Origin of the sequence: Brevibacillus sp. SIMBA_040 (assembly GCF_046535075.1) — a bacterium.
GTDB lineage: Bacteria > Bacillota > Bacilli > Brevibacillales > Brevibacillaceae > Brevibacillus.
In genome coordinates this window covers 173,015-230,685 of record NZ_JAWRXI010000006.1, presented here as the reverse complement: position 1 = coordinate 230,685, position 57,671 = coordinate 173,015, and the positions used below count along the sequence as shown (strand labels likewise).

Genomic DNA, 57,671 nt, shown 5'->3' with positions numbered 1-57,671 from the left:
AGAACCTTTTTCGGATTCGGGTGAGTGTTGAGGGCAATGTGAGAAATCATCTCGTGGTAAACAAACTCGTCGACATCAGTGGTCATAACCATGCCATCGAGTACTAACATGCGACCAAACTGCTTGGTAGTAATGACATCGATTTGTTGAAACTCGGATTTTTCACTGTATAGGGTATCCGTAATTTTCGTTGTAATGCCGTGATTTTCCGTTTGTTTTTCGGTGTACCACAATTCCATATTCATGGTTATGTAACCTCCTTCAAGTAACCGCATGAAAATACCATATAACAAGAAAATTATAGATGCTGTCTAACAAAAAGCAAGGGTTTTTTTATTCAATCATCTTCTTTGCAACGAGGCAAGTTTATCCAGCCAGCAAGTGACCCATACTAAAGTTAACCTGTGTCTTAGTATGTCCCGATTTGGAGATTCAATCGGTAGAAAGGAGGGGTAGGCACATATGGAAGTAATTCGGGAGGCTCCGTTGCTCCGCTATCTACGCTGGGCCAAGAAATTTGTAAAATTTTTCATACTCAGCCTATTATGCTTATCATTTGCTATTTTGCTGTTAATTTTGTACCTACGTTCACAGCCGCTACCAGAAACATTTGTCAAACAAACGACAACCATATACGCCTCCAATGGCGATGTTCTGGACACCATGCACCGAGGTGAAAATCGTATATTGGTCCCGATTCAAGAAATCTCACCTGCTCTCATTGACGCGACGATTGCCATTGAGGATCGTTCTTTCCGAGAGCATTATGGCTTTGACTTGAAGCGTTTAGCTATGGCTGCCTACGTCGATGTCATCAATATGGACATGCGCCAAGGCGCGAGTACCATTACGCAGCAGCTTGCCCGCAACCTCTATTTGAGCCTAGATAAAACGTGGGAACGAAAAATCAAGGAAGCGCTTCTGTCCATTCAGCTTGAGCTCAATTACAGCAAGGATGAAATTCTTGAGATGTATATGAACCAGATTTATTATGGGCATTCCGCTTATGGAGCCCAGGCAGCGGCACAAACGTATTTTGGCAAAAACGCCAAGGACTTGTCGATTGCCGAAAGCGCGATGTTGGCAGGCATCCCTAAGGGACCGACCTACTATTCACCTTTTAATGACTTTGAACGGGCAAAATCACGTCAAAAGCTTATTCTTGATGCTATGGAGAGAGACGGGATGATCTCGTCAAAGCAGGCTGATCAGGCTTTTGCTGAGCCCATCAAGCTCAAGGCGAGAACGAATGAAAATATGGGAGAGCAAGCGCCTTATTTCCGTGATTACATAGCTAGCCTTGTGAAAAATAAATACGGCATCGACGAGGAGCTGTTTATTCACGGCGGGCTCAAAATCCATACGACACTAGACCCTGTCATGCAAAAGAAAGCAGAAGAAATCGTTGCCTCCATTTTGCCTAAGGATTCGCCCAATCTGCAAGCTGCCTTAATTGCGATGGACCCTACTACGGGCTATATCAAAGCCATGGTTGGCGGACGAGATTACAAAATGAGTCAGTATAACCGCGTACTGGGAAAAAGACAGCCAGGCTCGTCATTTAAGCCCATCATGTATTTAGCTGCCTTGCAAAACGGCTATACACCATTGACCTTGATGAAAAGTGAACCAACTGTGTTTACCTACGATACTAACAAGCAGTACATTCCGAGCAATTTTGGCGGCAGATATGCTCACGATATGATCAACATGCGTGAAGCCATCAAAACATCAGACAATATTTACGCTGTCAAAACGATCGATTTTTTGGGGCCGCAAAAGGTCGTGGATGAAGCAAAAAATCTGGGGATTACAAGCAATTTGCAAGCCGTCCCCTCGCTTGCTCTGGGAACGTCTCCCGTCTCTCCTTTGGAGCTGAATGCAGCTTATGCCGCTATCGTCAACAAGGGTGAAGCCGTCAAGCCCATTGCCATTACCTCCATCGAGGACAATCAAGGCAATATTTTGATTGAGGAAAAGCCGAAAAAAACCCAAGTAGCTGATCCTGTCGCCTCAGCCCTTTTGGTAAACATGATGCAAAGCGTATTTGAACGAGGAGGCACCGGTTTTCGTGTTGCCAATGAAATTAATCGTCCGGTCGCAGGAAAAACAGGGTCCACAGATTATGACGCCTGGCTTAGTGGCTTCACTCCACAGCTCGTTTCCACAGTATGGGTTGGCTATGACAAAAACCAAAAAGTGGACGACGTTAAAGAAGGCTATTTATCCAAGAAAATCTGGGCGCAGTTCATGGAAGGCGCTTTAAAGGGACAGCCCCCCGCACTCTTTGACATGCCTGCTGGAGTCGTTTCTGTGTACATCGATGCTCATTCCGGCAAGCTGGCAACAGAGCATTGTCCGACACCACAATTGTTCTATTTCGCCAGCGGTACTGAACCGCAGGAATACTGCACGGATCACTTGCCAGCAAATGAAGCTCCCACGCCTTTAAAGCCACCGGATCCTTCTACCTTCTGGCAAAGAATGGGCAGCTGGTGGAAACCATCGGATTAAGAAAAGAAAGGGACGTGCGAGCAGGCACGTCCCTTTTCCATACTTAAAGAAAGGCAATACGATTTTATTGTAACGACTGCGTCTCTCCACCACCAATGACACCATCGCCATCAGCAAAAACATGATCGTTGACGACACTGATCAACCCTGCTTTGTCCAATTGCTCCAGCACTTCAAACAAGCTTTCCCTTTTTCCGGCAGGAAGCTTGCGAATAAAGTTGTTAATTTCGACAGGTGTTACGTGCGAGCGGAAATGGACGCCGCCGTACTTGGCAAAATGATTGTTATCGGCTTCCTGTGCACGGGGATCTTCGTTCAATGGGTACCGCCCCTTCCGTCAAACAGTTTGGTTATAGCCCCATTAGTTTATACGGTGAGCCCAGAAAGCATGACCTGAAAATAAAGCCTAGTAACCGTTTACATTTATTAGGGCCAAATGAACGCAAACAGGGAAAGAGTGACGGCTCTTTCCCTGTTTGTTGACCCAGTGTACATGTACACAGATATGAAAACAAGTTTACCTGACTTCAATACTGGTAACAATTGATTTCACCATTTGTTCACATACCGTTCACGATTTCCAAGTTTAGGACAAAATTTGCTTTAATTCCTCGGTTGAATTCTCAAACATGGTAGCGTTATTTTCAATTAAAAGCTTTTTCAAAGCAGCCTTTTCTTTTTCGCCAAGATCAGACAGCATGATGCGGCGTTTCATGGAGTAATCCATACGATTCACATGATCAGCCAAAATTTTGTAGCCTCGACGTGCTTCGCGATCAATCTCCATATAGCATGCGGTTGCACCAGCATAATAAGGACCCGCTTCGTTACGATCGACAGTTACCCAAACGAGCCAGTATGGCTTTCCATTTGGCACTTCTTCCTTGTTGGCCGTCCATTTGATACCTTTTTCAACGGTACTTTTTGCATGCAGAGCACCCATATCAATATAAGCTTCATCACCGTCGATAATGACCGAGGAAACTGCATTCAGGTCCAAAACGCCTTGACCAAAGCCTCCATGTACATCAGTCTTGCCGCTCATGATCGTAAAGCCGCCTTTTTTATTATCAAATATATCCACGTTATACACCCTTCCAGACAAAAGTTCTCCTTTCTATATTCTACTCGCAAACCAACAGCGACGCAATTTTCCTATGTGCCCAGTTATTCTTCTGTGGGCTGCTGGTCGCTCTTTTTCCGATAACGATTCCAGATTTTATCGAAAATCCATAAAAGAAACGTCAATAGCAAGGCCGAATGGATTGCCATCAGCGCTTTCACTAATAATAAAGCTCCAAACATCGTATTGGACGGAACGACAATCATGTAATAGAGGAAGCTGATTGCAAAAGTGACTCCTAACGTAATCCAAAACCGAAATCCTAAGACAGCTCGTAAGTAACCGCCAACTAATAAACCGATAATCGGTCCGCCTAGCTCGATTGAATATACAAATGGCCCCAAAAACAGCCAAACAAACAGATTGTCCATGGTTCATTTTCCTCTCTTAGTCACGTCGCTTTCTCAGGTATAACTTCCGTCAAACCATGCTCGTCCAGCATAAATGGTCTGCCTGTGTCTTGATAAGCTCTCGAATCTTCTGACGAAAAACGGTTGATGAAATAACGTGGCGCGGGCTTGTCTTCTTGAGGTACAGGTAATGCAAACTCTATCTCTTCTTCATCCAGAACGCGGATTACCACAATATGATTGTGATATTCGATAGACAGGTCTTCCCATAATTCTTTTTCCTTTGGATCAAGCGTCATTGTCCGCCCCGATTTCGTGAATGTTATTTGCGGGAATTCCCGATCCTCCTGAGAAATCACGTAATACAGATAATTCGCTCTCTTGGCAGCCGTATTTCTGAGACCTGGCTGTACCTTTTCCTCCCCTTTTAAAAGCTGCGTGACTTGCTCGATCACTTCAGGGATGGTCGGCAGCTTGGCATGCTCTCCTGCCACGTAGTATCGTTTTTTGATGTCTTTTTGCGCGTAGTTGGCACTAATATAAGGTACGGTTCCATCTCCCAGTCCTGTATCGTAATAAGGAGCCCATTCATTGTGATAAGCGTCGAACCAATAGCCTAGAAAAGTCGGTTGACCTGTCCCGATTATCGAATACTGCGGAACATTGATTGTTTTGTTCTCCCATTTTTCATGAAGCGCTCCTCCCTGCTTGACAAGGGGGGCATAGCTTAGCTGAACCTTTTTGTCCTGCAAAAATTCATCATACGTGTAGAGGTCATTTCGATTCTTTTTCAAGAAGCTCACCGTCTCAAAATACCTTTTGGAGGGTAGTAGCTCATATACAGCTGGCGCATATTCGGAAATGATTTTGCCTGTTTCCTCATCCATCCATGGAATCGAAAAATTATACCCGAAACGGATAGCCTGATAGGCCCTCGGTGAGCCTAGAAACGGAGTTCCCATGTAGACAATTCGGTTTACCTTTGACTGATACGAAATATTCGACAACAAAGTCTCTCGGACCAGTAATCCGCCCATACTGTGTACGACCAAATGCACTTGACGTGCTCCAGACCTTTGCAGGGCGAGATCGATTTTTTCCTTTAAATAAGTAGAGTTTTTCGTGCTGCTATACCGCCAATCATATGGCATGGCAAATAGTGAGCGATGCTTTTTATATCCTGTTTTTTCTAGCTTTTTTACCATGCTGTAGTATTGCTCGGTCATATTTCGTACAGGATCGAGGGGTGAGTACGATAAATATTCGATCGCACTAAACCCTTCATCAGCCCGTTCTGGATAGATGGTCACTCCTCGCTCTCTCGGCTTCACATCTACACTGCTTGGCCTGATTGGCTCAAGCGACAGCAATCGGCGATGCTTAGGATCATTGATCCCGATCAAGCTGTCCCCCAGTCCCAGCCAAATTTCTGTTGTTTTTCCCCCTTCTTCTGCTTCCAGGCGCGAACCTCCTATTCCCGGGATCAAGATGACAGGAATCGTCTTGGCTACTGCAGTAAGCTTGTACGAATTGGGTGTAAAACCGGAGCGTTTGCTCGCCATCACTTTTATAAAGTACGTACCCGGATTGGTATTGAAAATGATCTGCTCATTTGTGTTCTTTGGCTTTTCTGACTTGGCAATTTCTTTTCCGGACTCATCCAGCAAGTATAGATCGATATCCATCCCTTCTGGCATATCCTTGAGGTCGATAAAAACGGTCGATGCCAAACTAAATGAAAAGCGATAGAAATCAACATCCGTCCGGTTATGAAGATTGCCTATCAGTGAAGCACTGTAATCTGCTGGCAATTCATAGGCTGTTTGAATGGTGTTGTTCGGTTCGTATTCGTCTACCTTTCCATCTTGCTGATCAGCTAGTACATCCGCACGTATGACATAATAAAAGTCTTTGTGAAACGAATCGCCGTTTCCACTTACCTTCACGTAGTACCATTTGTTTTTTTCTATCGCGATCGCTTCTACACTTTCATCACTATTTCCGGCCTTTTCCGATCGGCCCATTTCTTCCTGATCTGTGTTATATACATACAAATTGTAATCCTGACCAAGTGGAATTTCCCGGAGTGATACATTCATCTGGCCGTCTTTTGTTGCTTTAATCTTCCACATGTCTACATCGCCAGGCTTTGCGATCTTGCCGCGGCCGTCCTTGCCATCAAACAGCCAGTCTGCTTTTCCAAACGTATCGTTTGGCTCCAATTCAAAGATCACAGCCCTGCTCCGCAAAGCAGCTTCATTGGACTTATCCTCAACCGTAAAGTCATCGTAGAAGTCATCAGCCCATTCCTGTATGGAATCTTGTTGTTCGTTTTCCGCTGACTCATCAACGTTTTCATCAGAATCGGGCTCTGCCTCTACTTCTGCCTCCTCGTTAGCAATCGGTTCTATTTTTTCCGCCTTTTTCGCCACTTTTTTATCCCACGACTCTTCCCTGATCCCCAATCCCTCGTCGCTTAGAATCACGGTATCAGGTATGTTTAGCTGCCAATCACTGATCGGTTTCTTTGTGGAAGGTAGACGTAATTGTACGGTCATGGAACCTGAAGCAGATGGGCTGACTGCGACAGACAGCTGTGATTCCTCTCGAAACGCCAGGGATTTTTCCTCACCGTTCTGAATCACCGTAAGCATGATTTTCGGCTCTGTGCTAGCAAGCGCAGCCTGTATTCGCAACTCGCCATCCTCCACCCATGCCCATGCTTCTTCAACAATCGGATGATTATTTTTGGCCCAAGCAAATGGAGTCGTACTTCCCCAGCATAAAACGAGCATGAGTACAAGCAACACCGCCCGCTTGACTGTGTATCCCACAAAAAAACCCCCTCTTCCTTTTACTCCCTTCACAGTAGGAAAAGACAGATGGGGGGTGCAAACATATTTACTGGGTCGTATGATTCCGTATTCCTTGGCGTTCCCAAGCGTTTGCAATAATGCGGAACGGTATGCGGTAATCACTTAGCTCGTGACCTTTTCCAGCACTTTTATTGGTATAGGGAAAGCCTTTGTTCACGTCAAAGCGAAAATGCACCTGGTAGTAGACTGCATAGCTTGCATCCTTTTTAAAACCGTGCTGCTTGTCACCCATCAGTGGAATATCTACTCCCTGTTCTCTTGTCCCCAGCTTTGATGCTGAGTAGGTAGGTCCCTTCCAAAGCTGCGGTGACATCGCACGCAAAGACAACAAGGATTGCAGCGAGGTTTGTCTCAAGCCCGACTCCGATATCCACGCCTGTGCCGATGTAATGACCGGATATTGGTTACTCACTGGATGACGATGGCGTGACTGCAGCTCGATTTGCGCTAAAATTCTTTCCCCGGCGTAGAAATCATTGGGCTGGCTATTTGGATAGCGGTCCCTGGAGTGGTACTCCTTCCATTCTTCTGTATGAAGAATCGAGCCAGTCGCATTTGGCTCAAATACTTCGAATGATCGCTCTCCTCCTTTTACCGTGATCGTGTAGCGACCTGTCATCGTCTTAGAGATTTGATTTGGCTCGCACGTCTTATTCTCTTCCTCATCTGTTGTACACATTTCATAGGACAGATCGAAGCGAATGCTGTAGTTCATTGTGATAACAAATCCGTTGATCTCTGCTTTATATTTTTCAGATTGCAAGACTTGCCGCCAGGTCGTTTGCGTCGGCACAATCGTACCTGTGTACAAGTAGTCACCGCCTGTAGATGTACTACTAACCTGCCATTGCTGTGGGGTACCGGGTCCACTCACGCGTAAATCCAGTAACGCCGGAGCATACACAGCCATGCTTTTGGCATCTGCAATCCAGCCAGGTGTTGCTGTGACTGAAACATTTTCGATATTCTCTCCGCTTGCGGACTGCTCCAATAGCACCTTGTAGTCTGTGATGCTCTTGTTGATTTCCTGTTGCGCTCGTTGAAAGCCCTCGTTCATTTTCGTCTGGTCAATCGCCACACGAATTTTGGCTGGTTCTCTTTCCCATACTCCATCTACATTGACCTGCAGCTTTTGGAGCTGCCTGTTATCGGAATCGTAAATTTCTAATCCGATTTCTCCGCCATCCATATCACCACCAGGGCCTTCAGGCTCGGGAGTTGTGGGTGGTTTGGGATCTGGCGGCTTGGGATCTCCCCCTCCAATAACCTTAACAGGCCAAAGCGCGCGGTTATCCGGCCAAATAGTTTCGTTGTCCGGCAGATTCTTGGAAGGATTAATATTGGCAATGAAATGCTCAGATTTTTGCGGGTAACGCGTCGGAACGGTTATCTTTCGCACTTCCCCAGGCTTAAAATCATTTACGTCCAATACGGTTTCTTTGTCAGAGCTTTCCCAACGTACCGCCAGCTTCGTATTATGGCTGAGCTTGCCGTCATTTTTCACATCGAATCTGATCGCAGCCTCGGTTCCTGGCTCTTGTGGATCATTTGGAGTAATCGTAAAGCTCGATTTTAGGATTAGGAGGTTTTCTCCTTCAAGCGGGGACTTTCCGATTTTTACAAAGAAGAATCCAGAGCACTCTTCTTGATCAGATATCTCTACCATATACAAGCCTTCTAGCAAGCGGTCACTATCCTTATCTTTTGGAAAGGTAACCCAGTGGTTGTTCTGTTTATTTCTACTCGCAGCGAGATTTTCCCCATTTCGCTTCCACGACCACTTCTGCGTGCCTGGATCGAACCAATTTACGATGAAATGTGAGTCCGCAGACGTGAACACTTTAAATCGGTAACCACCTTGGTAGTCAGCGTCTGAAAGCTCGATCGTCTCCCCCCGCTTAATTTCCTTCGACCATTTTTGGTCAGTAGTAGAAATCTCCATGGCAACGAGCAGGTTGTAGCACTTGCGATCTGACTTGATGGTAAAAACGATTCGCTCGATGCAGCCTTTGTCAGACTCAAACTCTAGCAAGACCTCACCGAAAGCTTCTGCTATGTCTGCCGAAAGGATCAAATCAAACTGTTCATTCGCTGCCAGCTTGCCTGTTAGCGCTGTTCTTTTGCTGCCATCGATCAAATACCATGTGCCGGGAGCATTGGCGGAAAAGCGCATGTTCGTATCATAGCTGTCCGCATTTAGCATCGAGAAAAATGAAAAGTAGACATCCCAGTACAAGGTTGACGGCTTGCCCCCAGGATGTTGAAAAACCTCGTCGCCTGTTGGCGAAAATGGATTCGGAGGGGTGCCATACACTTTAGCCTTGAGTTGGTTTTGATCAGAGATTTCACAGACAGCATTTTTGACCTTTATCGTAATCTCCCAATTACATTCTGGTCGATCAGCCCAATCCGTCGCTGAAAGGTTCAGCTTGAGCTTGTAGGTTTTCCCCCGCTCAAAAATGACATCTTCTGAGCTTCTGCCGTCCCCCCAGGGCAGGTTAAGCTTTTCTGAGTTATAGGGTCGCCATCTATCTCTGTCATCGTACTCTCCGGGTAGCGTGACCACCTTGCCGTTTGGTTTGGTCACATCCCATCGCAGCAGCGCAGGCCCACTTTCACCGTATTTGTCTGTATATTTGGCGCGAAAATACAGCTGGTCCGTTGCAAAGATTTCTATCGTTTCTCCATTGCGGACGGATGAATTTGAAAGAGTAATGATTGGACATTTATCTTCGCCACCCTTGTTACTAACGGTGAAGAATTTTTCCCAGCATTCTGTTCCATCGTCTGATGTATACACCACTTTGTATGTCCCAGACGCACCGACACTGCCTGTCCCGATTTTTCTATCGCCTTTGCTGTTGGACATGAACGCGCCATCCATTTTGAACGTTCCCGGCTTTTTGGCAAAAATCGTGATTGTTGCGTTTTTTTCGACGGAAATGCTGCTTCCACTTGCCACAGCCGTGTAGTTTTTAACGTCTTTGTCACCGTCTACGTTGATGTCCATTTTTGTTTTGGAGCTGTCTATTGTGCATGATGGACCCGGTTCAGGCACAGGATCGGGATCAGGAGGAGGCACATCGCCAACTTTAAAGGGTACCTTATAAGGTACCCCTGTTCCGCCCGGTGAAGGGGCGTTCTGGCTATTTCGATCGTGAAGATCTGTTATTAGGAGGCGTGCTTCGTAGTTGCCGGGTTTGGTAGGTACATATTGTTGTCCAGACACTTCGATATGAAAAGGATTACCTGTACCACCTTTTGAGTAATCCCCTTTGGCGATTGCTGAATGCGTTTTAATTTCACTGGGGAAGGTGTATTCAGTTTTGCCAGTGTCTACGTTGTAAATATAATAATTAAGGACCTTAATTCCTCTGTTAAAGAAACTAAAGTCCTCAGCCCACATATTCACTTGTACGGTGTCTCCAACTTTGTATTGGGATTTAGCCCCGATACCGATGCCCGCTTTGGGTTGGGGGGTGGTCTCGAAGTTGACGACGCCTTTGAATCTCTGATTTGGGTGTTCACTTGATCTGTACGGTATTGTCGTATATGGTAATCCGCTACCTCCAGACATTTCGGCAATTTGGGAGAGGAGGTAGCCCGTGTATAACTTTTTATTATCTTTCGTGTCTATCACATCAAATCCGTTTAAACCATTTGCATATGAGATAAAAGCTGGGTTTCCGTTAAAAGTAGCTGCCCACGCACGGGCTTCGTCAAGATCTACAACTGGGTATCCGTTGTCAGACGTAGTTGATTTTTTAGAATAGTTAAGGACTTGGCCAGAGCCTGATTTTGTACCTTTTACAGTAACATCAGCAATAGAAGCATTTAGTGTCTCGTCATCATTAATTTCTGATAATCCTATTAAGTTATAGGTTCCACTATCTATGACTTTTTTGTCACGATCCAAATATCCTGGAATAGTGCCATGAATATTCGGATTAACTACCGCTGCGTTAGCTTTATTCACATAAGATCCTGCTTCAAGAAATCCTCCAAGAAAAATCACAGCAGAAATTAATAAAAGAAAGACTTTTTTCACCTAATTCACCGCCGTATGTTCTTATGATCCAAACTATTTGGTAAGTTAGTGAAATTATAGTGTGCTAATGGTCTGGCTTGTCCCTTGTATACTATCCTAACTAACATACTAGTTGCTTGAGATACGTCTATCGAAGCTTTCCCATGATTGTTATAATCTTTAACTTTAGGTCCGTTTAAATATAATGTAATATCTAAGGAATATTTTTCTGAGCTTGGGATAGTCAAGGTCAAATTACCGTTCGATAGTTTTAAACTATTGCGGAATGTAGTAAACAACTTTTCAGCTTCATATATACCAACTAAGTCCAAATGAAGTTTGTGTAAACTATACGCCGCATCTCCACGTGTCATCATAGATTTACTATCATATTTGCTTGTAAGTACACCATTAGGAAATTCTCCAGTTTTTTCGGCCATCAATGAATTACTTACCGCATAATGAACTTGCGATCGATTTTTATTTTGTTCTGAGTCTTTTTGAGTCCTCTTTTGACGCACACTCTCCCATGCATTGATCATCAAAAAAGCAGCTTCCTCCCGCGTCAAAACCTTATTCGGCTCTACCGCAACATCTTTCAAAATCCCATCCTTCACCGCTCGCTCATAATAAGTCTTCGCCCAATGACCAACAGGAAAATCCTTGATCGCATCCCCTTCTTTTAACCCCTTCACTTGCACTAAACCCACAACCAAATCAGCCTGCGTAATCGTTTGATCCGGTCGAAAATTCCCATCAGGGAACAGCCACATCAATTGGTTTTTCACCGCATATTCAATATCCGCCTTGTGCACATGGTTTTGATAGTCCCGAGCCGCCTTATTTGTCTGTGCAGCGTTCACAGAAGCAGGTTCTCCCACACCACCACTAGCTACTACCGCAGTTGCCAATAATATGGTCAGAAAAAACGATTTCCTCTTCACAAAGAAACACCTTCCTATTAGCAGGGCCGATCATCTCTAATGAATAGGCACCCTCTGAATTTTCGCAATTAATCCACCGCTTCCTTATCAGATATTTTACCTATATTAACCATTTTTAGAAAGAGATTCATTCATGTTTTTTTGCAAAAATTCCCGCAGATGCTGCTCCGGCACATCGCCTTCCAGCTTGTCTTTGACTTGCCCCTTCTCCACGATAAAAATAGTAGGTGTAGCCTCCGCTCCCAAATTCAGCGCCTCACCCAGCTCCTGCTTTTTGTTAATATCCAATCGATCGATGATATTTGTGGGGTACTCCTGCATGACCTTCTCAAAAGTCGGTCCAAAGCTCGTGCAATATCCACAACTATCGCTGTATACATAAACAATTTTTAGTTCAGATGTACTCGATACACTCCATGCCGTTACCGCCGTAAGCAGTAACACGCCAACGAGTGTCAGCCACAGCCATACTTGCTTGATTCCCACAACCTCTTCCCCCTCTTCTCGCTTGTGGCGGTTCTTCGCAAAGTCGCTTCAGTTTCTTCTATGTACTTGTCAAGGAGCAATGCCCGTATTATGCCTGCTCCACCTGAGACAAAAAAAGCCAGCCCATTTGAATGGCTGACATGGCGACACAGTATTGGCTATTCCCTTTCCCTGCATCCTCTTCAATTCGATTTATTTTTTCCGATTACACCTTCTTCTGTAGCTTGGAAAAATTCATCTTCTCCTGCTTCTATCGCAATCGAAGCGCTTTGATCAACGCCTTTGATGGCATATAGCTTAGTGCCCTTCTCCAAATAATTGGAGACAATGACTGCTTCAGGCGATGTGCCTTCATCTCCTTCAAATTCATACTTCTTTTCTACTACCCCTATTTGTTCTCCGATAAGATCCTTCGCTACCTTGCTTTCATCACGATTTTGGATGACATAAACACGGTCCTCGACTTTGACAAAAGGATAGGGCCAGCTAGCTATTTCATTCGTTTTCTCTTGCCCACGAGTAGGATTGCTTTCGGCTGGAGAACAGCCAGAGAGCTGCAGCAAAGCTGTGAAAAGAGTCACCACTCCTGCCAACCACACCATTTTTCCTTTGCCCCAAAAATGTTGCATCCTACGTAACACCCCACTTTTTTAACAAAAAAAAGACGTACCCCAACTCTTACAAGTTCGTACGCCGTGCTGGTTATCCTATGCAGTTCACTGGTTACATGAGGTTCGTGCCGTCTTCCTTCATTAATGCACGCAATTCCTCAACAAACGCCTGACCCTTCTGGATTTCTTCCTCGGTATAACGCTGTTTGCTTTTGAAGGTGAAAATCTTGCCCTTCATCTCTTCATAGGGCAAATGGTTGAAATACAGGATAGTCGAAACAAGTTCGAGAAAGCGAGAGTTCTCCTCGTTCATTCGCAGTATGGCACGCTCGCCGAGACCAAAGTCCACCTCATGGAAGCGGAGAAAGTCGCGTCCGGTTTCGTTCAGCGTGTAACGATACATATGAATCGCGCCCTTGCTCTCCATCTGCTCATCCAGAAGCCCCATATTGCACAGCTCGTCCACGCGCAGTGTCAATTCCTCCGAGTATGGTCCGTACATATGAAACTCGTAGCGTTCATCGAAATCCATCTCCAGATGTTTCCCTATGTACACCATTTTCTGCAGTTTTTTCCGCCCGCTCACTTCGCCGACAATCTCAATCAGGCGAATAATTTTGGCGTGACGATTAAGCATCTTCCATCACTCCCAGACGTTCTCGAATCTTCCGGGAGAGTTCCCCCGGCAAAGCCATGACTTTATCCAATGGAAAGTACAATTTGTAGTCAAATCGCCGCTTTCCGCTAATGGCCTGTACAATCTCAGACTTCTGCGACAGCTCAACAAGCTCGCCAGACGGCATTTGGAGCATAATCGGAATCCGCTCCTCTTCTTCGCCGGCACGGTAAAAATCATACGGAAGATCAGAGGTTGTGTCTACCTCCAAATAATACATAGGGTCAATTCCCGCAGCTTGGAACTCTTCCTTCAGCTCTGCCAGCAAACGGAAATCCCTTGGATTATATTCGACGTATTTAAAGAGATTCCTGTCCAAAAAACGCGAGCACAAATCTTTCAATATCGGATCATTTTCTTTGCGCCACATCTGCATGTAAAAGAGAATAATCGATTCATCGAGAGCCAAATAGTCCGCCAGCTCTACCTTGTCCTGCAAAAAGGGCAGGAGCATGATCGGCTGCTGGATAAACGGATAGCCTTGCGAGAATAGCAGCTTTGCCCGTTGAAAAATTTTGCAAAGCACGACCTCTGCACTGCGTGTCACTGGGTGGAAATAAACCTGCCAGTACATCTGATAGCGGGACATGATATAGTCCTCAACTGCGTGCATGCCGCTGAATTTAAAGACAATCCCGTCCTCTTGCGGGCGCATGACACGCAAGATCCGTTCAATCTCAAAATTGCCATAGTTGACTCCGGTATAGTAGGCATCGCGCAGCAAGTAGTCCATCCGGTCTGCATCCAGCTGGCTGGAGATCAAACTGACGATCAGCTTGTTGTCGTAGGTTTTATTAATCACTTCGGCAAGCTTCTTCGGGAAGTCATCATCAAAACGGCGCAGAATCCGATTGATGTGTGTATCACCTAGCAAAATGGCGCGCGTCCAGTCCTCGTGATGATACTTGAACACCTTTTCAAACGAATGGGAAAACGGTCCGTGTCCCACATCGTGAAGCAAGGCTGCACATAAGCATAAGAGCTTTTCCTCGTATGTCAGTTGAATTCTGCCTTCGAATGTATCCAAAATCCTGCGCATCAGCTCATATACGCCGAGTGAATGGTTAAAACGGCTATGCTCGCCACCATGAAAGGTAAAAAAGCTGGTGCCCAGTTGCTTGATTCGGCGCAGCCGTTGAAATTCTGCTGAATTGATCAAATCCCAAATAAACTTGTCCCGCACATGAACATAACGGTGAACTGGGTCTTTGAATACTTTTTCTTCATGAAGCAGTTGTGGCTGTTGCATCCTGGACACTCCCTTCCTGTGTTCCGTTCTCTCTCTATTTTTCATTCTGGTAATTTGCCTATATCATACCATACGTTCAGAAAATCTTCAGACTCTGAAATAAATCAGAAGAAATGGAAAACAGCTCTCTAAATAGAAAAGACAAACATCCAAAGCGCAGACTCGGACGTTTGTCGCTATTTCTTGCTGAATCTAGTGCATCTGTGCCTCTGGACTGTACAAATCCGGTCGCTTGGCTGCTTTTTTCGCCAGCTTTTTGATTTTGCGCTGCGTCAGTACCGTATAGAAGGCTGGTACTACAATCAAAGTCAGCAGTGTGGAGAACAAGAGGCCGGAAATAATCGTGACCGCCAGCGGCTTGAACAGGACATCCCCTGAGATGGCAAGTGGCATCAAGCCAGCGACCGCCGTCATTGAGGTCAAAAGAATCGGCCGCAGCCGTGCCTCCCCTGCTTGTATCACCGCTTGCTTCAGCTCGACTCCTGCGTGGCGCGCCTCTTCGATAAACTCGATAAAGACGATACCGTTTCGCACGACAATTCCAGAAAGCGAGATGACTCCCATCATGGTCATAAACCCGAGTGGTGTTTGGGTGACAAACAAGCCTATCAAGCTACCCGCTACAGCCAGATAGACGGTGCTCATGACAAGCACAGGAATCGATAGAGAATAGAACTGCATTGCGATCAAAATCAAAATCAGGAATACAACGAGAATCGACAGTTTCCCCATATCAATGAAAATATCGGTCTGCTCGGAGGTTTCCCCGCCGATTTCAAAGCGATATCCTTCTGGCAGAGACATGCCAGACAGCATCGGCGTTATTTCTGCCATCACTTCCGTAGCCGTCCGTCCTTTTACATCACTTGTGATCGTCACTGTACGAGACAGATTGCGATGTGGAATTGATTGCGTGCTAAAAGTCGGCTTTACTTCTGCCAGCTGGGATAGCGGGATCAGCTCTCCCCGTGCATTGGCAATACTGAGTCTTTGGAACAACAGCGACGGTTCTTCATCGCCTTTTTGCAAAAACAGCTTCATGTCAACCAAATCACTGCCTGTATCAAATTCGCTTACGGTTAGTCCTTCGCTAACCAGACGAATTGTCTGGGACAAATCTGTATAGTTTACGAGCTTTTGTTCCATCAACTCTTTGCCTACGACAAATTCCAAAGTATGACGCTCAACTCCAAAATCATCCTGCACGTCTGAAGTGCCTGCTAAATAGGCAACCTTGTCTTTGACTTGTGCAGACAAGGAGCGTAGCGTCTCGATGTCATCCCCATAGATGCGAATGACAATTGGCTTGCCAACAGGAGGCCCGGCCTCCAATTGCTTTGGAATAATCGTGGCCTCTGGATACATTTTTTTAAATTCTTCTGTCCATGGCTCGATGATGTTTTCGATCTTCGTTTCCTTTTTGTTATAGCGAATGACAAGCTGTCCTGCAGTAATCCCGCTGCCAGCTGCCGTATCTCCGCCAAACATCTTTGGAGCACTGCCGCCACTGTAGGCTGCTACCGTTTCGATCGCCGGCTGCTTCAAAATCCAATCCGAGACACCCGTCACGACTCGATCTGTTTCCTCCAGGCTGCTGCCGACCGGGACCCGTACATCGACGAGAAATTGCGGACGATCATCGACCGGGAACAGCTCGACGGGGGTAAATGGAATCAATCCGTATGCCGCAGTTCCGATCATAACACCGACCATCCCTGCCAGAAGCGGACGTTTTAAAATACGCGGCATCAGACGCCCTGCATACCATGTAGTCAGCTGCGTCAATTGTTTCCCCAGGAGCCCTGCTGGCTTGCGATACCCTTCTACTCCTGCCTTGCGCCTCTGTTCGTACCATTGACGGAAAATCGGAATAATCGTCAAGGACATAATCATAGACGCCAGCATCGTCAGTGAGATGATCGCAGGAACAGGGCGAATGAACTGACCTACGTTTCCATTCAAAAACATGAGCGGGGCAAACGAAGCAATCGTTGCCAATGTAGCCGTAATAATCGAAATGGAAACTTCCTTTGCACCGTTCACCGCTGCCCGTAAAGGCTTTTCCCCGAGAACGGACAGACGGCGCTCGATATTATCATTGACTACTACCGCGTCATCTACCAAAATCCCCAGAACAATGATCAACGAGACGATCGAAATCATATTCAAGGAGATGCCCAAGGATGGCAGGAACAAAAGGCCAACCGCAAGCGAAATCGGAATCGCGAGTGCTACGACAAACGACGTAATCAGGTTCAACCCTAATGTACAAACCAGTAAAACGGCAAAGACCGCTACAATCATTTCCCGGGTAAGATCGCTAAACAGATCATCCACCCGTTCATTTTGACTGTAAATCGAATGTCTTTCCGCCCAAACTGGCAATGATTTATCCAGTGTGAGCATCATTTCGTCCAGTCGTTTTTGCAGAGAGGGCACATCGCTTCCTGTCTCTGCGTTCACACTGAGGGTAATCGCCGGTTTCCCGTTAAAATAGGAATTGAATGCAACGGTTTCTGTCGTCATCTCAACCGATCCGATGTCCTTTAAATAAATCGGGAAGCCCTCTTTTGATCGAGAGATAATGACCTGATTCAATTCTTCTACGTTTTCATTTTCTGCCAGCTTCAACTGATAGGTGCGCTTGTCAGTAGTCAAATCACCGAGAGGGATTTTTTCATTTTCTTTTTTGACAGCCATCATCACTTGGCCCCAGGTAATTCCATACTGACTCAGCTTTTGTGTATCTACCTCGATGTGGACCTCTTGCTTCGGTAATCCTTCGACCAGGACGTCCGCCACATTTGGCAAGGTACGCAGCTGGTCTTTCCACGCTTTGATCATCGTCCGCATACTGTACAGCTCTTCTTTCGTGTCTGCTGTGACAGCAAAGCTTTGAACAAAGGTACGATTCAAATCGTCATTAATAATTGGCTGTTTGGCGTCTGCGGGCAGGTCCGCCTCTGCATCCTTTACCTTTTTACGCAGCTCATCCCATTTTTGCTTCGGATCTACATCGCCTTTGGTTTCCACGATAATAGAAGAAACGCCGAGAGATGAAGTGGAAGCGATGTAATTCAAGCCTTGCAGCTCGTTTATTTTTTCTTCCAGCTTTTTCGTTACCGTCTGCTCTACCTTTTCCGGAGAAGCCCCAGGGTAGATGGTCGTAACAATCGCCATATTGACAATGATATCGGGTGACTCCTGTTTGGGCAGCTGAAAAAAGCTCATAAAACCGACAAGCACAACCATCGTAAAAAACAGCAAAGTAATCTTGCGCTTGCGGACGATGTACTCAATCACGGTTGTGTACCTCCTGCCGTCTCGATTGGGTCGCCGTCAAACAAACGGTCAACACCTTTGACGATCAGTTGGTCTCCCTCTTTCAAGCCGTTTTTGATCTCCAGCATGTCATTTGTAATCTGACCGATCTCAACTTTCGTTTTGACTGCCTTGCCATCTAGATTGATAAAAACATGTGCGTCATCCTTGCCTCTGCTGATGACAGCCTCAACTGGAACGTAGATACCGACTTGCCCCGAAATGGTTTTGGTTGCTTTTACTACCTGACCTGCAAACCAATCATGCTTGGGGTTCGCAATCTGCACCTCGACACCGATTGTTCCAGTGCTTTGGTTTGTCGCCGGGAAGATTTTCGTTACCTTTCCATCGCGTTTTTGCCCATACAGATCAAGAGAGATGACCTCCCCCTCTTTCCACATGGAAATTTCGCGGTCAGGTACTGGCAAAACGACCTTTAACGTGTCGATATTGCCTACCTGGTAAACAGGCGTTCCTGAGCCGACCAGTGAGCCAGTCGAGGAAAGCTTGGAAATGATCGTACCGTTAATCGGCGAACGCAGCTGTGTCTTGGCCAAGGAGCTGGCTGCCACTTCTTGTGCAATCACCGCCTGATTGTAAGTCGCACGGCTCAAATCCTTGTCTTCGGCACGTGCTCCCTGCGTCACAAGCGAGTATGCCTGCTGGGCATTTTCCAAGTCTTTTTGCGACAAAGTCAAGCCGTTCTGAGCGCTTTCGAAATCGCTTTTGGAAATCGCCTTTTCCTGATAAAGCTGTTCGATGCGTTTAAAATCATCCTGCATTTTCTGATGCGCAATCGTCGCTTTTTCCACAAGCAAGCGAGCCTGTGTGATTTCCTGCTCCCGAGCCCCGTTGTTTACCTTGCTGAGATTGGCAGCGCTCTGCTGTACAGCGGCACTGCTTGAGGCAACCTGAAGGGAATAATCCTGCGCATTGACCCTCGCGAGTACATCTCCTGCTTTAACCGTATCCCCTTCATTTCGATTCAGCTCCACGATCCGCCCGCCCACTTCAAAAGAGACCATAGCCTCGTCCAAAGGTGCAAGCGTCCCGGACAGCTCTGAAATAGCCGAAGCTTGCTGCTTTTTCACAGCGTCTAACACCACGTGCTTAACTTCCTTTACCGGCTGCGCTGCTGGTTGTTGTCCACTGCAGGCTGTAGTCGTTACGATCCCAAGCATCATTACAGAAACAAGCCATTTCCTCTTCATGACTTCCCCCGCTCCTATGTATCACTGTTTTGTTATTTCTTGCAGTTAATGCCTTGCAATAAAATGTCTGAAGCGTTCTCAAACAGCTTTTCCTCTTCGATGTCCAAATCAACATTTACCCGGTATTTGGCCATAAACGCGTAGAAGAATGTGGAGATAAACATCAGGGCAGCTGTACAAGGATCACCCTTTGGCAAATGTCCTTGTTCTTCGAATTCCTTTAGCTTGTTGGACAAGACATCAACAGCTGTTACTGGAACACTGCTAAACAGCTTGATGACCTCTGGTTGATTATCCGCTTCAATCATGCAAATCATCAAAATTTCCTTTCGATCGACCAGCAAATTGAAATAGGTTCTCGCATAATTTACTAGCAATTGCTTGATATCGGCATACTCGCCTTGAATTCCTTGCTCCAGCTGTTGCCGTACATCGAGGATATCTTTTAGGAGCTCTTCCAGAATCGCAACCTTGGTTTTGAAATGTCGAAAAATCGTTACTTCATTGACCCCTGCGAGCTCCGAAATTTTACGCGTGGTCGCTCCCTTGTATCCTTTTTGCGCCATTAATTGCCGCGCGGCTGACAAGATTCGTTCTCGCGTCTCCTGTTCCTCTGCCTTTCCCCCCAGTGACGGATCGATCGGTGGGTGTTCCATAACGCACCTCCTATGCATGCAAGTAGTTACTGTCATTTTCAATAATTTCCAACGTCATTATATATCGCACATGCATGCATGTAAATACTTGCATGCGCTTCCAATACAAATATTTTTTTAGACTCATTTTCCCAAAAGAAAAAAGCCTGAATTTATATTTCCAGGCTTTTTCAACTCAGCGTCACTATCTGCGTATTTGTTCTTTAATTTGGGAGGTCGGATCGTAACGGAGATCTGTTGCGTATTCAACCAGATCAATCTCGCAGCCAGGACCAATGACGACATTGTTTCCGCGAACAATCTTGGCCCTTGTATATTCCAGATAGATTTCATCACCTTCGATCGTATCTACCGAAAGCGTATTGTTAAAAATGTGCTTCAGTAGTTTATTGAGCGTACTGCTCCCAGCCTTGCGTACCTCGATATGCTCCCCGCCGATTTCTCTTGCCTCACAGCCCCCATGGAGATGCACTTCAATACGTCCTGCATTTAAAAGCCCACCGATAGAAAAAGCACCTTTACCGTGAAACACTTCTGCCTCACAATCTCCAGTTGTTTTTAAAAAACCGCGCACCTTGATTTCTTCACCAGTCAAGCTTCCGTGTACTTTAGCACTGCCATCCACTCGCAGCTTCGTAAAATCGACATCGCCATTGATATCTACCTGACCGTAGACCTCGAGGGTGTCCATCTCTACCTTGCCGCTAATTGAAGCATTACCTTCCACTTTCCCAAATGAGGAGAGCACATCGCCAGAAATCGTGACATGTCCTGCGCAGCGCAGCTCATTGCATTCCACATTGCCCGTGATCTTGCCGAAGCCTTGCACATTGACCAGATTGTATACGCCTCCCGAAGTATTTGTGGAGCCTTGTATGATCAGATCAGGTCGATTTTCCTGTTGCATAAATCATGCCTCCTATTACTTATGAAATTTTTGCTTTCAGCTCTTCTATACATCCGGCGAGATTCAGCCGCTTCACTACTTTTACACCGCTGTCAAAATACAGGTCCGTCGAGCTGGACACGAGTACAAAAGTAGAAATCCCCATTTTTCTCACAAAAATGAGCTCGCACGGTTTTCCCTCAAGCTTGGGATAATGGCTGACCAAGGCTTGCAGCAATCCCGCGCCCTCGTCCAGGCTCATCTCTCCGGTCACCAGCAAACGCTCAAGTACATAAGCGTACAAGATTTGCTGAAAAGTGTATGTCTCTGACTCCCCTTGCTGACGAACGAAAAGCTCTAGCGAGGTTTTCGAAACAATGTTACGTCCTAATAATTCTACAGGAGTAAGCTTGGTGCCAGCCAGATTCGGAGAAAACATGTCTGCTAGCTCATCTAAGGATAAGCCATCCTTCATATTGATGATCTTGTCGATCCGGTCCAGGATTTGCTCCCGGGGGAAAAAGGTTTCCTGACCAGTGAAGGTTGCCCGGCGAATAAACCAGTCCTCAGGGATCAGATTCTTCCTTTTCCAACGATACAACTGACCGTAAGAGATCCCGGTAAACTCCAGCAGCTCCTTTTTCGAAATGACATTCGGGTCCATGTAAAGCACCTCCAATAAGAATGTAACATAACACTGTTACGTTATCAAGGGATTCATAGAATGAAAAACAAAAAAGGACTCCCGCGGAAGCCCTTACTTGATCTGTCTTATTGAAATTCTGCCTGTATCAATCGCTTCATATCCGCTGGCACAGGGGCATAAGCTGCAATCTCTTCTTTGCGAACAGGATGCTCGAAGCGCAGTGATGACGCATGCAATGCCTGTCTGCGCATGAGTCCCCTGGCCGCGCCGTACATCGTATCACCCGCGAGTGGATGGCCCAAATGTGCAAAATGTACCCGGATTTGATGAGTACGTCCCGTCTCTAACCACACACGAACGAGGCTCATCTGCGAAGAACGTTTGGTTACCTCGTAATGCGTAACAGCGTGATCCCCCGTATCTACCACCCTACGCTTTGTCGGGTGTCTCGGATCTCTGCCAATCGGAGCATCGATTGTGCCCGCTTCGTCTCTCACAGCTCCATTGACGATAGCGAGATATTCCCGGTGAATACCGCCCTCGCGGAGCAAACGGTCTGCTAGTTGATGACCGTAGCTGCTTTTTGCTAGCAGGATCGCGCCCGATGTTTCTTTGTCCAGGCGATGAACGGGGTGAGGATTCAGCTGCACTCCTTTTGCCAAAAAAAGGTCTGCCAGCACATGAACAAGCGTACCACTTTGTTCTTGCTTGATCGGATGTACCATCATACCTGCCGGTTTGTTTACGATCAGCAGATGGTCGTCTTCGTACAGAATTTCGATCGAGGGAATGCTCTCTGGTGTAACGCTTCTCTCTGCTGCGACTGGCCCCTTCTCTAGCAAAGGCTGTCTATCCACTACTCGTACAGCGATTTGATCACCTGTTTTGACCTGTCGCTGCAGGAATGGCTGCTTTCGATTAAGCAGAATCCCTTTGCTTCTCGTCAGACGCTGCATCATGCGGCCGGAAACATTCATCTTTTGCCTGACGATCTGTTCGACATTCATCCCCGCGTCTTCTTCTGTGACGGTGTACTCCATCCAATTTTTGCTGCTCACGTATTATCCCTCTGTTCCATGCTTTTTTCCTATTGTAGCAAAAGCAGCCGGTCATGTCTTTTTTAGAGCCCTTTGCTTACAGTGTCGCTTCCCAGCGTGCGGTTTCCTCACGAACCCGTGGCGCTACCTCTGTTCCGAGGAGTCGAATCGCGTTCATGACGTCATCATGTGGCATCGTGCCTACTGGGACATGCAGCATAAAGCGTGTGATTCCTACCTGCTTGCGTAGGTGGATAATCTTTTGGGCAACGGTTTCCGGGTCACCCACGTACAGAGCACCTTCAAAGCTGCGTGCCGCATCAAAGGTGGAGCGGTCATAATGACCCCAGCCGCGTTCTTTCCCGAGAACGTTCATGACCTGCTGCGTGGAAGGGAAAAATTTATCTGCTGCTGTCTGCGTATCCTCTGCCACAAAGCCGTGAGAGTGTGATGCTACAGTTAGCTTAGACACATCATGGCCAGCCTGGGCTGCTGCCCGCTTATACAGCTCGACAAGCGGCGCAAACTGGACCGGACGCCCCCCGATAATGGCAAGAACGAGCGGCAGTCCCAGAAGCCCCGCACGAATGGCCGATTGTGTATTCCCACCACTGCCGATCCATACTGGCAGCGGGTCTTGCACTGGACGCGGATAGACACCCAAATTTTGAATAGCAGGTCGATGTCCGCCTCTCCATGTCACTTTTTCGGAAGCCCGTATTTTGAGCAGCAGCTCCAGCTTCTCGTCGAACAGCTCATCGTAATCCTGCAAATCGTAGCCAAACAGCGGGAACGATTCAATAAAAGAACCTCTCCCTGCCATGATTTCTGCCCGACCATTTGAAATGGCGTCAAGCGTGGCAAAGTCTTGGAATACACGTACAGGATCAGCAGAAGAAAGCACAGTAACTGCACTTGTCAGCCGTATCCGTTTTGTCTGTGATGCAGCGGCAGCCAGCACGATCGCTGGAGATGACGCCGCATAATCCTTGCGATGGTGTTCACCGACCCCGAACACATCCAGTCCGACCTGATCAGCCAGTACAATCTCCTCTACCACCTCACGCAAGCGCTGTGCATGACTTATGACCTCGCCGGTATGAACGTCCGGCGTTGTTTCTACAAATGTGCTCAAACCAATTTCCACTGACACTTCCTCCTCTTTGTAGTCTTATTCTCTTAACGAGAGCGGACAGTTATTCTATATCGCAAGTTATTATCTCTATTTTAAGACTCTTAAATTCAAATTTCAAGCTCTAGGCTTATTTACCTGGCAGTTGTTCTTGTTGCGGGTACAAAAAAGGGGCAATCCCTTCGTCTTCTACCGACGATAGGACTGCCCCGATTTGTTTCTCTTTTTGACTCTTAGCCCTTCAGGTTTTCCGGGTTCAAGCCTTGCAGCTCTGGCAAGACAAACAGACCGTCTTTGCGGATCAGTACATCATCAAACCAGATTTCGCCGCCACCGTACTCTGGACGCTGAATGTTTACCATATCCCAGTGGATTTGGCTACGGTTCGTGTTATCCGCATTTTCATAAGCGCGACCTGGTGTGAAATGGAAGCTGCCTGCGATTTTTTCGTCAAACAAAATATCATTCATCGGATGCAGGATGTATGGATGTACGCCAATCGCAAACTCCCCGATATAGCGCGCTCCCTCATCCGTATCAAAGATTTGATTCAGCTTTTCTGTATTGTTGGACGTCGCCTCGATAATTTTACCGTTCTCAAAGGTCAGGCTGACGTTTTCAAACTTGGTACCCATGTAGCTCGTTGCTGTATTGTACGTAATTTTGCCGTTGACCGAGTCGCGTACAGGCGCCGTAAAAATTTCCCCGTCTGGAATATTGCGCAGCCCAGAACAGATGACATTCGGAATATCTTTGATCGAGAAGCTCAGGTCTGTGCCCGGTCCAACCAATCGAACCTTATCCGTACGGTCCATCAGCTCTTTCAATGGCAAAAAGGCTTCATGCATTTTTTTGTAATCAAGGGAGCAGACATCAAAGTAAAAATCCTCGAAAGCTTCAGAGGACATGTTTGCGCTTTGTGCCATCGCTGCGGTTGGGTAGTTGAGTAGTGTCCAGCGAACATTGGAGACCAAATAGTCATTCAGCTCCTGCATCACGCTTTGATGGGCGCGGCGACGCTCTACCGGAACATCCGACATCTCACTGTCATTGGCAGGTCCGTTAATGACGATATACGTATCCAAATCCTTGAACATCGACTCTTCCCATTTCACCTGATGCTCTGCACGCGCTTCGCTTGCACCAAGCATCAGCTCACGGTTGATCGCTGGGTCGATAATTCGGACGAATGGATAAGCTCCCAGTGCATATGCCTGCTTCACCAGTTCCTTTGCCAACGCGTGACCTTCCCCGCGAACCTCGATCAACAGCGTTTCTTTTTCCTTCAAGCGAACCGAGTGGCTAAGCAGGTTTTCTGCCAGCTTGATGATTCGTGTATCCAACATACAATCTCCCCCATCCCCAAATTGTTCGATATGTAAGCAAAACTCAATCGTGGTCAGTTCATGCCGTCTGCAAAAAATATTTTACCGAATAGACTGACCTTTTTCAATTAGTGATTCCTCAGGCGCCGATTTTTTCCAAAAAACGGTGAAAATTTTTCTTGCAATTATTCTGTCATCTAGAGTATCCTAGTCAACAAGAGTTTATCTGTGAAAAAATTTTGAAGGACGGGAGTGTTGGTTCATGGTAATTGCTGTAGTTCTCTGCGCTTAGGTAGGGCCTCTGTGAGGGGCACTGCCTCTTACAACCCTATCAAAAGCTAGAAGCTGCAGGTTGCCTGAACCGCTTCCGTCTTTTCCCGATATGATGTGGGTGCCAGTTTTACGGGGTGTTGTCGGTTTTTTGTACCAAGAATCCCTTGGACATAGACCGTTTCTTTCGTTCTCCCGTTTTCTCGGCTGTTTTTCCCACCCTTTTCTATCGTTAGGTAAAGCGCAAGCGGAAGAGCATCGTCTCTCTCCCGTTTGCGCTTTTTTTATAGAGTATGAGCACGGCACCTGTCGGCGAAGAACCAAAATACGAATGGAGGAATACTTGTCATGCATTGGCGTTCATGGGATCTCAATTTAAAAGTACGTCTTTTCGGCGAATTGATCACCCATACTTTCTTTTGGATGTACTTTCCCTTTATGGCGCTCTACTTCAGCGATACATTCGGCAAAGACGTTGCTGGTCTCCTCCTGATGGTGCCACCACTTCTCGGAATGCTTTCCAACCTGTTTGGCGGTTATCTCTCGGATAAAGTGGGGCGCAGATTCACGATGCTCCTGTCCTTATCGATGTCGACTGTGATGTTTGCCTTATTTGCGTTTTCCACCTCACCTTTAATGGACTATTTGGCTTTCATTGGAATCGGTATCGCGGGTGCCTTATACTGGCCTGCCAGCTCAGCGATGGTGGCGGATTTGACGACAGAAGAAGATCGCCGCATGGTTTTTGCTACATTTTACACGGCGATGAACATCGGGGTAGTAGCAGGACCTGTCTTGGGATCGTTTTTCTTTGTTCATTATCGCTTTGAATTATTGCTCGTCTGTACCATCATTGAATTCCTGTATTTATTCGCTATCTTCTTTTTAATCAAGGAAACCTTGCCTGAAGAAGTACGCCGTGAAAAAGCCAAGGAACGTTTTTCCCTGGCTCAGCAATTCAAAAGCTATTCCATCATCTTCAGCGATAAGGTTTTTGCCCTCTATATTCTCGCAGGAATATTGGTCGCGATCGGCTTTATGCAGCTTGATATATACATGGCCCTGTACGTAAAAGAGCACGTCATGTCCCAGCCGTTGTTTTCCTGGGGCGATTGGAGCTTCTCTATCGGGGGAACGAGTGCGTTTGGCTGGCTAATGGGACTAAATGGTCTCTTGGTTGTCCTGTTTACATTGCCTGTCACGCAGTGGTTCCAGCATTGGAGCGACCGCAATAGCCTGGTGATTTCGTCTGTTCTGTACGGCTTCGGGATGTTCCTGATGGCCTTTACGACAAACATCTGGTTCTTATTTGGCTGTATGGCAATTTTAACGCTGGGCGAGCTGATTCGTACCCCGGTTGCTCAAAGCTTTATTAGCAAATACTCGCCTGAAGATGCGCGCGGGCAATACATGGGAGCCTCGTCCCTGCAATTTTCGATTGGACGCTTCATTGCTCCGATGACAATCGGCTTATCGCAATGGCTATCTCCTCTTGGTGTGTTCGGGATCATTCTGGGCATCTCCCTGCTTAGTGCGTATTTGTATATCATTTTGTTCCGCATGATTCCCGCTCAGCAAGAAGGCTAATCTCTGACCTAGCAGGCCGGCCCTATAATAGGGGTCGGCTTTTTGGTACTAGAAAACCAAACCTAGCATATAGTGATTACTAGCAGGCTGAATGAATTGCTAGGAGGTTTTCTTATGAACCAGCTACAGGTGTTTGCTACTTTCAGTCAATCAGGAGAGCACGTATACCGTACATCCACCTATATCCAATGGGGCACCAGCCCTCGTTCACTGGGCAGCTGCCTCTTGTTAAACCCGGGCTCGGCTACCCTTTTCCGGGAAAGACCAGCACCTAATCATTCGATCATGGGCCAGATTACGCTCGATCCTACAATGCAGCAGCTGGTCAAGCTGGTCACAGAAATCTATCAAACTCAATCGCTGAATGGCAGGTTCACGATCTATAATTTGTTTGCCTTGCAAAACCCACGATCCTCTGAGGCGATACCCGCTTTTGAAAAGCTAGTTGAAAGTGGCGTGGCCACTATCGAAGAACAGCTAATACCTACCCAAGAGCTACAGCAGCATCCTTGGATTTTACTCGGGTGGGGCTGCCTCACAAAAGCGTCGTGGAAATCTCTCCCCCTGCTCAAACAATCGTGGCTGCAACAAATTGCTGCGTCCGGCATACCCTTTTTCGGAAAAAAATGCTCCAATGGCAAAGACTACTATCATCCCTGCCCACAGCTGTACGCTACCCGCGATGTGATTTTACGGGATTTGGTCAATGAATATGCGCAGTCTGTTTTAAAACGAGATAAAGCCACCTTTACTCAATAAAAGAACACAGTTGGCCCGGGACTACTCTACTATCGCCGTTTGTAGTAGAGGTCGTCTCGGGTTTTCTTTTATTTGAAAAGATACAGCTTGATAGGGAACAAATGTTCTTGTATGATTAGGAATAGAGAGAACCTCGAAAGGAAGTGAGCGAAATGTCTGAGCAAATAAACGTACCTCTGGTCAAGATTCAGCCCTGGTCGGAAACAGATCTTCCCTTGCTGCAGCTTTTGAATGCCCCACAAATGACTGAGCACTTAGGCGGTCCGGAGACAAAGGAACAGGTCACTGCCCGGCACAGGCGATATGTCGACAACGCGGGAGGGACGGGGTGTATGTTCAGTGTTATCCTGCTGCCAGAGGCAATCTCCGTTGGCAGTGTCGGTTATTGGAACCGCGTCTGGCAAGGAGAAACCGTATATGAGATCGGCTGGAGCATCTTGCCTGCCTTTCAGGGAAAAGGTATTGCCTCGGCAGCCGTAACAGAGGTCATCACCCGTTGTCGTGCTGAACAGAAACACAAATCGATCCATGCCTTTCCATCTGTTAACAATCCTGCCTCGAACGCGATTTGCCGCAAGCTGAGCTTTACGCTTGTCAGCGAATGCGACTTCGAATATCCACCAGGAAGCAGCATGAGATGCAACGATTGGCGCTTGGAGCTTACCCCAGAGAAGTAGCCATGTAATCGATCGGGTATGCTCTGCACAAAAAAAGAGCCTGCTTCCCGCTTAGGGGAAACAAGCTCTGCTCCACGCTTTTCAAAACGAACTAAGGCATCTCATTCGCTTCAAAATAGTCATCCCGGTCAAAACGACCGCGCATCCATTTATACGTATCGTCATAAATAGCGCGCATGACCGAGTCTTTGCTGTTTGCTGCCTCGATCAACGTCTTGGAGCCATAGTAATACGCGTGCACATTGTTTTTATCCATTCCCAGCTTACGGGCTGCCACCAGCTGGTTGTAGTAAATTTGATAAAACTTCGGATCTTTGTACATCCGCTCGTCCCCTTCAATCTCTACACCCATGCCGTACTTGCTGACAACCTCGAGCACACCCTCGATGCGATCGAGGCCAACAGGCTTGTCATTGTAATAATTCGGCTGCAGGAAGGCATAGTCGAAATACAAGGACTTCCATTCTTCAACACCTGGCGCACCGAAATACGGAATCCAGTAAAAACGGAGCGCATTGTCATGCACCATACTAGCGGTAGTGCGGATCAGCTCGCGTTCCTTCGGTGCACTGTCATCGATAAGCTCGTGGAACCAGTAAATGCCCTCCAGCTTGAGATAAGCATAGCCTTCCTTGTTCCAGCGCTTTTGCAGCTCCTGGAAGTACCACTCTAGAGCCAGCTTGCGATTCAAGTATGCCTGTTCCTCGCCAATTGTCGCAGCGTTGAACGAGAGCGACGGTTTATCCGGTGCCATTTTACCAAAATTAGTCTGATTGGCATTCGGATATGGCAGAGCGAGAACGACATTTTCCTGTGTTGGCGTCGTATACAGGGTTCCACGCAAACGATTGTACTCGCGCATCGCCTTGTTCAAGGCATCCAGCTGCTTGCCTGATCCAAACAGATCGTTCATGTAGCTTTGCCAGCCGTCCTTGGTAACAGGCATGTTTTGATAAGGTAAAAAGAGGATCGTGTCGAACATCTGATCACGCATGTAGCCATCCGCTGTGCGGTAGCCTACCATCGGCAAAAAGTCTTCTTTGGACCAGGTGCCGCGATCTCCGTATGATCCCGAATAAGCCAGGAGCATGTTCTCTACCCGATTACCTGCTTTTTTATCTTCCATCATCTGTGTTGGACTTGGCGGTGGCAGTAAAACTGGTCCGCCTTCCCATTGATTGCTTGATTTTGCCCATACCTCAAGTTGACGAGCGAAAGTAAATACTTTTACCGGGAACGATACGCGTACATAACGGGTTTCTACATCAGGTAGCATTACGGTTAGTGTACGTTCTACAATTTTTGCTTCTGACTGCGCTACATCATGCAGAGATCTTCCAGCATAAGACCACGCCTTGCCATCACGCGATACTTCTACATCCATGTACTCAGGCATTGTAATCCCTGATGATTTCTGATGCTTGAACGTCAGCGTGACCTTCTCCAACGGTTTTGCCTCAGCCAAAGCAACTGTCACTTTGCGTCCAAACTGACGGTTATACCCGGTCCAATCCTGAGAAGGGGTAACCAAACCACCTACAGGGCCAGGATATTGCTTTTCAATTTCACGGAAATAGGAGTCCGGTTGTCCAAATGTATCCACTGACGTAAAGCTGCCAGGCGCCACGTTGATCAGCTCTTCCTGCTCGGCTGGTTCTGACGGCTCTCCTGGTTCTGACGGTTCAACAGGCTCAGACGGATCCTTTGTTTCTTTGTCTACTGCCGGGGTACTCTTCGTCTCGCTGCCCTCAGCTGTAGGCTTGCTAGCCTCGACGGCACGAGTAGGAGTTGTTACCATGGAGTCAGATTCGGCACCGCCCGCTTCCTCGGCGGGAGCAGGTGGCTTGTCCGCGTTCTTGATTTCCACAGGAAGCGTCACGGTTTTGTAGCCCATGGTGACGGTGATATTCCCTTTTCCCGGTGTAGGCCCGGCAACGAACGTACCATCCGCCAAAATTGTTCCGAGCTCTGGACGATCAAAAGCAAAAATCGGTGTAAAAGGAAGCTTGTCTCCCTGAACGCCTGTAACCTTTACCTGCTCGCTCGTTCCGGCAAGGACGCTCAGAGCCTGCGTATTCAAACTATAGTTCGCTTGCTCTGCCTGCTGGTATCGCGCGTCCAAAATACGTTCTGCGATGACCGCTGCATCGGCGCGTGTCACAATACCAGTCGGATTGAACTTTCCGCTGTTTCCTTGCATCCAGCGTTGATTGGTGACATCGATGATTGCCTCTTTGGCGTAATCCGCGATCTCGTCCTCATCACTGTAGGAAACGTCACTTGTTACTGCTGCCTTTTTAACGCCCCCCGCTTTCATCAAGCGAGAAAGCATGACAGCCAGCTCTTGCCGGGTTAATGGATCTGTAGAACCGATTGTTTGATCGCTTCGACCATTCATTACCTTCATCTCGCTGAGACCATATACATAAGTCGCATAAGGGCTTTCTAGAGGCACGTCATCAAATCGGGCTTCCTGCACGCCATGTGGCTGCAGGCCCATTACCTTTGTTAACAATACCGCGATATCTTGACGAGAGATGCTATTCTGCGGGTTAAATCGGTCATTACCCTGACCACTGATTAAATGGAGCGAAACCAGTCTGTTCACAGCATTGCGGGCGTAGCTGTTCTCGATATCGGAAAAAGCTAATGCCTCATTCACTGGCTTCGCCGTTTCTTCCGTCTGCTTCTCTTGTCCGTCAGTGGCAGATACAAGCGGTGCGGTTTGGACAAGCAAAGTAGTTAATGCCAAACAAGCAGCCAGCACCATACTCCCAAATCGTTTCTTACTCATTGCTTATTTCTCCTCCAAAATGCCCTGCTTTCTCTTACTCGTTTACTTCGTTTGGGGAAGCTAATGGCTGGCGCGGCGGTTTTGGCCCAAAAAACTGATAGTAATCTACCTTCATATTCCCGTTGTAGAGCTTGCGTTTTTTGCTTGCCGTACGCCCAAAATGCTCCTCAAACAGCTCGTCTGACGTAATGACGTAAAACGACCACGTATCCATCGCAGCAAACGTCTTGCCCATTTCACCATACAGGCGGCTTACCTGCTTCCACTCGCCCAGTCGCTCACCATATGGAGGGTTGCAGATTAAGTAGCCGTACTTTCGCTTCGTCCTCACATCACGTACGTCCATGCGTTGGAAGTGAATCAAATCCTCGACACCTGCTTCGGTTGCATTCCAGCGTGCGATTTTTAAGATTTCATCGTCCATATCCGTACCGATAATCTCCAGCTTTTGATCATAGCGGGCCAGATCGTGTGTTTCCGCGCGCGCTTCACGCCATGCTGTTTTCGGAATGCCCGGCCAGCTCTCAGACACAAACTCCCTGTTCATCCCCGGTGCAATGTTTTGTCCGATGAGTGCTGCCTCGATCGGGATTGTCCCGGAACCACAGAATGGGTCCATGAATACCCGATCCGGCTTCCAGCGAGACAGCATGATCAGCGCTGCTGCCATCGTTTCCTTTAGCGGAGCGGTACCAATCAGCTCGCGGTACCCCCGTTTGTGCAAGCCAGGTCCAGACGTATCAATCGTCAAGGTTGCCACATCCTTGAGAAGAGCCACCTCAATTTTGTACAAAGGCCCTTGCTCCTCGAACCAATCCGTTTTGTACGTCTTTTTCAAGCTTTCTACTACTGCTTTTTTCACGATGGCTTGGCAATCAGAAATGCTGAACAACGTGGATTTTACCGACTTGCCCTCCACGGGAAACGCCGCGTCTTCGGTAATCCAATCCGCCCAAGGCAGAGCTTTTGTCTTTTCAAACAGCTCGTCAAAGGTGGTCGCTTTGAACTCCCCTATCTTTAGACGCACGCGATCGGCAGTTCGTAACCATAAATTTGTACGCGGAATAGCAGAAATATCTGCGGTGAATGTAACTTTTCCATTTTCCACCTGTACAGGTCCGTAGCCAAGAGCTTTTACCTCTTCTGCCACCACCGATTCCAATCCAAAAGTCGCCGTAGCGATCAATTCCACTTTTTGCATTATACGATCTCCTGTCCGTACCAAAATGCTTTGGGTCATACCCTTATACTATATTACCCGATTTGGGCGTGGGGTTGGTAATCTTGTCTAAAACAAAAACCCTGCCATCCTAAAGTGGAGTGGCAGAGCCGGATGACGTTCAAACGAACTGGAAACCCTATGTAAAAACACTACTGGGGAGGAAAACCATGCCCGAATTACCTGAGATGGAGACATACCGTCGCTTGCTTCAGGAACGTGTCGGTGGAAGCACAATTACCGACACCCTCGTACAACGAGAAAAAACGATTAATCTTGACCCGGCACAATTTGACCGGATCTTAGTTGGGAATCGGATCACACTTGTAGATCGCTGTGCCAAGCACTTGTTGTTCCATTTGGAAAGCGGACATGTATTGCTGCTCCATCTGATGCTGGGCGGGTTTCTTTATTATGGCACGACAGAGGACAAGCTGGAACGGACTGCGCAAGTGACACTCTCTTTTGACCAGCACATCCTTTATTTCCACGGTCTGCGCCTCGGCTTTCTTCATCTACTCACAGTCGGCCAGCTGGATGAGCGTCTGGACTCGCTTGGTCCTGAGCCGTTGGATACGGCCTTTACGCTTTCCCGTTTCACCGAGCTACTCGCAGAAAAAAGAGGCATTCTCAAAACGACGCTCGTTGACCAGCATTGGCTCTCGGGCATTGGAAACTGCTATTCGGACGAAATCTGTTTTGACGCCCAAATTCTGCCGACCAAACGCATCCCGGAGCTTACCCAAGAGGAGATCAAACGTCTCTATCATTCCATGCAAAAGGTTCTAAAAGAAGCGATTCAATACGGCGGCTACATGGAGCCACCTCTTTACCGTGACGATCACTTGACTGGTGGCTTCAATGACCGCTGCCGAGTGTACGACCGCGGTGGTGAGCCTTGCCCTCGTTGTGGACAGCCCATAGTCCAAAGCAAGCTATCCTCGCGAAAGGTTTTCGCTTGTACCAACTGCCAGCACTAGATGACTGCCTCTTTTTCCATCTGCTTGCTCATGTAAACCTGCTCCGTGCCGGATGACGCAAATCCCGCGTCCGCCAATAGCTCGAACAGCATTTCGTCAGAGGCTCGCAAATTGAACGTAGACCGGCGACACTCCACTTGGTAAGGGGCGTACACGTAAGCCAGTGCAGTACGCAGTATGTCTTTGGCATCGGCATGCTCTGGCTGCGCTGCACATTGGCGCAGGACAATCGCATTCAGCTTGCCCTCTTCGCTTAGCACGATTTTATACATCGCGTAGCCAACGGCCTGCCCCTCTTGATCTTCTACAATCAAAGCCTGGGCATCCCGCAAGCTTTGCCACTGATTTTGCCACGGCACATCTGAACGATAAAACGGCAATCCCGCTATCTCCTGCACGAGTGCTGCTCTCACCTGATAACGTCCATCTGCCTCTGTACCAAAAGCATGCTCAGGAAGCGCATCCAGCCGTTCCCAAAAGAGTAACCGATCTTCAAGCTTATACCCGAGCTGATCGTAGAGTGCGATTGCCTTTTCATTTTGACTGAGCGCCTCCAAAGTCGCTACATCCACTCCTGCTTCCTGGTAACGGTCGAGCGTCGCCTGAATAAGCAAGCGGCCAACTCCCTTTCGACGGTATTCAGTCGCAACGCCTGTCCCGCCGTTCCACGCCACTTTTTGATTCCCGATCGTTCTCAGGCCGCTTGCCACTAAACCGACTGGCTCTGCCCCATCAAAGGCAACTACGGACAAAGAAAGAACATAGCCCTCTGCCCCCAGGCGTTGGACCAGGCTCTCCTCCGTCATCGTAACGGGTAGAAAATAGCCCTCAAACCCTCTGTTCCACGCCTTCGTTACTTCTGCAAAGGTACATTCGCTCATCGACTTGATGGTAATCATAGTATCACCTTCCAATCTTTTGATAAAAATATTTTAATCGCTAAAAACTAAAAATTCAATCTTTCACAAAAGTTACATCACGTACTTCTCATATGTAGGCGACTTCTGCTCACTAACTGTCCCTTGTACGCCCTACATGATAAGATAGAAAAAATGATTACCCGGGAGGTACTATGCGCAAACAGCTTACCGTCGGTTCGCTCCTGCCTACTCGTCCATCCGTTCAAACAGCGAGTCCTGTTCTCGCATCCAAGCAGCCGGTACCCCAAACCCAAACAGCTTTTACCCGGTCAGCTCCTCCTGTACGCCCTGGTAAAACGGATCTTAATCAGGTACAGGTCAAACAAAAAGGGCAGTCATTCTCTGTTCGGTACGCTCCCTGTCAAACCCTTCTAGCCGCAGCCCTCGCGCAAGGCCAGGATATTGCCTACAAATGTCAGCAAGGCTCCTGCGGAAAATGCAGCGTTCAGGTACTCCAAGGAGACTTTTTGCTTGATGCACCAGGGAGTCAGGAAAAAACAACGCTTGATAAAAAGTTGGCTTCTGGCTATCGTCTTGCGTGCCAGAGCACATTTCGATCTACAAGAAGAATGTAAAAGGTGGCTGCAGCAAATGAAACCAACACGAATCCTCTTATTCGCTGGAGGCAATCTGGGAAGCTGGGCGCTTCGTGATATACAAAAAGATGACTGGTTAGTCGGTGTAGACCGTGGCTCCCTGTTTCTCGTCCGCAACAGTTTGACCCCGCATCTCTCCATCGGCGATTTTGATTCTGTCTCCGCAGAAGAAATGGCGGAAATCGAACGCCACAGTGAAACTGTATCCTCCTGCGATCCCATAATGAAGGATTTAACTGATACAGAAATGGCACTTACATGGGCAATCGAGCAGCAGCCCGAAGAAATCGTTCTCATCGGAGTTCTTGGCACCCGATTTGACCACACGCTAGCAAACGTTCATCTTTTGCAAAAAGGACTACAAGCACAAATCGACTGCCGTATAGTTGATGAGAAGAACGAAATCCGGCTGATTGATCGTGAGTGCACTATCGTTTCTGATCATTTTACCAACGTCTCACTTCTACCACTCACTCCAGAGGTGACGGGCATTACTTTGACCGGTTTTTTATACCCGCTGGATAACGCTACCCTGCGTATTGGCGATACACTCGGCATCAGCAATGTCCTCTCTGCTGAAACGGGCATGATCCAGATCAGATCCGGCAAGCTGCTCGTTATGAAAAGCAGAGACTAAGAAAAGATTGCTAAAAAGGATCTCTACGAACGCAAGAGATCCTTTTTCTATGTGTATGTGTATGTCTATGTCTAAGCTTGTCAGCTTACTCCTCAACCTGAAGCGGCAGCTGCCAGTCAATTTCTGCAATGCCTTTGGAGCGCAAAAACTCGTTCGTCCGCGAAAAGGGACGACTGCCGAAAAAGCCGCGGTTTGCTGAAAATGGACTTGGATGCGGTGACGCGATAATAAAATGCTTTGTCCTATCAATGAACGAGGCCTTTTCCTGAGCATGCTTGCCCCACAGGATAAAAACGAGTGGCGTCTCACGTTCGTTCAATAGTGTAATCACCCGATCGGTAAATGTCTCCCATCCCAGACCCTTATGAGAGTTGGGATTGCCGCTCCGTACCGTCAATACGGTGTTTAGCATCATGACCCCTTGCTCTGCCCAATGCGTCAAGTAGCCATGCTCAGGAATCGTGCAATTCAAATCGCTCTGCAGCTCCTTGTAAATGTTTTGCAGAGACGGCGGCGGCTTGATTCCTGGTTTTACCGAAAAGCTAAGACCGTGTGCTTGCCCTGGCCCGTGGTACGGGTCTTGTCCCAAAATAACAACCTTGGCCTGCTCATAGCCCGTCAAATGCAATGCTGTAAAAATGTGAAACATATCCGGATAGATCGTATGTGTTTGATACTCCTCTTTTAACGCATGGCGCAGCTCTAAATAATATGGTTTTTCAAATTCCTCTGCCAATACAGGCGCCCAATCATTTTCCAATATGGCCATATTTCCTCACCTTGTCCATTTTGTCTTATCTCCTACCTTATCACAAAGCCGCGCATCCCTAAACCAGGATTGTGTCCTGCAAGAAGCAGGACTTTCTGCTGGTGAGTCCTAGCTTTTCGCCAAAGAGTAGTCATAGCTTCCTAGTACCCTTGGTTGATAGCCCCCTTTGTCGATTTTTGACATAATATTTTCTGGGAAGATATAGAATCAGACAACGGGAGAGAGGTTTTTCGTTCAACATGAAATGGGACCTGAAATCATTTATGGGGGGCATTATAGTAGGTTCAGTGCTATTTTCTGGAATCGCTATCGCTGCTCCAGCTTATCCAGATGTAACCGAAGGAATCAAAACACCGTTTACCTACTACTTTGATGGTGTACCGAAGTCGCCATCTACTGAAGTAAAAGGCATTATGTACAAAAATTCTGTCTACGTACCTATTCGTTTTGTCGCAGAAAATTTAAACAAGCCTGTGATTTACGATCAAAAAACAAAATCGATCTATATTGGAAAATTGCCAGTCGCTAAGATGTATTCCAAAATGGAAGCGGTTGAGCTGGTCAAAAAGAAATTGGCAGGCAGCCTCACACAAACACATGTCGTCGAGTACGATCATGATGACGAAAAAGGTCACTATGTCATTCAGGTGTACCAAACGATCGTGAACAATTTCCAAACTGGTGACATTTATACCAGTACGTATGGTTGGTTTGTTGTAAATCCGAATACAGGTGAGATTAAATCTTTACTCTAATCACGCACTTATTCTTCTTTGATTCAGAGCAGCGGCTGCTAGGTGGCCGCTGCTTTTCATTTTCCAAAGTTAGGTAAATCAGATTGACAATGATAATCCATCTCACTACTATGAATAGGATGAGAAAAAGGGTCCTAGACTGCAGCTCATATTATTTCATGATTCTTCATTTTCGTTCTTCACTCTGCTATGAACAGTAAAAGATATCTTCGTCCCTGAGCCTGGCGTACTTGTAATATGCAGTCCTGTTCCAAAGTGTCGTTTTAATCGCTGATCCGTATTCCTTAATCCTACTCCTGACCTGCTATTAGCTTTTCTCTCCCCTATTCGCTGCAGCTGGTCTTCATCCATTCCCACCCCGTCGTCTTCCACTGAAATCTCTGCATGCTTTTCGTAGACTGAGACCCTGATATGAATCTTTCCACCACCTGTACGCTTCATAATGCCGTGTCTGATCGCATTTTCAACTAAAGGCTGGATCGTAAGAAATGGGATTATTAATTCCTTATAGTCGTCATCTATCTCCCAAACTACCTGGAGTCTTTCTTCGAATCGAACCTTTTCAATATAGAGATACGAGCGCACCAAGCTTAGCTCGTCTTCGATCGGAACAAACGCATCCATATTTTGAAACTCGAATTTATTCCTCAAATAATTACTGAATTCATTAAGCAAATTACGCATCTTATCCAAATCGATTTCACTTAAAGCGACGATAGCTTGTAATGCATTGAATAAAAAGTGAGGCTGAATTTGCGCTTGTAGCCATGCGGCTTCTAATCGTAATTGCTTGCGAACAACTTGTTTGATCGTAGTGAGCGCATCAATCCGCGACCTTATTTCGATTGCTTCCACTGGCTTTGTTACATAATCGTTTGCTCCAGCTAAAAAGCCGCTTTGAATATCCTTTGGCTGGCTTCTTGCGGTAAGGAGCAGAATCGGTAGCTCTGTGAGTGTAAACCGTGTACGAATGATTCGTGTCAGCTCATAGCCAGACATCTGCGGCATCATGATATCAGAGATGACGAGATCCCATTCCTTCGTATCCAGTATAGCCAGTGCTTTTTTGCCGCTCGTGACCATCGTTAGATCATATTCGTCTGGTAGCAGTATGGCTTCGAGTACTTGCAGGTTGACAGGATCATCATCCACAATTAAAATCCGTGGGCGATCGCGATTCATTTCTATTAACGTTTTTTGTTCCGCCGCTGATGTGATTGCTACTTCTTTCAAAGCGATCTGAACTGGCATCGGTTGTAAGACTAACCGTTCGAAATGGGTAGAAACATCTAGTTCTTCCTCTGTTTTCATATCTGCTAGTGCTAACGAAAATTGAAATTCTGAGCCTTTCCCCAAAACCGAGGATACTTCTAAACTACCTCCATGAAGCTCAACCAGTTGTTTGCTTATACTTAAACCTAGCCCGAAACCACCTTCTATCATGGTCTCACCAGAACTGGCTTGCTCATAGGGACGGAACAGGCGCTTTAGCATGTCCTCATCCATTCCAACTCCAGTGTCTGTAATCACAATAAAAGCTCTTCCATCTCTTGCAAAAGCTCGAATCGTAATTTTCCCTTCATTTGTGAATTTCACAGCATTATGAACGAGATTGAAAACGATCTGGATTACCCGGTTCTCATCCGCAAGCACTGGAGTAAAATCCTCAGAAATCTCATTTATAATCTCCACAGGCTTCACTTCCGTGTAAAATCGCAGCAAATCAAGCACTCCAGTCACGATCGGCGGAATCAAAGTAACTTTTTTCTGTAAACGCGGATTGCCTTCCCGTAGGCTCATCACATCAATCAAATCATTTAAAATCAATGTTAGCCGACGTCCGACAGATAAAACAGTTTCAAGCTCCTTGATACTTTGATCCTGCAACAAATGCCGTTCCCTTTTTAAAACAGACTGTGACATGTTAAGAATGCCATGGAGCGGATTCTTGAATTCATGGGAAGTATTCGCCAAAAATTGATCCTTATGGTCATTCATCCTTTGCAAGGTAGCAGCAAGCGTCTTTGTGTTCGCATGCATATTAAAATAATCATGAAACCATACAGACGCAAAACTCCCCATCGCAATAATCAGATCAAAAGGATAGTGGACAAAACTCAAACCACTTTCTCGCCAGATGATAGACCAAAGTAAATGGTGGCTCATCGCAATAATAGAAAAAAGCAGTAAAAGATGGCTCTTTAGATCCTTCATTACTTTTTTCAAGATAGAGATGATCGTGATCACTACAGAAATACTCACCAGCAGGAAATAAACCGGAAAGAGCATGATTACCTGATCGGGAGCTAAAAACAACGTAATGCCAGCTGTTCCTAAATTCAATGCAGCATAATAGGTATGTATCTTTCTCCAATAAGGTAGTTCACGATGCTCCGTACATTCCAGCAAAGCATAGGCTCCAATAATGAGAGCGGCATTTGCTAATCGAAAATCCCAAGCATAGCCGATGTAAAATAATTGATGAAACAACTTCTCATCATTACTTAATACATTTGTAAGTGTTACACATAGTGTCAATAAAGAAAAATAGAGCAGCTTCTTTTCCCGATTTCCTAGCAAAAACAAAATAAGCGCATAGACAGAATGCATGAGAAAGATGACAGCTGCCAGAAGCTGCATAGAAACCGAGACCTTCATTTCTTTTGCAATCGCTTCTTCTGAGCCAAATTTGATCGAGCGAACGATGCCACTGCCTCGACTATCCACATAATTGGCCGCCTGAATCACCAGCTCAATTACGCCGTTTTCGTCTGCCGTAAAGGTTGTAGAATAAGGCAGATTCTTTGCCAAATATTCATCCTGCGTTGTCCCTACCCGCCCTGATTTAGCAAGCAATCGACCATTTACATATAATTCAGATGCTGTGCGCACGCTGGGCACACGAATACTATAATTGAGGTCATTTTCCGGATTTACATAGAGTCGCAAGCGATAGGAACCAAATCCGTATGGAGTTGGCTTTTCAAGAGACAACGCTTCATTCCATCCTCCTGGTACCTGAATCAGCTTTGGAGCATTTCCACCAGCTTCCTTTTGCCGCCTGCCACCATCCATCAGCAATTGCGAGGGATAGAACTGCCATTTTCCATCGAGCAGAAGGACGTCACCCTCTCCTGCATTCCAATCACGTAAGTCGAGTTGCCCATTCTTAATGACCGCCTGTTTTTGATCACGAAACAATTCCATCCACAAAATGCGCGAGCTAGATAAAATGACAACGAGTAACCCCAGCAACAATAGAATATGGCTCTTTTTCATTTGGAATTTTGGCGAATCATTGGCCAAAGTTCTCCTCTCAAAAGTAAATGATTATTGGATGATTACTACCAAACCTTCCTAAAAATATACAATAGCTAGAGCCACAAGGAAACAATATAAAACAAGCCACACCTCGGCTTAGACCGAAGCATGGCTGGCATTTTAGATCAATCCGTATTTTTCCATCTTCCTGTAAAGCGTCGAAAGACTGATTTGCAGCTTCTCCGCAATCGCTGCCTTGTCCTGCTCCAAGTATGGATCAGCAAAGCACTGCTCCAACACCGATTTTTCGTACGCATACATCCGCTGCTCTAGCCCTTGGAACTGTGCCTCTTCGCACCCCTCATCTATTCCAGGCTGACAGTCCAGATGAAGATATTCTGGCAAATCCTCACTCGTAATCGTTGCTTCATCAGCCATATTGACCATATATTCCACTGCATTCTCCAATTGGCGAATGTTTCCTGGCCACGCGTACGCACAAAGCCGCTTGGACAGTAGTGCATCCAGCTCCAGCCCGCCCTTTTGCAGCAAAGTGCGATACCGATATAGAAAATGATTCAAATAGAGCGGGATATCCTCCCTGCGCTCACGCAACGGCTTCAACCGAAGGGGAATGACATTCAGGCGGTAATACAAATCCTCGCGAAACGTGCCTTCCCGCACCATGCTCTCCAAATCCCGATGAGTAGCAGCAATCACGCGTACATCAATATCCAGCGTTTTGATGCCTCCTACCCGGTCGACAGTTTTTTCCTGGAGAACACGCAGTAGCTTAGGCTGTAGGGACAGCGGAATATCCCCTACTTCATCCAAAAAAATCGTTCCTTTGTGTGCTAGCTCAAACTTTCCCGGCTTTCCTTCACGCCTGGAGCCCGTAAAAGCCCCGCCCTCATACCCAAACAATTCGCTTTCCAGCAGTGTTTCAGGGATCGCCGCACAGTTAATGGCAACAAACGGATATCGGCTGCGTAGACCTTCACTGTGAATTGCCTTTGCTAACAGCTCCTTGCCTGTTCCGCTTTCACCACGAATGAGGACGGTCGATATGCTGTTGGTGACTTTTTTTGCTTTGGCAATCACATCACGCAGTCCCGTCTCCGCTCCAATTAGCTGAGCAAAATAAACCGGATTCGCAGCTGCTGGAGGCATCTCTTCCTGTATATTACAGCCTTTTTCGAGTTCTGCATCCAGCTCCAGCAGCTTGTGCTCAATGAGTGAGCTCGTATGCTGCAAAAAAGGCATCCATTTTTCCGAGTTATGAAGCATGCTTTCTTTTTGCTCAGGAGAAAAAGCAATAATCCCGATCACTCCGACCGTTTTCTCGCGCTTGTGTACGGGAAAGCCAATCGTCGCCAGTTCCCGGCATTGCTGCAGAAACTTGCAGTTCATGCACTGAGACTCATCTTTTTTCATATCGAAAATCATACCCGGCTGCCCGGTCTGCAAAATCATGCGAAAGAACGAGCCCTCAGGAGCAGGCAAACCAATCAAATCCTGATAGTAGCCGGTTCCACTGACGCGAATCCCCTGCTCATCGAGGATGGTGACGTCCAATCCCAGCACTTTGGAAATATTGTCTGCGTACGATTGAATGAATCCCTCAATCCGGGAAAATTGTGTCATACATATCCTCCTGCGCCACGTTCCTTACTCCCTGTTCGCTGTTGCCATCATCGGGATAACAGCAAGCGCCTGCTCTAAATCCGCGATAATATCTTGTGCATCCTCCAAGCCTGTTGAAAAACGAATCAAGCCATCCGTAATGTTAAACTTCAATCTCTCCTCTGTCGGGATCGAAGCATGTGTCATAGAGGCTGGATGCTGCACCAGCGTTTCGGGGTCTCCTAAACTAAACGATATCATAGCCAGACGCAGGGCGTTAATGAAAGATTTGGCTGCCTCGTAACCGCCGTTCACCTCAAAGGAGACGATGCCTCCCATTCCCCCCATTTGCCGCTTGGCCAGCTCGTGCTGCGGATGGGATGCAAGTCCAGGATAGTACACATGAGAAATCGCGGGGTGACCTTCTAAAAAGCGCGCCACTGCCTCCGCATTTTGACAATGCTGTCTGACACGCAATCCCAGAGTCTTTAGTCCACGCAGGATTAAAAAAGCATCCCAAGCGTTGAGATTCTGCCCTAAATCCCCCATGATGTGCTTGCGCATGAACTGGATGTGCTCGTTCTTTCCTACAATAAATCCCGCGATCACGTCGCCATGTCCATTAATGTATTTGGTGGCGCTGTGTACCACCACGTCAGCTCCAAGCTCCAGTGGACGCTGCAAATATGGCGTCATAAAGGTATTGTCTACGATGACCAGGATGCCATGTTCATGAGCGAGCTTGGACAGGGCTGTTATATCAAGCACAGTCAAGCAAGGGTTGGAAGGTGTCTCGATATAGAGCACCTTGGTATTCGGCAAAAAAGATCGTTCGACCGCTCGCAAGTCCGTACAATCCACAAAATCGGCAGAAATGCCGTAGCGTGGGGCAAGCGAAGTCAAAAACTTGTAGCTGCCTCCGTATACATCACGCGTGCATACGACATGATCGCCGTGCTTCAAAAAGGCAAGCATTGCTCCCGAAATAGCGGCCATACCGCTGCTCACGCCAAGTGCAGCCTCCCCGTTTTCCAAAGCAGCAATCTTTTCTTCCAACGTCGCGATGGTTGGATTCCCGTATCTTCCGTAGTACGTGCCTTCCCTCTCTCCCGCTACGCAAGCAGCTGCTGAATCGGCATCAGGAAAAGCATAGGCAACTGCTGGGACAACTGCTGATACGACAGCCCCCGTTTTTGGACATGGAGTCTGCGCAGTATGAATAATGGCGGTATCTATTCTCCAAGCTTCGTTTCTCATCGTCGTCTCTCCCTTGCTCTCGGCTCTTTGTTTATTGCTCTAGCAAGGAACGTGCCAGCTCAAAAAGCCAGTCGCATCGCGAAAATGTCCCATGCTTTCCTAGAGCTTTTCGCAAGGATGCGAATTTTTTACATGTACACACAGAAAAAAGCCGTCGGATTGCCCTACGACTTTTTTCATTCTTGCGAGAGATTTTTGCAGCTTAGCGAAATGTTACACGAGCATTCCGCCACCGCTTTGTCTGTACTTCAAAATACCTTCTGCAGCGCGGTAAGAAAGCGCACCCATTGTGCCAGTAGGGTTGTATCCACTATTGTGCGGGAAAGCAGATGCCCCTACTACGAATACATTTTCCGCATCCCACATTTGCAAGTAGTTATTAACCGCAGAGGTATCCGGTGACGTGCCCATGATGACGCCGCCTGTATTATGAGTCGATTGGTACGGCGTAATATCATAGGGTCCAAGCTTTCGATTAATTTCAAGCTTTTCGGCTGCTCCCATCTCCTTGACGATCTCGCCACACTTGTCTGCACAATAAGCGGCCAGCTGTCTGTCCTGTTCCTCAAAGTCGAATGTGATCCTCATCAATGGATCTCCAAACGCATCCTTGTAGGTTGGATCGAGATCGAGGAAGTGGTGGCGGTAAGGCATGCAAGCGCCTTGTGCCCCTACGGACAAAATCCGGTTTGCGTACTTGATCGAGGCAGCTTTAAACTCTTTTCCCCAGCTTGGCGTACCCTCTGGCACTTTATTGTTGGCAATCGGGCGTTGGCCAGTTTGGGATAAGCTAATGTTTGCCCCGTGTAAAAAATTCAAGTCCTTGTGATCAAAGTTGTCTCCGTTGAAATCATCCAGGCAAATTCCGAGTGCGCCTGCCCCTGCATAGTTATTAAACTCCTTGTTGTCAAAAAAACCGACTGCGCCGCCTCGGATGACCTGATAGGCGTAGTTTTTGCCGATAACGCCTTTACCTGTAGCTGGATCATACGGCTTGCCCAAGTTGGACATGAGCAAAAGACGTGCGTTGTTGAATACGTAGCTGGTCATTACGACGATATCAGCAGGCTGCTCGATTTCCTCACCCGTTGTGACATCCGTGTATAGCACACCTGTCGCCTTTTTCCCGGTATGTAAGATGCGCCGGACATTTGAATGTGTACGGATTTCAAATTTCCCTGTCTTTTTGGCAACAGGAATAACAGTTACAACAGGATCTGCCTTTGCCCCGTATTCACAGCCAAACCGTTCACAGTAGCCGCAATACTGACACGCCGCCCGCGCTACGCCATCTGGATTGGTATAGGCCTGCGACAGATTGGCAGATGGCATCATGTACGGATGCAGACTCTTCTTTTTGGTTGCATCGGCAAACATTTTCATGCTCGGTGTACTTTTCATCGGCGGAACCGGGTATGGGCTAGAGCGTTTGCCTCCCAATGGGTTTTCCTCGCCAGCAATCCCTGCCATTTTTTCAAATTTATCAAAGTACGGCTCCAATTGATCGTACGTTATGCCCCAATCCTGGATCGTCATGCCGTCTGGAATTTTCTTTTCTCCGTAGCGCTCCACCGTTTTGCTGCGAATCTCGAAATCGTAGGGCAGAAAGCGGAATGTTTGACCGTTCCAGTGCACACCTGATCCGCCGAGGCCCGTTCCAATCAGAAAGGAACCGTATGACCGCATCGGAAGGGCACGGACATTGGTCTTGCTGCGGAATGTAATGGTTTCCTTGGACAAATCCTGCATCATTTCATAACGCAGAGCGTAGCGTAGCTCGTCATGCACCATAAAGTAGTCCTCGGTTTTGCGCTCCTTGCCACGCTCCAATCCGACGACCGTCAATCCCTGCTTGGTTAGTTCGGAGGCGATGATGCCTCCTCCCCAGCCAACACCTACTATTACTACGTCCACTTTGGGCAATTTTTTCGCCATGACTATCGTATCCCCTTATTAATGTTGATGATCTCGCAAACTCAAAGGTGCCATTTTGACGAACTCGTCCTTTTCGATCACCTGGGTATAGGCCATCTGGTTGCCGGGGTAATTTTTCATTTTCCAACCATCCATGTTCTTGTTTCCACCGTATAGTGGGTCTGAGTAAATCCCTTCCAGCGTGCTGGCGCGAAGCATTTTGAAAAACGCACTCGCGGAGACCGTTGTCAGCTTCACCTCATCGGTTTCAAATGCTTTTAATACCGCATCTTGCTGTTCTGCAGGCAACTCGTAGAACCGTTTTTGCTGTGTACTGTTGCTGTAGTTGTTCAATTCCTGAATGCCAATATCAAAGATTTCTCTTCTTTTTAAGCGCCCTTGATACCCTTGTGTTGCCTCTCCGGGAAAAAAGGGTCCTTGCATGTAGTCACGTGCGTTGAAGCCCCAATCACCTGCTAGCTGGTGATCAATGAAATAGGCAGCCCCAAGTGTTTTTGCTCCCGGACCGATTTCGTCCTCAGGAAAAATTCGTTCGCAGGCAGCCTCGACCACCTTGAACTGTTCTGGAGAAAAGTACATCAATGCCTGATTGTAATCGGCAGTTGGAGCTGGTGTCGCCCCTGGCTGTTGTGGTGCTTCCGGCTTACGAATCAGACTACCAGCCACACCCCCGACGACCAGACCGCCCAACACCATTCCGGTGTTTTTCAAGAAGTTTCTCCGTGATACTGGTTGCTCATGTCTTTCGTTAGATTGTGCCAACACTACCACCTCCAGTTTTCATCTATCCTTTGGTTTGCGCTTTTTTTCGACAGACTAACCGCATTTTCTAGAAATTTTCCCAACAAGCTCCAAGCATACGGTTCTGACGTTCGACACAGGATAGTTCTAGGTGGAAAGAAAATCTTGGAGGGATACCATGAAACTCGGAAAATGGATGGGTACTACAGGACTCGGTCTCGCTCTTTTCGTAACAGCCTGCACGAACCAGGCAGCGCCAGCGCCACAGCACCCTGCTCGCACACAGACAATGCACCCTGCTGCACATGGAGATACCGTCATTCCCAGTGTGGATCGCGACAAGAAACTGACAACCAATTCACATGGCACCACTTATAGTGGCATGGGACACGCTTTATACAGCTCGATGGGCAGCTCGCACATGCATACCGGTGGTCCTTCGACCAAGCTCGAAGCTCAGTTGAATGCAGCGGGCGTACACGGTGTACAGACTCTGATCGTAAATGATGTCATTTTCCTCGCGCCATCGACAGCCAAAAGTCAATCCATCAACCAAATGGACCCGATGCAAGCGCATCTCATCAGTAACTTTGCAGGCAGCTCGAATCGAGGCCACGAGCCTTCGGATGGAACTCCCGGAGCCCCCGGGGCAGGTCATGGCACAGCTGGCACACTTGGAACAAGTGACCAGGGCGCTACCTTTACACAAGCAAAGGCACAGGTAGAGCGCATGTATGGCACGGATGCCGAAGTGCGTGTGGTAACCTCTAAAAGAGGAATAGACGCATTGGAAAAGGTAAAGAAGGACATGCATGCAAAGAAGCATGACAAGTCTACTGCTGATGAATTGGACAAGCTATTCCGTGAAGCCAAGCGCTAATCGGTTCATGTCTTCTGTACAAAAAAAGGGACAAGCATCGAAGCTTGTCCCTCACTTATTTAGAAATCCGTTTATTTCTTCCAGCGTCTCTTGTGGATTCGTCACCATGAGTAAATGCTGCGAACCGGAGATGGTTTTTACTTTTGCCTGTGGAACTGCTGTTCGATACCTAGCCGCTGCCTCTTGGTAAAACCTCCGCTGCTCCTCATCTGGCAAAAGCATTTCGTCAGCAAGCAGCAATAACACAGGGCAAGTCAATTGGCTGAAAAGCTGGTGTGTGCTATGTGTCGTATATTCCTGAAAATAGGCCGCAAACGCCGCTTTTGGCAGTCGATACCGATAGCCTTCTTCCTCTGCGTGCACTAACTCTTCTTTCATCCAGCCAGCCGGCATCGAGTATCCACTGTATCGGTCAGCGAATTGGCGCTCCGCATTCTCGACAGAAGCAAACCGGGTTGCATCCAATCTGGAAACCACACTGTCCAATTCAAACCCTGGTACCTCTCCCAAGGAATAATAGCCCCCGTCTAGCAAAATCAGTCTGGAAACGCGTTGCGGTTCACGAACAGCCAGCATCTGTGCCGGAACCGCTGCAAACGAAGCTGCGACTACCGTAGCCTGTTCCAGCTTTTCTGCATCCAGTAAGCAAACGAGATCGTTTACGATTTGCTCGAACGTAAACGGCTCCACCGCAACAGAACCACCATGCCCGCGCAGATCCACAGCAATTACCCGGTATTTCGTTGAGAGCTCAGGAATGATCCCGGCAAAAAGCTGTTTCGTATTGCGAATCGCGTGTAGCAGTAAAAGGGCCGGAGCATCAGGCGCCCCGACCACTCCGTATTCGAGAATACCCGATCCTATTTGTAACCGTTTGATACGTTCAAACATGTTTTGATTCATCCTTCTCTCTCCTTTTAGATGCGTCCGGGGATCAATACTCCGAGATGATCAGGGTGAATGCGCGCAAAATAGAAGAGAGCCGCAAACAAGGCAAATCCTATAAGCAACGTCATGACTTCTGAGGCTCGCCAGCGTTTGCTCCGATAGAAGCGATGCTGGGGATTCCGCATGCGAAAGCCTTTGGCATCTAGCGCATTGGCGATCAAAGGCACTCTTTTGAGCGAGCTGAAGATGAGCGGCACCATGAGAACGCTATACTTCTTGATGCGTTCTGGAACACTCCCCTCATTCGTTGTCATTCCCCTCACCATTTGCGCTTCCCGAATGGTTGCCAGATCATTTTTGACGAGAGGAATAAAACGAAAAATGAGTGAGAGTAAAAAGCTCACTGAAAAAGGAACGCCAATTCCGCGAAGCCCCATCGCAATATCTCGCGGAGAAGTCGTGAATAGGTAGTACATCGAGAGCAGCGCCACATTCGCCAGACGAAGCCCCATCCCCATCGCCCAAAGCACGCCGACATCCGTAATTTGCAGCGGATAGTGTATGACAGGGATTTCGCTGCTCCAATAAGGGGTTCCTATATTTGTAAACGGCAGCCAGGTAATTGTCGCAAAAAGAGCGCCAATCCCTCCGACAAGAGTGTATGCCTTGACCAGAGATCGCTTCCAGCCTAGCTTGGCGATCAGCGCCAGGTTGAACATCCAAACCACGACGAGTGCCCGAGGGTCCTGGAACAGAAACGGAAGCAAGCCCAGTAATAGAAATACAAGCAAAGCAAAGCTGGGATGGGCATTTTTCATGTTAGTCTTCCGCCCCTGTCAGCATTCTTTTCATCGCGGCATATGTCAGTGGGATCGGATCAACCAAGCCGGACGCCTTCCCAAACCGATAGATGGCAGGCGGCTCCACTTGTGCAGAAGCTAGTATTTGCGGCTCTGCAAATACCTGTGCCGGGCTGCCATCGCAGACGACCTTTCCCTGGTGCATGACAATGACGCGCTGTGCGTACTCTGCAACGAGACGCATATCATGGGTAATGACGATAATCGTATGACCCGATTCATGCAATCGTCGAACGAGCTCCATCATCTCCTGCATCCCCCGGTAATCAAGCCCAGTAGTCGGCTCATCCAATACGATGACGTCAGGGCGCATAGCGAGAATCGACGCTACCGCGATTTTTTGACGAGTGCCCTTGCTGGTGAAATACGGCTCCGCATCTCCCATATGAGACAGACCGACAGCCGCAAGCGCCTCATTTACTACCTGCTCGATTTCTGCAGCGAGCAGTCCCATGTTTTTTGGCCCGAACGATACCTCAGCCTTTACCGTCTGGTGGAATATTTGATGGTCCGGATTTTGATAGCAATAGGCGACCGTTTTAGATAATTGGGCGACTGATCTATCCTTTGTGTCTTCCCCATTAACCGTTACCATGCCTTTTGTCGGCTTGTACAAGCCGTTGCAATGCTTGGCCAAGGTCGTTTTCCCGGAACCGTTCCCGCCAATGATTGCGATAAATTCGCCTCGCCCGATCGTCAGTGAGACTCCTTTTAGGACCGGCGTTTCCTTTTCATATCCGTACCACACATCTTCAAAAGCAATGACGGCACTCACCAGCTTCCCTCCCTAACCAATTGCGCTTCCCGATAGAGTCGTGACAGCTCCTCTACATCCAGCGGCAAAACGCCGGGCAACTCTGGCAGAACGCCCGCCTCACGCAACATGAAATAGAGACGAATGACCTCTGGCACAAAAATACCGTGGATATCCAGTATGTCGACCTGTGAAAAGAACTCTTTTACAGGCAAATCCAGCACGATCCTACCCTCCGCCACCAAAATCATTCTGTCGCAAAAGGAAGCCAACTCCTCTGTGGCATGCGAAGACACTACTATAGCCATCTCGTTTTCCTGCTTCAAGCGCTGGACGAGGGAAAATACTTCTCGCGCCCCCAATGGGTCAAGCTCTGAGGTTGGCTCGTCCAGTAGCAAGACCTGTGGCGCGTGAGACAATGCGGACGCGATGGCAACACGCTGCTTTTCCCCGCCAGACAGCTCAAATGGAGAGCGTTCGGCAAAGCCCTGCAAGCCTACCAGCTCCAGGACCTCGCCAATGCGATGCTCGATTTGTGCATCGGTAAATCCTACATTCTCCAGAGAAAAAGCCAGCTCTTCTTCTACAGTAAGACCGATAAATTGCGTTTCCGGGTCCTGAAAGACGATGCCGAGCTCCGCATGCGTCTTTCTTTCCCCGACAAAATGCCCCGCGTAGTTGGCCGGGATCAAGCCTGATAAAGTCAACAACAATGTCGTTTTCCCCGCGGCAGCAGGCCCAACAACGCCCACTACTTCTCCTGGATACAGGTCGAGATTCACATTTGCCAAAGAAGGAGCTGCTGTGTCTTCATATTGCCAATGTACCTCCCTGGCTTGCAGCAGCGGTTCTTTTTTCACTAGAGCACCCTGCTTTCATTTCCCAGATAGCTATATTCCTGAAGTGGCCGTCCACGGTATAGACCCGAACGCTTTACAAAAGGATAGAGCAGCTTCAACAGGATCGGACCGAGAATGGCAGTAGATATCGCCTGGTTTAAAAATACCGTCGGAATGAACATCGCAGCGATAGCCATCGGTGTCAGTCCAAGCGCAACGTTAATGAGAATCGCGCACGCAACAACCGCGGAGCTGATGATCACTACGAACAAATAGTATTGAATCAGACTGCGTTTCGTTTTCAAAGCAGGATGACTGACTGCCAGAAAGCCGATAAATCCACCTAAAAAGTTAGAGACAAATCCGACTACAACCGCATGTGGCGGGGCACTTCCCGTCAACAGATCGCTCACCATATTGCCAAAGGCAAGTCCAATGCATCCTGGCAGACCAAAGAGCATGCCAAACACCGGCTGCAGGGCGTTGGCCGGCCGGATCGGAACGGATGGAATGAGCTTGATATTCGCAAGCATGATGATCGCAACCGCATATAAAGCTGCTGTGACGACGATTAGCACATAATCAACCGTCGTCCATTTGCGACGGAAGAGTGAAGTAAGCATGAGAAAAGTCCTCCTTTAATGGAAACTAGTAAGGTTTGGAATATTCCTGTAGCCAGTTTACCCTCTCTTCTGGTGGGCGTCTACTCTTGCGGGGCCTTTAGAGGAGAGAAAAAGGGAGAAAATGCTGCGGCTCGTAGAGTCACCTAATTGGGGTCATTCCTGGACGGCTCCATTCCAAAAGCGAAACCCGCGTCCAAAGCAGTATGTTCAGGGAGGCTGGTTCAAGGTGGACGCTAAAGGCAGGTCTCGCTTTTTCCATTGCGCCTTGGCAGGTGTCTCTAAGGCCTTCGCATTTTCTCCCTTTTTCTCTCACCAGCTGCTCCCGTTTTCGCTCCTTTGTCAGGTGTGGGTAGCTCAGGATGTATTACTACATAAAAAAAGAGACAAAACATTACCAAATCTAATGGTAATGATCTTGTCTCTTTGAAAGCTACTTCTTTACTCATCAAACTTCATCAGGTCTAATCTCGCACCTTTGATTTTCACCAAATAGAGTAAATAGATGAGTCCGACGAAGCTCCACAGGATTCCTAGAATCATCGATTTGATATCCAGGCTGATCCACATAAAGCTGATGAAGGCTACACCGATGAGCGGTGATAATACATAGCTCCACCACTCTGTCACCTGCAGTCGTTTTTGTTTGCGCACATAGTAGGCGATGACGCTGAGGTTTACGAAGCTAAAGGCGATCAGGGCTCCGAAGTTGATGAAGGAGGTCGCTGTCAATAAATCCAGGAACAGAGCAGCAAACATCAATGCACCGACGAGAAGAACGTTGAGCAGTGGTGTCTTCAGCTTTGGATGTACATATCCGAACCATTTTCTTGGTAAAAAGCCGTCGCGCCCCATGGCGAAAAGCAGACGTGTAACGCTCGTTACTGATACCAGCCCGGAAGCAAGGGTGGACGATAATGCAGCAGCCAGAAACACTAATTGAAATATGGAGCCACCGATGTGAAGGGCAATTTCTGCAGAGGCAGCTTCTGGGTCAGATAGGACGGATACATCCGGAAATAACGCCTGCATGAAATACGAAGCCGTAATAAACAGCGCTCCCCCTGCCATCGCTACCAACAAAATTCCCCGGGGAATCGTCTTTTTGGCATCGACTGTCTCCTCTGTCAAAGTAGTAACGGCATCAAAGCCGAGGAACGAGAAGCACAGAATCGATGCACCGGAAAACAAGGCAACAACAGACAGCTCCGGTGAAAAGAACGGGCGGATGGCAAAGACTTGTCCGATTCCGTCTCCAGTGGCTAGCCCACGAATTGCCAATCCTGCAAAGAGTACGACAACTGCTATTTGAAAAAGCACGAGAAACGAGTTGATCGACGCTGTAACGGTTACGCGAAAAACGTTAAGAGCAGTAATTAGGACGATAAATCCGACGATCCACCATGTTGTCGGTACCTCTGGAAAAACAGACGACAGGTAAACACCAGTCAATAACGCATTAATCATGGGCAAAAACAAATAATCGAGCAGCGAAGCCCACCCTACCATAAAGCCAGCGTAAGGATGAATCGTCTGTTGTGTGTAAGTGTATGCGGTCCCAGCAGAAGGAAATATGCGGACCATTTTCCCGTAGCTGGACGCTGTAAACAATATCGCCAGAAGCGTCACTGCGTAGGCAGCCGGAACAAATCCGCCTGTTTCTTCGGATACAATACCAAACGTATCAAAAACGGCCATTGGCGCCATATAGCCCAAGCCGATCACAACAATATGCCACAGCTTCAAGCTGCGTGTAAGTTCTGCTCTCCCGTTCACTACCTGTCCTCCTTCTATTTATGACATGAATAATTATACACGCACCTGAAAAAAGTTACATCACGAAAAAACGCTGCTAAGCACAGTCGCCTGTGCATGGGCAGCGTTCGTTGCTTTTCTCTTCACTTATGCTTTTGGCAGCTCAAACGAGCTTTTCAGTGAAACGATCCGGTTAAAGACAAGCTTATCTTTTGTGTTATCCTTTGGATCGACGTTGAAGTAGCCGTGACGGAAAAATTGGTACTTGTCTTGCGGCTGAGTATCTTTCATGTTGTGTTCCACAAAGCCTTGCAGCACTTCCAAGGAATTCGGGTTGATATTGTCCAGGAACGTACCTTCTGTTTCCTCACCATCCATAATCAATGGCTCGTACAGACGGAATTCGGCCGGAACGGCATCGGACGCATTTACCCAGTGAATCGTACCTTTTACTTTACGACCAGTAAATCCGCTTCCGCTCTTTGTTTCAGGGTCGTACGTGCAGTGAATCTCGATCACGTTGCCGTCAGCGTCCTTCACTACATCATTGCATTTGATGAAATATGCATTTTTCAAGCGCACTTCATTTCCCGGAAAGAGGCGGAAATATTTGTTCGGCGGATTCTCCATGAAGTCATCCTGCTCGATGTAAATTTCACGGGAAAACGGAATTTCGCGGTTACCCATCTCCGGGTTTTCCGGGTTAATTTCCGCATCCAGCATTTCCACTTGTCCTTCTGGATAGTTGGTAATCACGACCTTCAACGGGTTTAAGACTGCCATTGTACGCGGCGCCTTCAGCTTCAAGTCTTCACGAATAAAATGCTCCAGCATCTTTTCATCGACGATGCTGTTGCTGCGTGCTACCCCTACCTCACGGGCAAACGTACGAATCGCTTCTGGCGTAAAGCCACGGCGACGGAAGCCGGCAATGGTCGGCATGCGCGGATCATCCCAGCCATCTACTACATTCTCGTCTACTAGCAGCTTGAGCTTGCGTTTGCTCATTACCGTATTGGTCAGGTTCAGACGAGCGAATTCGTACTGACGTGGAACATGCTCCATCTCACACTCGCTCACTACCCAGTCATACAATGGACGGTGATCCTCAAACTCCAGTGAGCAAAGCGAGTGAGTGACTCCCTCGATCGCATCCTCCAGCGGATGAGCAAAATCGTACATCGGATAGATACACCATTTGTCACCCGTGTTATGATGATGCGCATGTGAAATTCGGTACAATACCGGATCACGCATGTTGAAGTTCGGAGAGGTCATGTCGATTTTCGCACGCAACACTTTTTCTCCGTCCTTGAATTCCCCTTGGCGCATCCGAGCAAACAAATCCAGGTTTTCCTCGACCGAGCGGTTTCGGAATGGACTGTCAACGCCAGGCTCTGTCAACGTTCCTCGCAATTTGCGCATCTCTTCTGCTGAAAGATCGTCTACATACGCTTTTCCCTTTTTAATCAGGAGCACGGCTCGGTTGTACATCTCTTCGAAGTAGTCCGATGCAAAAAACAGTCCGTCCCATTCAAACCCAAGCCATTGCACGTCGCGCTTGATCGCTTCTACGTACTCTGTGTCTTCTTTTACCGGGTTGGTATCGTCAAAACGCAGATTGGCTTTACCAGAAAACTCATGTGCGAGCTCAAAATTGAGAATGATCGCTTTGGCATGTCCAATATGGAGATACCCGTTCGGCTCTGGGGGAAAGCGGGTAATGATTTCCTTTACTTTTCCCTCTTGCAAGTCATCGACCACAATATTGCGGATAAAATTGGATGACGCTACCTTGTTTTCCAATGAAATCAACCTTTCATTTCACCTTTACATTCCATAATACTGATTCTACTCTCAGAGTTCAACAAAATCGGGCCGTTGTCCGGCCCGTAAGTTCCTGCAACCCTTTTATTTTCGCCAATGCGGATCGCAATAAAGATGGACAATAGAATCGAGAGAGCGTCCCTTCTCGGTAATTTCCCGAATGGCTGACTGATGCTCAGGGAGAATCAAATGCTTTAACGGCTGTTCAACCTGGTTAAATCGCTGGAAGGCTGCTGCTGCAATTTCATCCCACTGCGGATAATAACGGAGCAAATCATCCGGCATGACTCGCGAACGACTCGTGCCCTCTTCTGGCAAGCAGTCAAATGGTTCATCGAGATTCAGCGTTCCGTAATCATCCGTCAGCTCTTCCCCTGGATAAATATCGCGTGCTGCCAGCTCCAGATCGTACATGGTCGCTACACATGTGGCATAAAAGCTGTGGTTCACGTACCGAGCTTTATCCCAGCACAGAATGTATTTCCCGTACTGGTTTCTGAACGAATATTTTTGCACATCCTGCTTTCGTAATGGGTCCAGTTTTTCCACAAAGGAAAGGTCTAATACCTGATCCAAATCATCCATGGCCCATACGATCGTTCCTTTGGGAATGAACTTCGTCGCGAACACACCGTACCCGATCTCGTCGTTGATATAACGCAGTTCTGTATCGGGATGCATCATGGTATTGTTTCACTCCTTGGCACTGTCGCCTTTTTATTATCATAAGCAGTTCGGCCAAAAGTGGTGTGCGTTTGTAACCGTTATCCGTCTTCCTTTTTAGACTAGTGTCATCTATTTAGGCTATTGTAAAATATATCTATATTTACCAGTTCAGCAAAAGAAGGTTCGATTGCCATGATGTCTCCTACCACTCATTTTCAAAGTCCGTATTTCACCTTGGAACAGGTGACAGATGGGGTCTACGCTGTCATCGCTAAGAATGGAGCTGGGGCGATGAGCAACGCCGGGATCATTGATATCGGTGAACCCTGAATCAGTGAAACCAAGGCTTGAGCAGGAAACGGACGAACAGAAGCAGCAAGAGCTGTCCGATCAACTAGGCGATCTCCTCACCATGGACGCTTCTCTATCTTCTGTCGTTCCTACTCCTCCTACGATTACGTTTGACGGCTCTTCCAGAGCGGCAATGTAGCGGAATGGATTGAGATTTTGGAGCACTTGTGTGAGCAGTCCTTTCATACCGTAGTGCCCGGACATGGCCCTGTAGGAGAAAAGAAGGATATTTCTATCCTCTGGCATTACTTACTAGACTTATCAGAACGTGTAAAAACATTTACATCGCCGGAACAAATTCCAGGGTCTTCGATTCCTGAGCTTCAGCTATCCACCACATCATGACCTAGGTAATTAACTAAACATTCCATTTTTTCCACATTAAAAAATTTTTTCTTATTTACCCCAAGGGATAAATGGTCTATATTAATTGCTAATAGGAGTTGTAGGAACTTTTTCCCACAACAAACGAATCAAAATTTTGATAATCAACCATTGATATCGAATCGGCAAACCCGGGGAAATCCGGCGACGCAAAGCTACAGGGGCTACCCTCGCAATAGCGAGCATGCTTGCCAGCTACCGAAATATTGATGTAGGACAAGACCAATGATCCTATATCATTGGTCTTTTTTTGCGCTCAAATTGTCTAAAATTGTCCATATTTGTCTTTTTATTACATTACAACCAAAGGAGGTGAGGCTAGACAAGCGCAGACGATTTTTTGGGAATTACCATTTTACGAATCAGAAGGGGGTTTCATCGGAATGTCTCTCTGGAAAAAACTATCAGCCATAGCCTTGACTGGTGTAATTGGACTCTCGACACTCTCGCCAGTACAAGCAGCTAACCGCCCAACATCCATGTCACCAAATGCAATGGTAACTACACCACACTATCTTGCTACTGCTGCCGCACTCAAAACATTAGAAGATGGCGGAAACGCAGTAGATGCAGCGATCACTGCCGCTTCGACATTGGCTGTTGTCTATCCTCATTACACCACTATCGGTGGAGATAACTTCTGGCTCATTTACAACGCCAAGACAAAAGAACTGAAAGCATTGAACGGTAGCGGTCGCGCAGGTGAAAAGGCGACAATCGATTATTACACGGGCAAAGGCTATGAAAAAATTCCTTCCCGTGGCTACGAATCAGCAAACACCGTGCCTGGCGTGGTTTCGGGCTGGTGGGAAGCTTACAACTATGCTCATAAAAACATGGGCAACAACAAGCTCTCTTGGAGCAGACTGCTTGAGCCAGCCATTGGCTACGCAGAAAACGGATACCCTGTTTCTCCAAACCAGGTGTACTGGACCAAGCAAGCTACTGATCCAACGGATAATGATCTGAAAAATCTTCAACGCTTTGATGAATTCCGCAAAATCTTCCTGAAGCCAAACGGTGATTCGTACCAGCCAGGCGAACTTCTCAAGCAAAAGGATCTAGCCAAAACCTTGCAAATCATCGCGAAAAAAGGGGCTGACGGATTCTATAAAGGAGAGGTCGCTCAAAAGATCGTGGCAGATATGCAGAAAAATGGTGGTCTGCTCACACTAAAAGACTTTGAAAAGCACACCTCCACTTGGGCAGATCCGATTACTGTCGACTACCGTGGTTACAAAGCGTACAATGTGCCACCTAACTCCCAAGGTATGGCATCGCTCTCTATCTTGAACGTTTTGAACAATTTTGACCTAAAGAGCATGGGTGAAGGAACACCTGACTACTACCACACCATTGTTGAAGCGACCAAGCAAGCCTTTGCTGACCGTGACAAATGGTTGACTGACCCTGCATTTGTAGATATTCCTGTAAACGATCTGTTGTCCAAGCAGCACGGAAAAGACATGGCTGCACGTATCGATATGAAGCAAGCTGCCAAATCTGTAGAGCCACTCGATCCAAAAGGTGATACAACATGGTTTGGTATCGTAGACAAGGATGGCAATGCAGTATCTATCATTCAAAGCCATTATTTTGACTGGGGCTCCGGTATTGTAGCAAAAGATACAGGCGTTCTTCTACAAAACCGCGGAAGCTATTTCTCTTTGGACAAGAATCACATCAACCATCTGGAGCCAGGCAAGCGTACGTTCCACACGATCAACCCTGCCATGCTGTTTAAAGGGGACAAGCCTTATCTTCTCTATGGAACACAAGGTGGCGAGGGTCAGCCGCAAACACAAGCAGCCCTTGTAACTCGGATCATTGACTTCGGCTTTAGTGTTCAAGATGCAATCGAGGCACCTAGATGGCTTCATGGTCGCAACTGGGGATCGTCCTCCAACAATTTGAAAGTAGAAAGCCGTATTCCTCAAGAAGTTCTCGACGAGCTGGTGAAGCGCGGTCATCCAGTCGAAAAATTGGAGGCAGCGTAC

48 protein-coding genes and 1 riboswitch (2 of these 49 running past the window's edge) are annotated in these 57,671 nt (G+C 47.4%); of the genes, 12 read left to right on the top strand and 36 right to left on the bottom strand.

Annotation, left to right across the window (positions count from 1 at the left end; all coding sequences use genetic code 11):
- Positions 1 to 239 carry the start of a polyamine aminopropyltransferase gene (gene speE / locus SB752_RS12565; RefSeq protein WP_123058844.1) on the bottom strand. The gene continues 595 nt to the left of window position 1, outside the view, so the window shows 239 of its 834 coding nt (coding positions 1-239); the start codon lies at positions 237 to 239; the stop codon falls past the left edge of the window.
- A gap of 223 nt (positions 240 to 462) precedes the next feature.
- Here speE and SB752_RS12560 point away from each other — a divergent pair, with 223 nt between their 5' ends.
- Entirely contained in the window at positions 463 to 2,514 is a 2,052-nt protein-coding gene (locus tag SB752_RS12560; protein ID WP_410715977.1) for a transglycosylase domain-containing protein, read from the top strand.
- A gap of 64 nt (positions 2,515 to 2,578) precedes the next feature.
- Here SB752_RS12560 and SB752_RS12555 read toward each other — a convergent pair whose 3' ends face one another.
- The 18 genes from SB752_RS12555 to SB752_RS12470 all read right to left on the bottom strand — a co-directional run bounded on the left by SB752_RS12555 (position 2,579) and on the right by SB752_RS12470 (position 25,091).
- Positions 2,579 to 2,833 (bottom strand): hypothetical protein, encoded by a 255-nt coding sequence (locus SB752_RS12555; RefSeq protein ID WP_410715976.1) that lies wholly within the window; start codon positions 2,831 to 2,833, stop codon positions 2,579 to 2,581.
- A gap of 267 nt (positions 2,834 to 3,100) precedes the next feature.
- Positions 3,101 to 3,598 (bottom strand): YwhD family protein, encoded by a 498-nt coding sequence (locus SB752_RS12550; protein WP_410715975.1) that lies wholly within the window; start codon positions 3,596 to 3,598, stop codon positions 3,101 to 3,103.
- Between the two features lie 83 nt (positions 3,599 to 3,681).
- On the bottom strand, positions 3,682 to 4,008 hold the full coding sequence (locus SB752_RS12545) for a hypothetical protein (RefSeq protein ID WP_410715974.1): 327 nt from the start codon (positions 4,006 to 4,008) through the stop codon (positions 3,682 to 3,684).
- A 20-nt stretch (positions 4,009 to 4,028) separates the two neighbouring features.
- Positions 4,029 to 6,821 carry an alpha/beta fold hydrolase gene (locus tag SB752_RS12540; protein ID WP_410715973.1) on the bottom strand — a complete coding sequence of 931 codons (2,793 nt, stop codon included), beginning with the start codon at positions 6,819 to 6,821 and terminating at the stop codon, positions 4,029 to 4,031.
- A 67-nt stretch (positions 6,822 to 6,888) separates the two neighbouring features.
- Positions 6,889 to 10,839, bottom strand: coding sequence for an ABC transporter permease (locus SB752_RS12535; protein WP_410715972.1), 3,951 nt, complete (start codon positions 10,837 to 10,839; stop codon positions 6,889 to 6,891).
- A 77-nt stretch (positions 10,840 to 10,916) separates the two neighbouring features.
- On the bottom strand, positions 10,917 to 11,834 hold the full coding sequence (locus SB752_RS12530) for an S-layer homology domain-containing protein (RefSeq protein WP_410715971.1): 918 nt from the start codon (positions 11,832 to 11,834) through the stop codon (positions 10,917 to 10,919).
- A gap of 105 nt (positions 11,835 to 11,939) precedes the next feature.
- Entirely contained in the window at positions 11,940 to 12,320 is a 381-nt protein-coding gene (locus SB752_RS12525; protein WP_410715970.1) for a thioredoxin family protein, read from the bottom strand.
- Between the two features lie 182 nt (positions 12,321 to 12,502).
- Complete coding sequence (locus SB752_RS12520; protein WP_410715969.1) at positions 12,503 to 12,949, bottom strand: hypothetical protein; 447 nt, start codon at positions 12,947 to 12,949, stop codon at positions 12,503 to 12,505.
- 94 nt (positions 12,950 to 13,043) lie between these two features.
- Positions 13,044 to 13,568 (bottom strand): YwgA family protein, encoded by a 525-nt coding sequence (locus SB752_RS12515; RefSeq protein ID WP_410715968.1) that lies wholly within the window; start codon positions 13,566 to 13,568, stop codon positions 13,044 to 13,046.
- A complete protein-coding gene (locus SB752_RS12510) occupies positions 13,561 to 14,856 on the bottom strand; it encodes an HD domain-containing protein (protein ID WP_410715967.1) in 1,296 nt (431 codons plus the stop codon). Before SB752_RS12510 ends, SB752_RS12515 begins: the two co-directional genes overlap by 8 nt.
- 192 nt (positions 14,857 to 15,048) lie before the next feature.
- Entirely contained in the window at positions 15,049 to 18,159 is a 3,111-nt protein-coding gene (locus tag SB752_RS12505; RefSeq protein ID WP_410715966.1) for an efflux RND transporter permease subunit, read from the bottom strand.
- On the bottom strand, positions 18,156 to 19,388 hold the full coding sequence (locus tag SB752_RS12500) for an efflux RND transporter periplasmic adaptor subunit (protein WP_410715965.1): 1,233 nt from the start codon (positions 19,386 to 19,388) through the stop codon (positions 18,156 to 18,158). Before SB752_RS12500 ends, SB752_RS12505 begins: the two co-directional genes overlap by 4 nt.
- A gap of 32 nt (positions 19,389 to 19,420) precedes the next feature.
- Entirely contained in the window at positions 19,421 to 20,044 is a 624-nt protein-coding gene (locus SB752_RS12495) for a TetR/AcrR family transcriptional regulator (RefSeq protein ID WP_410715964.1), read from the bottom strand.
- A gap of 184 nt (positions 20,045 to 20,228) precedes the next feature.
- Positions 20,229 to 20,951, bottom strand: a complete 723-nt coding sequence (locus SB752_RS12490) for a polymer-forming cytoskeletal protein (protein ID WP_410715963.1) — start codon at positions 20,949 to 20,951, stop codon at positions 20,229 to 20,231.
- Between the two features lie 19 nt (positions 20,952 to 20,970).
- Positions 20,971 to 21,594: a YhbD family protein gene (locus tag SB752_RS12485; protein ID WP_410715962.1), complete on the bottom strand. Its 624-nt coding sequence runs from the start codon at positions 21,592 to 21,594 to the stop codon at positions 20,971 to 20,973.
- Positions 21,595 to 21,701: 107 nt separating this feature from the next.
- A complete protein-coding gene (locus SB752_RS12480; protein ID WP_410715961.1) occupies positions 21,702 to 22,634 on the bottom strand; it encodes an RluA family pseudouridine synthase in 933 nt (310 codons plus the stop codon).
- Between the two features lie 76 nt (positions 22,635 to 22,710).
- Entirely contained in the window at positions 22,711 to 23,760 is a 1,050-nt protein-coding gene (locus tag SB752_RS12475; protein WP_410715960.1) for an LLM class flavin-dependent oxidoreductase, read from the bottom strand.
- 218 nt (positions 23,761 to 23,978) lie between these two features.
- On the bottom strand, positions 23,979 to 25,091 hold the full coding sequence (locus SB752_RS12470) for an aminopeptidase (RefSeq protein WP_410715959.1): 1,113 nt from the start codon (positions 25,089 to 25,091) through the stop codon (positions 23,979 to 23,981).
- 597 nt (positions 25,092 to 25,688) lie between these two features.
- Between SB752_RS12470 and SB752_RS12465 the strand changes: the two genes are divergently transcribed.
- From SB752_RS12465 to SB752_RS12455, 3 genes are all read left to right on the top strand, one after another.
- Entirely contained in the window at positions 25,689 to 26,927 is a 1,239-nt protein-coding gene (locus tag SB752_RS12465; protein WP_410715958.1) for an MDR family MFS transporter, read from the top strand.
- Positions 26,928 to 27,041: 114 nt separating this feature from the next.
- Positions 27,042 to 27,686 carry a hypothetical protein gene (locus SB752_RS12460; protein WP_410715957.1) on the top strand — a complete coding sequence of 215 codons (645 nt, stop codon included), beginning with the start codon at positions 27,042 to 27,044 and terminating at the stop codon, positions 27,684 to 27,686.
- A gap of 152 nt (positions 27,687 to 27,838) precedes the next feature.
- Positions 27,839 to 28,363: a GNAT family N-acetyltransferase gene (locus tag SB752_RS12455; protein ID WP_410715956.1), complete on the top strand. Its 525-nt coding sequence runs from the start codon at positions 27,839 to 27,841 to the stop codon at positions 28,361 to 28,363.
- Between the two features lie 91 nt (positions 28,364 to 28,454).
- Here the strand turns inward: SB752_RS12455 and SB752_RS12450 are convergent, their stop codons facing one another.
- Together SB752_RS12450 and SB752_RS12445 are read right to left on the bottom strand one after the other, a co-directional pair.
- A complete protein-coding gene (locus tag SB752_RS12450; protein WP_410715955.1) occupies positions 28,455 to 31,157 on the bottom strand; it encodes a DUF4855 domain-containing protein in 2,703 nt (900 codons plus the stop codon).
- A gap of 34 nt (positions 31,158 to 31,191) precedes the next feature.
- Positions 31,192 to 32,358, bottom strand: a complete 1,167-nt coding sequence (locus SB752_RS12445; protein WP_410715954.1) for a THUMP domain-containing class I SAM-dependent RNA methyltransferase — start codon at positions 32,356 to 32,358, stop codon at positions 31,192 to 31,194.
- Between the two features lie 188 nt (positions 32,359 to 32,546).
- Here SB752_RS12445 and SB752_RS12440 point away from each other — a divergent pair, with 188 nt between their 5' ends.
- Positions 32,547 to 33,356, top strand: a complete 810-nt coding sequence (locus tag SB752_RS12440; protein WP_410715953.1) for an Fpg/Nei family DNA glycosylase — start codon at positions 32,547 to 32,549, stop codon at positions 33,354 to 33,356.
- Here the strand turns inward: SB752_RS12440 and SB752_RS12435 are convergent.
- Positions 33,353 to 34,255: a GNAT family N-acetyltransferase gene (locus tag SB752_RS12435; protein WP_410715952.1), complete on the bottom strand. Its 903-nt coding sequence runs from the start codon at positions 34,253 to 34,255 to the stop codon at positions 33,353 to 33,355. The genes SB752_RS12440 and SB752_RS12435 overlap by 4 nt on opposite strands.
- 173 nt (positions 34,256 to 34,428) lie before the next feature.
- Here SB752_RS12435 and SB752_RS12430 point away from each other — a divergent pair, with 173 nt between their 5' ends.
- Entirely contained in the window at positions 34,429 to 34,851 is a 423-nt protein-coding gene (locus SB752_RS12430) for a 2Fe-2S iron-sulfur cluster-binding protein (protein ID WP_410715951.1), read from the top strand.
- Positions 34,852 to 34,867: 16 nt separating this feature from the next.
- Positions 34,868 to 35,509, top strand: a complete 642-nt coding sequence (locus SB752_RS12425) for a thiamine diphosphokinase (protein WP_410715950.1) — start codon at positions 34,868 to 34,870, stop codon at positions 35,507 to 35,509.
- Positions 35,510 to 35,594: 85 nt separating this feature from the next.
- Here SB752_RS12425 and SB752_RS12420 read toward each other — a convergent pair whose 3' ends face one another.
- On the bottom strand, positions 35,595 to 36,278 hold the full coding sequence (locus tag SB752_RS12420; RefSeq protein ID WP_410715949.1) for a uracil-DNA glycosylase: 684 nt from the start codon (positions 36,276 to 36,278) through the stop codon (positions 35,595 to 35,597).
- A gap of 239 nt (positions 36,279 to 36,517) precedes the next feature.
- Between SB752_RS12420 and SB752_RS12415 the strand changes: the two genes are divergently transcribed.
- Positions 36,518 to 37,033 carry a stalk domain-containing protein gene (locus SB752_RS12415; protein WP_410715948.1) on the top strand — a complete coding sequence of 172 codons (516 nt, stop codon included), beginning with the start codon at positions 36,518 to 36,520 and terminating at the stop codon, positions 37,031 to 37,033.
- Positions 37,034 to 37,189: 156 nt separating this feature from the next.
- On the opposite strand, the gene SB752_RS12410 is transcribed toward SB752_RS12415, so the two are convergent.
- From SB752_RS12410 to SB752_RS12390, 5 genes are all read right to left on the bottom strand, one after another.
- The gene (locus SB752_RS12410) at positions 37,190 to 40,339 is read right to left on the bottom strand and encodes an ATP-binding response regulator (RefSeq protein ID WP_410715947.1); all 3,150 of its coding nucleotides are present in this window, start codon (positions 40,337 to 40,339) and stop codon (positions 37,190 to 37,192) included.
- Between the two features lie 135 nt (positions 40,340 to 40,474).
- Entirely contained in the window at positions 40,475 to 41,938 is a 1,464-nt protein-coding gene (locus SB752_RS12405; protein ID WP_410715946.1) for a sigma-54 interaction domain-containing protein, read from the bottom strand.
- 24 nt (positions 41,939 to 41,962) lie between these two features.
- Complete coding sequence (locus SB752_RS12400) at positions 41,963 to 43,174, bottom strand: trans-sulfuration enzyme family protein (protein WP_410715945.1); 1,212 nt, start codon at positions 43,172 to 43,174, stop codon at positions 41,963 to 41,965.
- Positions 43,175 to 43,387: 213 nt separating this feature from the next.
- A complete protein-coding gene (locus tag SB752_RS12395) occupies positions 43,388 to 45,109 on the bottom strand; it encodes a GMC family oxidoreductase (protein WP_410715944.1) in 1,722 nt (573 codons plus the stop codon).
- 18 nt (positions 45,110 to 45,127) lie between these two features.
- Positions 45,128 to 45,871, bottom strand: a complete 744-nt coding sequence (locus SB752_RS12390; protein ID WP_410715943.1) for a gluconate 2-dehydrogenase subunit 3 family protein — start codon at positions 45,869 to 45,871, stop codon at positions 45,128 to 45,130.
- Positions 45,872 to 46,028: 157 nt separating this feature from the next.
- Between SB752_RS12390 and SB752_RS12385 the strand changes: the two genes are divergently transcribed.
- The gene (locus SB752_RS12385) at positions 46,029 to 46,730 is read left to right on the top strand and encodes a hypothetical protein (protein ID WP_410715942.1); all 702 of its coding nucleotides are present in this window, start codon (positions 46,029 to 46,031) and stop codon (positions 46,728 to 46,730) included.
- A gap of 51 nt (positions 46,731 to 46,781) precedes the next feature.
- Here SB752_RS12385 and SB752_RS12380 read toward each other — a convergent pair whose 3' ends face one another.
- The 8 genes from SB752_RS12380 to SB752_RS12345 form a co-directional block, all read right to left on the bottom strand.
- The gene (locus tag SB752_RS12380; protein WP_410715941.1) at positions 46,782 to 47,633 is read right to left on the bottom strand and encodes an alpha/beta fold hydrolase; all 852 of its coding nucleotides are present in this window, start codon (positions 47,631 to 47,633) and stop codon (positions 46,782 to 46,784) included.
- 14 nt (positions 47,634 to 47,647) lie between these two features.
- A complete protein-coding gene (locus tag SB752_RS12375) occupies positions 47,648 to 48,436 on the bottom strand; it encodes an energy-coupling factor transporter transmembrane component T (RefSeq protein ID WP_410715940.1) in 789 nt (262 codons plus the stop codon).
- Position 48,437: 1 nt separating this feature from the next.
- Positions 48,438 to 49,253 carry an energy-coupling factor ABC transporter ATP-binding protein gene (locus SB752_RS12370; RefSeq protein ID WP_410715939.1) on the bottom strand — a complete coding sequence of 272 codons (816 nt, stop codon included), beginning with the start codon at positions 49,251 to 49,253 and terminating at the stop codon, positions 48,438 to 48,440.
- Positions 49,250 to 50,092 carry an energy-coupling factor ABC transporter ATP-binding protein gene (locus tag SB752_RS12365; protein WP_410715938.1) on the bottom strand — a complete coding sequence of 281 codons (843 nt, stop codon included), beginning with the start codon at positions 50,090 to 50,092 and terminating at the stop codon, positions 49,250 to 49,252. Before SB752_RS12365 ends, SB752_RS12370 begins: the two co-directional genes overlap by 4 nt.
- On the bottom strand, positions 50,092 to 50,694 hold the full coding sequence (locus tag SB752_RS12360) for a QueT transporter family protein (RefSeq protein ID WP_410715937.1): 603 nt from the start codon (positions 50,692 to 50,694) through the stop codon (positions 50,092 to 50,094). Before SB752_RS12360 ends, SB752_RS12365 begins: the two co-directional genes overlap by 1 nt.
- Before the next feature lie 438 nt (positions 50,695 to 51,132).
- Positions 51,133 to 52,467: an APC family permease gene (locus SB752_RS12355; RefSeq protein WP_410715936.1), complete on the bottom strand. Its 1,335-nt coding sequence runs from the start codon at positions 52,465 to 52,467 to the stop codon at positions 51,133 to 51,135.
- Positions 52,468 to 52,593: 126 nt separating this feature from the next.
- Positions 52,594 to 54,261, bottom strand: a complete 1,668-nt coding sequence (locus tag SB752_RS12350) for a glutamine--tRNA ligase/YqeY domain fusion protein (protein WP_410715935.1) — start codon at positions 54,259 to 54,261, stop codon at positions 52,594 to 52,596.
- Between the two features lie 96 nt (positions 54,262 to 54,357).
- Entirely contained in the window at positions 54,358 to 54,957 is a 600-nt protein-coding gene (locus tag SB752_RS12345) for an SET domain-containing protein (protein WP_410715934.1), read from the bottom strand.
- Positions 54,958 to 55,131: 174 nt separating this feature from the next.
- Between SB752_RS12345 and SB752_RS12340 the strand changes: the two genes are divergently transcribed.
- The 3 genes from SB752_RS12340 to ggt form a co-directional block, all read left to right on the top strand.
- Positions 55,132 to 55,269 carry a hypothetical protein gene (locus SB752_RS12340; protein ID WP_410715933.1) on the top strand — a complete coding sequence of 46 codons (138 nt, stop codon included), beginning with the start codon at positions 55,132 to 55,134 and terminating at the stop codon, positions 55,267 to 55,269.
- A 4-nt stretch (positions 55,270 to 55,273) separates the two neighbouring features.
- Positions 55,274 to 55,429, top strand: coding sequence for a hypothetical protein (locus tag SB752_RS12335; RefSeq protein WP_410715932.1), 156 nt, complete (start codon positions 55,274 to 55,276; stop codon positions 55,427 to 55,429).
- Positions 55,430 to 55,788: 359 nt separating this feature from the next.
- Positions 55,789 to 55,877: riboswitch (cyclic di-GMP riboswitch) on the top strand.
- Between the two features lie 180 nt (positions 55,878 to 56,057).
- Positions 56,058 to 57,671, top strand: the 5' portion of a protein-coding gene (ggt, locus tag SB752_RS12330; protein WP_410715931.1) for a gamma-glutamyltransferase. The gene runs 105 nt beyond the window's last position; the window shows 1,614 of its 1,719 coding nt (coding positions 1-1,614); it begins with the start codon at positions 56,058 to 56,060; its stop codon lies off the right edge, out of view.

Excerpts from the sequence above, each read along its gene's own strand:
- SB752_RS12560 (WP_410715977.1), top strand. The coding sequence starts at position 463 with ATGGAAGTAATTCGGGAGGCTCCGTTGCTCCGCTATCTACGCTGGGCC.
- SB752_RS12545 (WP_410715974.1), bottom strand. The coding sequence starts at position 4,008 with ATGGACAATCTGTTTGTTTGGCTGTTTTTGGGGCCATTTGTATATTCA.
- SB752_RS12520 (WP_410715969.1), bottom strand. The coding sequence starts at position 12,949 with ATGCAACATTTTTGGGGCAAAGGAAAAATGGTGTGGTTGGCAGGAGTG.
- SB752_RS12515 (WP_410715968.1), bottom strand. The coding sequence starts at position 13,568 with ATGCTTAATCGTCACGCCAAAATTATTCGCCTGATTGAGATTGTCGGC.
- SB752_RS12510 (WP_410715967.1), bottom strand. The coding sequence starts at position 14,856 with ATGCAACAGCCACAACTGCTTCATGAAGAAAAAGTATTCAAAGACCCA.
- SB752_RS12500 (WP_410715965.1), bottom strand. The coding sequence starts at position 19,388 with ATGAAGAGGAAATGGCTTGTTTCTGTAATGATGCTTGGGATCGTAACG.
- SB752_RS12495 (WP_410715964.1), bottom strand. The coding sequence starts at position 20,044 with ATGGAACACCCACCGATCGATCCGTCACTGGGGGGAAAGGCAGAGGAA.
- SB752_RS12490 (WP_410715963.1), bottom strand. The coding sequence starts at position 20,951 with ATGCAACAGGAAAATCGACCTGATCTGATCATACAAGGCTCCACAAAT.
- SB752_RS12485 (WP_410715962.1), bottom strand. The coding sequence starts at position 21,594 with ATGGACCCGAATGTCATTTCGAAAAAGGAGCTGCTGGAGTTTACCGGG.
- SB752_RS12470 (WP_410715959.1), bottom strand. The coding sequence starts at position 25,091 with ATGTTGGATACACGAATCATCAAGCTGGCAGAAAACCTGCTTAGCCAC.
- SB752_RS12465 (WP_410715958.1), top strand. The coding sequence starts at position 25,689 with ATGCATTGGCGTTCATGGGATCTCAATTTAAAAGTACGTCTTTTCGGC.
- SB752_RS12460 (WP_410715957.1), top strand. The coding sequence starts at position 27,042 with ATGAACCAGCTACAGGTGTTTGCTACTTTCAGTCAATCAGGAGAGCAC.
- SB752_RS12455 (WP_410715956.1), top strand. The coding sequence starts at position 27,839 with ATGTCTGAGCAAATAAACGTACCTCTGGTCAAGATTCAGCCCTGGTCG.
- SB752_RS12450 (WP_410715955.1), bottom strand. The coding sequence starts at position 31,157 with ATGAGTAAGAAACGATTTGGGAGTATGGTGCTGGCTGCTTGTTTGGCA.
- SB752_RS12445 (WP_410715954.1), bottom strand. The coding sequence starts at position 32,358 with ATGCAAAAAGTGGAATTGATCGCTACGGCGACTTTTGGATTGGAATCG.
- SB752_RS12440 (WP_410715953.1), top strand. The coding sequence starts at position 32,547 with ATGCCCGAATTACCTGAGATGGAGACATACCGTCGCTTGCTTCAGGAA.
- SB752_RS12435 (WP_410715952.1), bottom strand. The coding sequence starts at position 34,255 with ATGATTACCATCAAGTCGATGAGCGAATGTACCTTTGCAGAAGTAACG.
- SB752_RS12430 (WP_410715951.1), top strand. The coding sequence starts at position 34,429 with ATGCGCAAACAGCTTACCGTCGGTTCGCTCCTGCCTACTCGTCCATCC.
- SB752_RS12425 (WP_410715950.1), top strand. The coding sequence starts at position 34,868 with ATGAAACCAACACGAATCCTCTTATTCGCTGGAGGCAATCTGGGAAGC.
- SB752_RS12420 (WP_410715949.1), bottom strand. The coding sequence starts at position 36,278 with ATGGCCATATTGGAAAATGATTGGGCGCCTGTATTGGCAGAGGAATTT.
- SB752_RS12415 (WP_410715948.1), top strand. The coding sequence starts at position 36,518 with ATGAAATGGGACCTGAAATCATTTATGGGGGGCATTATAGTAGGTTCA.
- SB752_RS12405 (WP_410715946.1), bottom strand. The coding sequence starts at position 41,938 with ATGACACAATTTTCCCGGATTGAGGGATTCATTCAATCGTACGCAGAC.
- SB752_RS12400 (WP_410715945.1), bottom strand. The coding sequence starts at position 43,174 with ATGAGAAACGAAGCTTGGAGAATAGATACCGCCATTATTCATACTGCG.
- SB752_RS12395 (WP_410715944.1), bottom strand. The coding sequence starts at position 45,109 with ATGGCGAAAAAATTGCCCAAAGTGGACGTAGTAATAGTAGGTGTTGGC.
- SB752_RS12385 (WP_410715942.1), top strand. The coding sequence starts at position 46,029 with ATGAAACTCGGAAAATGGATGGGTACTACAGGACTCGGTCTCGCTCTT.
- SB752_RS12380 (WP_410715941.1), bottom strand. The coding sequence starts at position 47,633 with ATGAATCAAAACATGTTTGAACGTATCAAACGGTTACAAATAGGATCG.
- SB752_RS12375 (WP_410715940.1), bottom strand. The coding sequence starts at position 48,436 with ATGAAAAATGCCCATCCCAGCTTTGCTTTGCTTGTATTTCTATTACTG.
- SB752_RS12360 (WP_410715937.1), bottom strand. The coding sequence starts at position 50,694 with ATGCTTACTTCACTCTTCCGTCGCAAATGGACGACGGTTGATTATGTG.
- SB752_RS12345 (WP_410715934.1), bottom strand. The coding sequence starts at position 54,957 with ATGATGCATCCCGATACAGAACTGCGTTATATCAACGACGAGATCGGG.
- SB752_RS12340 (WP_410715933.1), top strand. The coding sequence starts at position 55,132 with ATGATGTCTCCTACCACTCATTTTCAAAGTCCGTATTTCACCTTGGAA.